50 protein-coding genes (2 of these 50 only partly in view) are annotated in these 57,671 nt (G+C 59.7%); 20 read left to right on the top strand and 30 right to left on the bottom strand.

Annotation, left to right across the window (positions count from 1 at the left end; genetic code table 11):
- A protein-coding gene (locus ACA072_RS20270; protein WP_497620154.1) for a crotonase/enoyl-CoA hydratase family protein crosses the window boundary here: on the bottom strand, positions 1-229 show its 5' end (the start). Its footprint begins 563 nt before the window's first position; only the first 229 of its 792 coding nucleotides appear in the window; the start codon lies at positions 227-229; its stop codon lies beyond the left edge, outside the window.
- Positions 230-650: 421 nt separating this feature from the next.
- Between ACA072_RS20270 and ACA072_RS20265 the strand changes: the two genes are divergently transcribed.
- On the top strand, positions 651-2,324 hold the full coding sequence (locus ACA072_RS20265; protein WP_008146183.1) for a DEAD/DEAH box helicase: 1,674 nt from the start codon (positions 651-653) through the stop codon (positions 2,322-2,324).
- A gap of 217 nt (positions 2,325-2,541) precedes the next feature.
- Here the strand turns inward: ACA072_RS20265 and ACA072_RS20260 are convergent, their stop codons facing one another.
- Complete coding sequence (locus ACA072_RS20260; RefSeq protein WP_497620152.1) at positions 2,542-3,309, bottom strand: DODA-type extradiol aromatic ring-opening family dioxygenase; 768 nt, start codon at positions 3,307-3,309, stop codon at positions 2,542-2,544.
- 103 nt (positions 3,310-3,412) lie between these two features.
- On the opposite strand from ACA072_RS20260, the gene ACA072_RS20255 reads away from it, so the two are divergent.
- Complete coding sequence (locus ACA072_RS20255; RefSeq protein ID WP_497620150.1) at positions 3,413-4,069, top strand: thiopurine S-methyltransferase; 657 nt, start codon at positions 3,413-3,415, stop codon at positions 4,067-4,069.
- Between the two features lie 172 nt (positions 4,070-4,241).
- Here the strand turns inward: ACA072_RS20255 and htpX are convergent, their stop codons facing one another.
- Complete coding sequence (htpX, locus tag ACA072_RS20250; RefSeq protein WP_109633611.1) at positions 4,242-5,129, bottom strand: protease HtpX; 888 nt, start codon at positions 5,127-5,129, stop codon at positions 4,242-4,244.
- Positions 5,130-5,445: 316 nt separating this feature from the next.
- Complete coding sequence (locus ACA072_RS20245; protein ID WP_008030363.1) at positions 5,446-6,657, bottom strand: pyridoxal phosphate-dependent aminotransferase; 1,212 nt, start codon at positions 6,655-6,657, stop codon at positions 5,446-5,448.
- Positions 6,658-6,883: 226 nt separating this feature from the next.
- On the opposite strand from ACA072_RS20245, the gene msrB reads away from it, so the two are divergent.
- The 3 genes from msrB to ACA072_RS20230 all read left to right on the top strand — a co-directional run bounded on the left by msrB (position 6,884) and on the right by ACA072_RS20230 (position 8,403).
- Positions 6,884-7,279, top strand: coding sequence for a peptide-methionine (R)-S-oxide reductase MsrB (msrB, locus tag ACA072_RS20240; RefSeq protein ID WP_462042345.1), 396 nt, complete (start codon positions 6,884-6,886; stop codon positions 7,277-7,279).
- 189 nt (positions 7,280-7,468) lie between these two features.
- Complete coding sequence (locus ACA072_RS20235) at positions 7,469-7,954, top strand: glutathione peroxidase (RefSeq protein ID WP_438659299.1); 486 nt, start codon at positions 7,469-7,471, stop codon at positions 7,952-7,954.
- Complete coding sequence (locus tag ACA072_RS20230; RefSeq protein WP_497620147.1) at positions 7,951-8,403, top strand: MarR family winged helix-turn-helix transcriptional regulator; 453 nt, start codon at positions 7,951-7,953, stop codon at positions 8,401-8,403. The genes ACA072_RS20235 and ACA072_RS20230 overlap by 4 nt, the downstream gene beginning before the upstream one ends.
- Here the strand turns inward: ACA072_RS20230 and ACA072_RS20225 are convergent.
- On the bottom strand, positions 8,387-10,708 hold the full coding sequence (locus ACA072_RS20225; RefSeq protein WP_497620145.1) for a hybrid sensor histidine kinase/response regulator: 2,322 nt from the start codon (positions 10,706-10,708) through the stop codon (positions 8,387-8,389). The two genes, ACA072_RS20230 and ACA072_RS20225, sit on opposite strands and share 17 nt — an antisense overlap.
- Positions 10,709-10,876: 168 nt before the next feature.
- On the opposite strand from ACA072_RS20225, the gene ACA072_RS20220 reads away from it, so the two are divergent.
- Together ACA072_RS20220 and ACA072_RS20215 are read left to right on the top strand one after the other, a co-directional pair.
- On the top strand, positions 10,877-11,767 hold the full coding sequence (locus tag ACA072_RS20220) for an ATP-binding protein (protein WP_010461274.1): 891 nt from the start codon (positions 10,877-10,879) through the stop codon (positions 11,765-11,767).
- Positions 11,764-12,246 carry a GAF domain-containing protein gene (locus ACA072_RS20215; RefSeq protein WP_497620142.1) on the top strand — a complete coding sequence of 161 codons (483 nt, stop codon included), beginning with the start codon at positions 11,764-11,766 and terminating at the stop codon, positions 12,244-12,246. Before ACA072_RS20220 ends, ACA072_RS20215 begins: the two co-directional genes overlap by 4 nt.
- Here the strand turns inward: ACA072_RS20215 and ACA072_RS20210 are convergent, their stop codons facing one another.
- The 9 genes from ACA072_RS20210 to ACA072_RS20170 all read right to left on the bottom strand — a co-directional run bounded on the left by ACA072_RS20210 (position 12,247) and on the right by ACA072_RS20170 (position 24,087).
- The gene (locus tag ACA072_RS20210; protein ID WP_497620140.1) at positions 12,247-15,195 is read right to left on the bottom strand and encodes an HD domain-containing phosphohydrolase; all 2,949 of its coding nucleotides are present in this window, start codon (positions 15,193-15,195) and stop codon (positions 12,247-12,249) included.
- A gap of 49 nt (positions 15,196-15,244) precedes the next feature.
- A complete protein-coding gene (locus ACA072_RS20205) occupies positions 15,245-18,889 on the bottom strand; it encodes a transporter substrate-binding domain-containing protein (protein WP_497620138.1) in 3,645 nt (1,214 codons plus the stop codon).
- A gap of 8 nt (positions 18,890-18,897) precedes the next feature.
- Complete coding sequence (locus tag ACA072_RS20200; RefSeq protein WP_109633597.1) at positions 18,898-19,524, bottom strand: response regulator transcription factor; 627 nt, start codon at positions 19,522-19,524, stop codon at positions 18,898-18,900.
- Positions 19,525-19,782: 258 nt separating this feature from the next.
- Positions 19,783-20,181: a response regulator gene (locus ACA072_RS20195; RefSeq protein ID WP_497620136.1), complete on the bottom strand. Its 399-nt coding sequence runs from the start codon at positions 20,179-20,181 to the stop codon at positions 19,783-19,785.
- 173 nt (positions 20,182-20,354) lie between these two features.
- Positions 20,355-21,686, bottom strand: coding sequence for a deoxyguanosinetriphosphate triphosphohydrolase (locus tag ACA072_RS20190; RefSeq protein ID WP_497620135.1), 1,332 nt, complete (start codon positions 21,684-21,686; stop codon positions 20,355-20,357).
- 67 nt (positions 21,687-21,753) lie between these two features.
- On the bottom strand, positions 21,754-22,917 hold the full coding sequence (locus ACA072_RS20185) for an EAL domain-containing protein (RefSeq protein WP_497620133.1): 1,164 nt from the start codon (positions 22,915-22,917) through the stop codon (positions 21,754-21,756).
- Between the two features lie 126 nt (positions 22,918-23,043).
- Positions 23,044-23,385 (bottom strand): hypothetical protein, encoded by a 342-nt coding sequence (locus ACA072_RS20180; RefSeq protein WP_497620131.1) that lies wholly within the window; start codon positions 23,383-23,385, stop codon positions 23,044-23,046.
- A complete protein-coding gene (locus ACA072_RS20175; RefSeq protein ID WP_109633588.1) occupies positions 23,382-23,771 on the bottom strand; it encodes a phage holin family protein in 390 nt (129 codons plus the stop codon). Before ACA072_RS20175 ends, ACA072_RS20180 begins: the two co-directional genes overlap by 4 nt.
- Before the next feature lies 1 nt (position 23,772).
- Positions 23,773-24,087 carry an ElaB/YgaM/YqjD family protein gene (locus ACA072_RS20170; protein ID WP_109633587.1) on the bottom strand — a complete coding sequence of 105 codons (315 nt, stop codon included), beginning with the start codon at positions 24,085-24,087 and terminating at the stop codon, positions 23,773-23,775.
- A gap of 304 nt (positions 24,088-24,391) precedes the next feature.
- On the opposite strand from ACA072_RS20170, the gene ACA072_RS20165 reads away from it, so the two are divergent.
- On the top strand, positions 24,392-25,600 hold the full coding sequence (locus tag ACA072_RS20165; RefSeq protein WP_497620128.1) for an ammonium transporter: 1,209 nt from the start codon (positions 24,392-24,394) through the stop codon (positions 25,598-25,600).
- 1 nt (position 25,601) lies between these two features.
- Here ACA072_RS20165 and ACA072_RS20160 read toward each other — a convergent pair whose 3' ends face one another.
- Positions 25,602-27,314, bottom strand: coding sequence for a cation:proton antiporter (locus tag ACA072_RS20160; RefSeq protein WP_497620126.1), 1,713 nt, complete (start codon positions 27,312-27,314; stop codon positions 25,602-25,604).
- 210 nt (positions 27,315-27,524) lie between these two features.
- Here ACA072_RS20160 and ACA072_RS20155 point away from each other — a divergent pair, with 210 nt between their 5' ends.
- The 3 genes from ACA072_RS20155 to ACA072_RS20145 all read left to right on the top strand — a co-directional run bounded on the left by ACA072_RS20155 (position 27,525) and on the right by ACA072_RS20145 (position 29,209).
- On the top strand, positions 27,525-27,761 hold the full coding sequence (locus ACA072_RS20155) for a glutaredoxin family protein (RefSeq protein ID WP_497620125.1): 237 nt from the start codon (positions 27,525-27,527) through the stop codon (positions 27,759-27,761).
- 168 nt (positions 27,762-27,929) lie between these two features.
- Positions 27,930-28,247, top strand: coding sequence for a transcriptional regulator (locus tag ACA072_RS20150; RefSeq protein WP_219095298.1), 318 nt, complete (start codon positions 27,930-27,932; stop codon positions 28,245-28,247).
- 71 nt (positions 28,248-28,318) lie between these two features.
- Positions 28,319-29,209 carry a pseudouridine synthase gene (locus ACA072_RS20145; RefSeq protein WP_497620122.1) on the top strand — a complete coding sequence of 297 codons (891 nt, stop codon included), beginning with the start codon at positions 28,319-28,321 and terminating at the stop codon, positions 29,207-29,209.
- A gap of 69 nt (positions 29,210-29,278) precedes the next feature.
- On the opposite strand, the gene ACA072_RS20140 is transcribed toward ACA072_RS20145, so the two are convergent.
- Both ACA072_RS20140 and mobA read right to left on the bottom strand, forming a co-directional pair.
- Complete coding sequence (locus tag ACA072_RS20140; protein ID WP_109633577.1) at positions 29,279-29,500, bottom strand: YgdI/YgdR family lipoprotein; 222 nt, start codon at positions 29,498-29,500, stop codon at positions 29,279-29,281.
- A gap of 76 nt (positions 29,501-29,576) precedes the next feature.
- A complete protein-coding gene (gene mobA / locus ACA072_RS20135) occupies positions 29,577-30,179 on the bottom strand; it encodes a molybdenum cofactor guanylyltransferase MobA (protein WP_497620120.1) in 603 nt (200 codons plus the stop codon).
- 81 nt (positions 30,180-30,260) lie between these two features.
- Between mobA and moaB the strand changes: the two genes are divergently transcribed.
- Both moaB and ACA072_RS20125 read left to right on the top strand, forming a co-directional pair.
- Positions 30,261-30,800, top strand: a complete 540-nt coding sequence (gene moaB / locus ACA072_RS20130) for a molybdenum cofactor biosynthesis protein B (RefSeq protein ID WP_497620118.1) — start codon at positions 30,261-30,263, stop codon at positions 30,798-30,800.
- Positions 30,784-32,010 (top strand): molybdopterin molybdotransferase MoeA, encoded by a 1,227-nt coding sequence (locus tag ACA072_RS20125; RefSeq protein ID WP_497620117.1) that lies wholly within the window; start codon positions 30,784-30,786, stop codon positions 32,008-32,010. The genes moaB and ACA072_RS20125 overlap by 17 nt, the downstream gene beginning before the upstream one ends.
- A 66-nt stretch (positions 32,011-32,076) precedes the next feature.
- Here ACA072_RS20125 and ACA072_RS20120 read toward each other — a convergent pair whose 3' ends face one another.
- Positions 32,077-32,385: a hypothetical protein gene (locus ACA072_RS20120; RefSeq protein ID WP_497620115.1), complete on the bottom strand. Its 309-nt coding sequence runs from the start codon at positions 32,383-32,385 to the stop codon at positions 32,077-32,079.
- A gap of 319 nt (positions 32,386-32,704) precedes the next feature.
- Here ACA072_RS20120 and yegS point away from each other — a divergent pair, with 319 nt between their 5' ends.
- The gene (gene yegS, locus ACA072_RS20115; protein WP_497625019.1) at positions 32,705-33,622 is read left to right on the top strand and encodes a lipid kinase YegS; all 918 of its coding nucleotides are present in this window, start codon (positions 32,705-32,707) and stop codon (positions 33,620-33,622) included.
- Here yegS and ACA072_RS20110 read toward each other — a convergent pair.
- From ACA072_RS20110 to ACA072_RS20100, 3 genes are all read right to left on the bottom strand, one after another.
- Positions 33,606-34,265 carry a response regulator gene (locus tag ACA072_RS20110; protein WP_497620114.1) on the bottom strand — a complete coding sequence of 220 codons (660 nt, stop codon included), beginning with the start codon at positions 34,263-34,265 and terminating at the stop codon, positions 33,606-33,608. The two genes, yegS and ACA072_RS20110, sit on opposite strands and share 17 nt — an antisense overlap.
- Positions 34,262-35,155, bottom strand: coding sequence for a sensor histidine kinase (locus ACA072_RS20105; RefSeq protein WP_497625018.1), 894 nt, complete (start codon positions 35,153-35,155; stop codon positions 34,262-34,264). Before ACA072_RS20105 ends, ACA072_RS20110 begins: the two co-directional genes overlap by 4 nt.
- Before the next feature lie 420 nt (positions 35,156-35,575).
- Positions 35,576-36,046 (bottom strand): hypothetical protein, encoded by a 471-nt coding sequence (locus ACA072_RS20100; protein WP_497620112.1) that lies wholly within the window; start codon positions 36,044-36,046, stop codon positions 35,576-35,578.
- 462 nt (positions 36,047-36,508) lie between these two features.
- On the opposite strand from ACA072_RS20100, the gene ACA072_RS20095 reads away from it, so the two are divergent.
- Positions 36,509-37,444: a chemotaxis protein CheV gene (locus ACA072_RS20095; RefSeq protein ID WP_131060074.1), complete on the top strand. Its 936-nt coding sequence runs from the start codon at positions 36,509-36,511 to the stop codon at positions 37,442-37,444.
- A gap of 117 nt (positions 37,445-37,561) precedes the next feature.
- On the top strand, positions 37,562-38,368 hold the full coding sequence (locus ACA072_RS20090) for an MOSC domain-containing protein (protein ID WP_497620110.1): 807 nt from the start codon (positions 37,562-37,564) through the stop codon (positions 38,366-38,368).
- Between the two features lie 74 nt (positions 38,369-38,442).
- On the opposite strand, the gene ppnP is transcribed toward ACA072_RS20090, so the two are convergent.
- The 8 genes from ppnP to ACA072_RS20050 all read right to left on the bottom strand — a co-directional run bounded on the left by ppnP (position 38,443) and on the right by ACA072_RS20050 (position 47,856).
- Entirely contained in the window at positions 38,443-38,727 is a 285-nt protein-coding gene (gene ppnP, locus ACA072_RS20085; protein WP_054614024.1) for a pyrimidine/purine nucleoside phosphorylase, read from the bottom strand.
- Positions 38,728-38,788: 61 nt separating this feature from the next.
- Positions 38,789-39,337: a 3'-5' exonuclease gene (locus ACA072_RS20080; protein WP_497620107.1), complete on the bottom strand. Its 549-nt coding sequence runs from the start codon at positions 39,335-39,337 to the stop codon at positions 38,789-38,791.
- Positions 39,338-39,408: 71 nt separating this feature from the next.
- Complete coding sequence (locus ACA072_RS20075) at positions 39,409-41,370, bottom strand: acetyl/propionyl/methylcrotonyl-CoA carboxylase subunit alpha (protein ID WP_497620106.1); 1,962 nt, start codon at positions 41,368-41,370, stop codon at positions 39,409-39,411.
- 108 nt (positions 41,371-41,478) lie between these two features.
- Entirely contained in the window at positions 41,479-42,276 is a 798-nt protein-coding gene (locus tag ACA072_RS20070; protein ID WP_497620104.1) for an enoyl-CoA hydratase/isomerase family protein, read from the bottom strand.
- On the bottom strand, positions 42,273-43,430 hold the full coding sequence (gene atuD / locus ACA072_RS20065) for a citronellyl-CoA dehydrogenase (RefSeq protein ID WP_497620102.1): 1,158 nt from the start codon (positions 43,428-43,430) through the stop codon (positions 42,273-42,275). The genes ACA072_RS20070 and atuD overlap by 4 nt, the downstream gene beginning before the upstream one ends.
- Positions 43,431-43,563: 133 nt before the next feature.
- Positions 43,564-45,180, bottom strand: coding sequence for a geranyl-CoA carboxylase subunit beta (atuC, locus tag ACA072_RS20060; protein ID WP_497620101.1), 1,617 nt, complete (start codon positions 45,178-45,180; stop codon positions 43,564-43,566).
- Between the two features lie 3 nt (positions 45,181-45,183).
- A complete protein-coding gene (locus ACA072_RS20055) occupies positions 45,184-46,053 on the bottom strand; it encodes an SDR family oxidoreductase (protein WP_497620099.1) in 870 nt (289 codons plus the stop codon).
- A 12-nt stretch (positions 46,054-46,065) separates the two neighbouring features.
- Positions 46,066-47,856 carry an acyclic terpene utilization AtuA family protein gene (locus ACA072_RS20050; RefSeq protein ID WP_497620097.1) on the bottom strand — a complete coding sequence of 597 codons (1,791 nt, stop codon included), beginning with the start codon at positions 47,854-47,856 and terminating at the stop codon, positions 46,066-46,068.
- Positions 47,857-48,046: 190 nt separating this feature from the next.
- Between ACA072_RS20050 and ACA072_RS20045 the strand changes: the two genes are divergently transcribed.
- The 3 genes from ACA072_RS20045 to ACA072_RS20035 all read left to right on the top strand — a co-directional run bounded on the left by ACA072_RS20045 (position 48,047) and on the right by ACA072_RS20035 (position 50,673).
- The gene (locus ACA072_RS20045; RefSeq protein WP_497329678.1) at positions 48,047-48,673 is read left to right on the top strand and encodes a TetR/AcrR family transcriptional regulator; all 627 of its coding nucleotides are present in this window, start codon (positions 48,047-48,049) and stop codon (positions 48,671-48,673) included.
- A gap of 92 nt (positions 48,674-48,765) precedes the next feature.
- Positions 48,766-49,560: a substrate-binding periplasmic protein gene (locus ACA072_RS20040; protein WP_497620095.1), complete on the top strand. Its 795-nt coding sequence runs from the start codon at positions 48,766-48,768 to the stop codon at positions 49,558-49,560.
- A 99-nt stretch (positions 49,561-49,659) separates the two neighbouring features.
- The gene (locus tag ACA072_RS20035) at positions 49,660-50,673 is read left to right on the top strand and encodes a GNAT family N-acetyltransferase (protein ID WP_497620093.1); all 1,014 of its coding nucleotides are present in this window, start codon (positions 49,660-49,662) and stop codon (positions 50,671-50,673) included.
- Between the two features lie 156 nt (positions 50,674-50,829).
- Here ACA072_RS20035 and ACA072_RS20030 read toward each other — a convergent pair whose 3' ends face one another.
- A complete protein-coding gene (locus ACA072_RS20030; RefSeq protein ID WP_010461205.1) occupies positions 50,830-51,378 on the bottom strand; it encodes an RNA polymerase factor sigma-70 in 549 nt (182 codons plus the stop codon).
- A 377-nt stretch (positions 51,379-51,755) separates the two neighbouring features.
- Between ACA072_RS20030 and ACA072_RS20025 the strand changes: the two genes are divergently transcribed.
- A protein-coding gene (locus tag ACA072_RS20025) for a non-ribosomal peptide synthetase (protein ID WP_497620091.1) crosses the window boundary here: on the top strand, positions 51,756-57,671 show its start. Its footprint extends 7,068 nt past the window's final position; only the first 5,916 of its 12,984 coding nucleotides appear in the window; its start codon is at positions 51,756-51,758; its stop codon lies beyond the right edge, outside the window.

Raw genomic sequence — 57,671 nt, 5'->3', positions numbered from 1 at the left:
GGGCTGCGCTGGCATTGATCAGGTCGAGCCCGGCGGTGAAATGCTCACCATGAGCGAACACCACCGCCACCCGCGCTTCGCAGTCCGCCTCGAACTCGCCGTAGGCCAGGCTCAGCGCGTTGAGCAGGTCGAGATCGAAGGCGTTGCGCTTGGCCACCCGATCCAGGCCAATCATCAGGACATGGCCGTGTTTTTCACGGGTGACACGACTGGAGCCGGGCTGATTCATGGAGCATTTCCTCGGGCGGGAAGGGTGTGCCAGACCGAAGGTCTGTGTCACAGGGATGAACCGTTTTAGCGCCATCGCCAGCAGGGCCGGGCCTTTGAAAAATAGACCGTTGCACGATTATCCGCAAAGCCTGTGACACAACGGTGTATGCGTCAGTTTTCCGACAAATAATGCTCCCTTTTTGGGCGAATTCCGGTATAGTGCGCGCCGGCCTTTAACCGGGCCGCGTTTAGGTAGCGCAATTTCCCGAAGTCAGCTTCGGCTGCACGTCCGCACAGCGGACTCTCCCTTGACGAATCTTTTTCATTCATTCGTTTTCGCAAATCCCCGCCGACAAAGCAGCCAGGGCGACTCTTGAGTCTTACACGGCATGCGCAGCTTTGGAGCATGGGTCTTTGCGGATGCACTTAGAGGCAGACCCATGACCCAGGAAACCGGCGGCTTCGCCGCTTTTAATCTTAATCCGAATATTCTTGCAGCCGTCATCGCGACTGGCTACGAAGAGCCTTCGGCTATTCAGCAGCAATCGATCCCGATCATCATGGCCGGCCACGACATGATTGGCCAGGCGCAAACCGGTACCGGTAAAACCGCCGCGTTCGCCCTGCCTATCCTGCATCGCATCGATCCTGCCAAGCGCGAGCCGCAAGCCCTGATCCTGGCGCCAACCCGTGAGTTGGCGCTGCAAGTAGCAACCGCTTTCGAAACCTACGCCAAGCAAATGCCGGGCGTTACCGTTGTGGCCGTTTACGGCGGCGCCCCGATGGGCCCACAACTGAAAGCAATCCGTAATGGTGCACAGATCGTTGTCGCCACGCCGGGCCGTCTGTGCGACCACCTGCGTCGTGACGAAAAAGTCCTGTCGACCGTGAACCACCTGGTTCTCGACGAAGCGGACGAAATGCTCAAACTGGGTTTCATGGACGACCTCGAAGTTATCTTCAAGGCTCTGCCACCCACCCGTCAGACCGTATTGTTCTCGGCCACCCTGCCACAGTCGATCCGTGCCATTGCCGAACGCCATCTGCGCGATCCGCAACACGTGAAGATCCAGACCAAGACTCAGACCGTTACCGCGATCGAACAGGCTCACCTGTTGGTTCACGCTGACCAGAAGACCTCGGCTGTATTGAGCCTGCTGGAAGTGGAAGACTTCGACGCCCTGATCATGTTCGTGCGCACCAAGCAAGCGACCCTGGACCTGGCCAGTGCCCTGGAAGCCAAAGGCTACAAAGCCGCTGCGCTGAACGGTGACATTGCTCAGAACCAACGTGAGCGCGTGATCGAATCCCTCAAGGATGGCCGTCTGGACATCGTTGTGGCGACCGACGTTGCGGCTCGTGGCCTGGACGTTCCGCGCATCACTCACGTGTTCAACGTTGATATGCCGTACGATCCAGAGTCCTACGTTCACCGTATCGGCCGTACCGGCCGTGCCGGTCGCGAAGGTCGTGCACTGCTGCTGGTGACTCCACGTGAGCGCCGCATGCTGCAAGTGATCGAGCGTGTAACCGGTCAGAAAGTTGCTGAAGTCCGCCTGCCGGATGCTCAGGCCGTTCTCGATGCCCGCATCAAGAAACTGACCAACAGCCTGTCGCCGCTGGTGGCTGATGCCGAATCGACTCACGGTGATCTGCTGGATCGCCTGACTGCCGACATCGGCTGCACCCCGCGCGCACTGGCCGCTGCTTTGCTGCGCAAGGCAACCAACGCTCAGGCGCTGACCCTGGCTGCGATCGAGAAAGAACGTCCACTGGTGCCGAACAACGCACCGCGTGGCGATCGTCCAGAGCGTACCGGTGATCGTCCGGACCGTGGTGATCGTGAGCGTCGTGCTCCGGTTCCATTGGCCGAAGGTCGTGCTCGTTGCCGTACCGCGCTGGGTGCGCGTGATGGTATCGCTGCCAAGAACCTGCTGGGCGCTATCCTCAATGAGGGCGGCCTGGCTCGCGAAGCAATCGGTCGCATCCAGGTGCGTGACAGCTTCAGCCTCGTCGAGCTGCCGGAAGATGGTCTGGAGCGTCTGCTGACCAAGCTGAAGGACACTCGCGTTGCCGGTAAGCAGTTGAAGCTGCGTCGCTATCGCGAAGATTGATCCGCTTTCGGGCTGATTGATCGAACATAAAAAATCCCCGACTGGTTCGGGGATTTTTTTTGGTCTGCTGTTTGTGGCTGGCTGGAAATTAGTGTCGCCCCCATTCGCGAGCAAGCCCGCTCCCACAGTAGATCTCAGTGAACACAATATCTGTGTTTTACGGAGATCCCCTGTGGGAGCGGGCTTGCTCGCGAATGGGGGCGACTCGGTCTACCGGTCAGCCAAAGCGATAAATGTCCATTCCCAGCGCGCCCATTGTGAAACCCTGATGCGCAACACTGAACTCACCCCCAGCCCCACGAGCAAAGTACAACGGCAGCAAATGCTCATCGCTGGGATGGTTGCGCACTGCGTTCGGTGCCTGCTGACGATAATCGTGCAGCGCAACTTCATCGTTGGCCGCGAGTTTTTCAATCATCCAGTCGCGAAACGTCTTGGCCCACGGCTCGACACTTTCCGGGCCTGCGTGCCAGTCCAGCTCGCGCAGGTTGTGGGTAATGCTGCCAGAACCGATCAACAACACGCCGTGTTCGCGCAGACTGGCCAGCGCATGGCCGACCCGGGTTTGCAGGGCCGGGCCGCCACGGGTGGGCAGCGAGACTTGCACCACCGGGATGTCGGCCTGCGGGTACATCAATGACAACGGCACCCAGACCCCGTGGTCGAACGGTCGCTTGGCATCGATGCGTGCAGGCAGGCCATCGGCCTTCAGCGACTCGACAACCTCTGCCGCCAGCTGTGGATCGCCGGGTGCCGGGTATTGCACCTCGAACAGGGCCTTGGGAAAGCCGCCGAAGTCGTGCCAGGTGTCAGGCCGGGGATTGCCGCTGACCAGCAGCTCGTCACTTTCCCAGTGCGCCGACACAATCACGATGGCTTTCGGTTTTGGCAATTCTGCGGCCAGGCGCGCGAGAGCGGGCCCGCTGGCACCCGGTTCCAGTGCCAACATGGGTGAGCCATGGGATATGTACAGGCTGGGGAACATGAATGAGCTCCTGAGGGGTAAGATGGCAGCATCTTCAGTCAGATCATTGATCTAAATCTAATATAAGTTTTAGGGTCTTTTGATCGAATTTTCGGGATTAATTATGCAGCCGGAGTTTTGGCACAAGCGGTGGACGTCGAATCAGATCGGCTTTCACCTGCCGGAAGTGAATCCATATCTGCAACGGTACTGGCCGCAGCTGGGCCTGGAGGAGGGCGCGCGCGTACTGGTGCCGTTATGTGGGAAAAGCCTGGACCTGCTGTGGCTGGCGAAATGCGGTCACGAGGTGTTGGGCATCGAGTTGTCGGAAAAGGCCGTGGAAGACTTTTTCCACGAGCATCAATTTGATCCGGACGTCAGCGACCAAGGCCCTTTTACGGTCTATCGGGCAGGTTCGATCGAGATCTGGTGTGGTGATTTCTTCGCGTTGACTGCCGGCGATGTCGCCGATTGCAGTGCGCTGTACGACCGCGCTGCCTTGATCGCCTTGCCGCCGAGCATGCGCGAGCAATACGCCGAGCATCTGAAGCGGATTGTGCCGAAGGATTCGCTGGGGATTTTGATTTCCCTGGATTACGACCAGGCGCAAATGGATGGTCCGCCGTTTGCCGTGCTCGATGATGAAGTGCAGCGGTTGTTCGGGGCGTCCTGGGAGTTGAAGATACTGGAAGACCAGGACGTGCTGGGTGAGAGCTGGAAGTTTGTCGAGAGTGGCGTCACGCGGCTTGAAGAGCGGGTGTATCGGGTTTCCAGCCATTAATGTGTGTTGAGTTTGCTCTCCTCTTTGCGAGCAAGCCCGCTCCCACAGGAGAATGCATTCCCCCTGTGGGAGCGGGCTTGCTCGCGAAGGGGCCCTGAGAGGCCCTACAAAAATCAGCAGACAAAAAAAGGCCCGCATTCACTGCGGGCCTTCTCTTTTAGTGCGGAAGCTATCAGCCGCGACGACGCAGCGCGTCAATACGCTCTTCAAGCGGCGGGTGGCTCATGAACATACGAGCGAACCCTTGCTTGATGCCACCGTTGATGCCAAAGGCATTCAGCGTGTCCGGCATGTGCACTGGCAGACCCTGTTCTGCACGAAGGCGTTGCAAGGCGCCAATCATCGCACTGGTACCGGCCAGGCGTGCACCGGCTTCGTCTGCGCGGAACTCGCGTTTGCGCGAGAACCACATGACGATGGAGCTGGCCAGAATGCCCAGGACCAGTTCGGCGACGATGGTTGCCACGTAGTAGGCGATGCCCTGGCCTTCTTCGTTCTTGAAGATCACCTTGTCGACAAAGTTGCCGATGATCCGCGCGAAGAACATCACGAAGGTGTTCACCACGCCCTGGATCAGCGCCAGGGTGACCATGTCGCCATTGGCCACGTGGCCGATTTCGTGAGCCAGGACAGCCTTCACTTCATCCGGCGAAAAACGCTCGAGCAGACCCTGGCTGACCGCGACCAGTGCGTCGTTCTTGTTCCAGCCCGTGGCGAACGCGTTGGCCTCGTAGGCCGGGAAAATCCCGACTTCGGGCATCTTGATCCCGGCTTCGCGAGACAGTTGCTCGACGGTTTGCAGCAGCCATTGCTCGTGACGTGTGCGCGGCTGGCTGATGATTTGGGTGCTGGTGCTCATCTTCGCCATCCACTTGGAGATGAACAGCGAGAACAGGGAACCGGCGAAACCAAAGACCGCACAGAAAATCAGCAGCTGATTGAGGTTGAGATCAACCCCGTTGGCCGCCATGAACCCGTTGAAGCCGAAAAGGCTCAGGGTGATGCTGGCAATCAGCACGACCGCCAGGTTAGTGGCCAAAAACAGCAGGATGCGCATCATGGTTGTAGAAATCTCCTCATGCTAAAGATGTAGCGTACTGCGGGGTATATAAGGTGCTGCACCGGGCTATTCAACCGAGTGACTATTTCAAACTGTGTCCTACGGCAACAGTCTAGTTGCTTGCAGGGCATTTCCGACGGGGACGCCGGACGCGTTTGACAGCCAATTCGCGTCACAGGCCCCGTCTTTGTTAGACGCGGCCACGAAACGTTGCATCAGTCAGTGATAGCGGCAGTGATGTCTGGCGGGGTGCAAAGATATGTTGCTGAATTAATCACCGTGCGACAGACGCGGGCGTCGCACGGTGAAGTTCAGCTTACTGGCGGTACGATTTGAGGAAGTTGCCGATCCGGCCGATGGCCATGTCCAGGTCGTCCACACGTGGCAGGGTCACGACACGGAAGTGATCCGGCCAAGGCCAGTTGAAGGCCGTGCCCTGTACCACCAGCAGCTTCTCGGAGAGCAGCAGGTCGAGCACGAACTTCTCGTCGTTGTGGATCGGGCAGACTTTCGGGTCGATCCGCGGGAACGCGTACAACGCCCCCATAGGCTTGACGCAGCTCACGCCCGGAATGTCGTTGAGCAGTTCCCAGGTGCGATTGCGCTGTTCCAGCAGGCGACCTTGCGGCAGCACCAGGTCATTGATGCTCTGATAGCCGCCGAGTGCGGTCTGGATCGCGTGTTGGCTCGGCACGTTGGCACACAGGCGCATGTTGGCCAGCATGTCGATGCCTTCGATGTAGCTCTGGGCGTGGTGTTTCGGGCCGGAAATGGCGATCCAGCCGGAACGGAAACCGGCGACGCGATAGGACTTGGACAGACCGTTGAAGGTCAGGCACAGCAGGTCTGGTGCCAGGGACGCGGTGCAGATGTGCACGGCATCGTCATACAGGATCTTGTCGTAGATCTCGTCGGAGAACACCACCAGATTGTGCTGGCGAGCCAGTTCGAGCATGCCCAGCAGCACTTCTTTGGAGTACACGGCGCCGGTCGGGTTGTTCGGGTTGATGATCACCAGGGCCTTGGTGTTCGGGGTGATCTTGGCCTTGATGTCGGCCAGGTCCGGCCACCAGTTGGCCTGTTCGTCGCACAGGTAATGCACCGGATTGCCACCGGACAGACTCACGGCAGCCGTCCACAGCGGATAGTCAGGCGCAGGCACCAGCACTTCGTCGCCGTTGTTCAGCAGGGCCTGCATCGACATCACGATCAGCTCGGAAACGCCGTTGCCCAGGTAGATGTCTTCAATGCCGACGCCTTCCACCTGCTTTTGCTGGTAGTACTGCATGACGGCCTTGCGCGCACTGAACAGGCCCTTCGAGTCGCTGTAACCCTGAGCGGTCGGCAGGTTGCGGATCACGTCCTGGAGGATTTCGTCCGGCGCTTCGAAACCAAAGGGCGCCGGGTTGCCGATGTTCAGCTTGAGGATGCGGTGACCTTCCTCTTCCAGGCGCTTGGCGTGCTTGAGCACTGGGCCGCGAATGTCGTAGCAGACGTTGGCGAGCTTGTTCGATTTGCTGACCTGCATGGCGATGTGTTCCCGAAAATGAACGATCCAGGCGGCGTATGAACGACCGTGCTGGGAATCCTGCGTATTCACACAGGCCTGACGCCTTGAGATGCAGCACTCATAAATCCGTTTGAATGCGCGTGGTCTGGCTGCCAGACTGGCGTTTGACGAGGCGCAATCATACGTGCCGCCCGATCCGTGGAAAAGGTACAGATCGGGCTTTTTCAGCTGCGGAGGTGAGACGATGGAAAAGTTGGAAAAAACCCTGGAAGAATGGAAGGCGATGCTCGATCCGGAGCAGTACAACGTTTGCCGTCTCAAGGGCACCGAACGGCCGTTCTCCGGCAAATACAACGACACCAAGACTGACGGCGTTTACCACTGCATCTGCTGCAACGAGCCGCTGTTCGACTCCAAGACCAAATTTGACTCCGGCTGCGGCTGGCCAAGCTTCTACGCGCCGATCGGCGACAGCGCGATGGTCGAGATCCGTGACGTCAGCCACGGCATGATCCGTACCGAAGTGGTCTGCGCCAAATGCGAGGCGCACCTGGGGCACGTGTTCCCGGATGGCCCGCCGCCGACCGGCCTGCGCTATTGCATCAACTCGGTGTGCCTGGACCTGGTGCCGCGCGGATAAAATTACCTCGATCCTCTGTAGGAGCCGGCTTGCTGGCGATAGCGGTGGATTTGACACACCGCGGCGCGCCGATCGCCAGCAAGCCGGCTCCTACAGGTTGAGGTTGCGCGCCAGGCGATTGAATTAGATTGCACACAATTCAATTGCTCGCTATGTTTGCTGCTCGTCCCTTCATATCGAGCCCGACCCATGAGCGACAACCTGCTGACCATCCCGGTGACCACCATCAAAGGTGAACAAAAAACCCTGGCCGATTTCGCCGGCAAAGCTGTGCTGGTGGTCAACACCGCCAGCAAATGCGGTTTCACCCCGCAATACAAAGGCCTCGAAGAATTGTGGCAGACCTACAAGGACCAGGGCCTGGTGGTGCTCGGTTTTCCCTGCAATCAGTTCGGCAAGCAAGAGCCGGGTAACGAAGGGGCGATTTCCGAGTTCTGCGAGTTGAACTTCGGTGTCAGCTTCCCGCTGTTCAAAAAGATTGACGTCAATGGCGCCGGCGCCCATCCGCTGTTTGTGCAGTTGAAAAAACGTGCGCCGGGCGTGCTGGGTTCTCAGGGCATCAAGTGGAACTTCACCAAGTTCCTGATCGGCAAGGACGGTCAGTTGGTCAAGCGCTTCGCTCCGGCGACCAAGCCGCAGGACCTGAGCCGCGAGATCGAAGCCCTGCTCAAATGAACACCTTGTCAGTCGACTCCCTGAATCTCGATAGTCAGCTGTGCTTCAAGCTGTATGCCGCTTCTCGGGCGGTCATCCGCGCGTACAAGCCGATGCTCGATCAACTTGGCCTGACCTATCCGCAATACCTGGCGATGCTGGTGTTGTGGGAATGGCAGGAAGCGGCGCCGGAACAGCCGACGGTCAAGGCACTGGGCGAGCGCCTGGCGCTGGATTCAGGCACCCTGACGCCGTTGCTCAAGCGCCTAGAGCAACTGCAACTGGTGCAGCGCCAGCGTTCGGCGCGAGATGAGCGTGAGGTTCACCTGAGTCTTTCGCCAGCCGGCAAGGCCCTGCGTGATCAGGTCAGGCCGCTCAAGGCCCGGTTGCTGTGCGATAGCGGCGTCGATCTGAATGACCTGCGCAACGGTCTCGATCACCTGTTGGGGCAGATCAAAGCATTGTCGTAGTCGGTATCCACAGGTCGAGTAGAGCGGCCAGTTCTTCACGGCGAAAGGGCTTGGCCAGGTAGTCGCTCATGCCCGCCACACGGCAGCGTTCGCGTTCCTCGGACATGGCGTTGGCGGTCAAGGCCACAATGGGCAATTGTGGCCAGCGCCCGCTGCGGCGGATTTGCCGACTGGCTTCGTAACCATCCATCACCGGCATGTTGCAGTCCATCAGCACCAGATCGAATTCGCTGTGCTCGAGCTGATCCAGGGCTTCGGCGCCGTGAGCGGCGACAATCACCTCGCAACCGAGTTTGCCGAGCATGCCCTTGGCCACCAATTGATTGACCGGGTTGTCCTCCACCAACAGGACGCGTCCGCGCCGTTGCGGGGTAAGGGCTTCGACCCGGGCGCCGTTGATCAGGTTGCTTTCCGGCTGCAGCACTCGGCGCAAGGTCTGGTAAAGCGCATTGCGCGCCAAAGGGCGCGCCTGTTGTTGCAGGGGCGCCAGGGCGCTCGCTTCTTCGCTGGGCATGAAGCTGCCGTAGGCGGTCACCAGCAGGATAGGGGCGTCGAGGTTCGGGCGCAGGCCAAACAGGCATTCGGGGCAGTCGGTGATCAATACATCCGGGTCGAGGCCGATCAATGAGTCGTCGATGGAGCGTTGTTGATAGTCGAGGCCCCAGCCGGGCAGCAGGTTTTTCAACAGTTCCGCCAGGCCGCTGTGGGCCGCCGTGATCGCGATGACCTTGCCCGTCAAAGGCGGCGCAGGCATGGCCCGGGTGTGGCAGGGTAGCGGCAGGTCGGCGCAGAACTGGCTGCCGAAACCCGCTTCCGAGCTGATGGTCAGCCGCCCCTGCATGGCTTCGCACAGGTTATAAGTCAGCGCCAGGCCCAACCCGGTGCCACCGAACTGTCGGGTGATGCCGGCACCGGCCTGGGTGAAGGGCTGGAAGATTTTGACTTGTGCATCCTGGGCAATCCCGATGCCGGTGTCGCAGACTTCGATTCTGACGCCATCTTCAAACGTTGAAAGACGCACATCGACCCGACCGAAACGGGTGAACTTGAGGGCGTTGGACAACAGGTTGCTGACGATCTGCCTGACGCGCGTCGGATCCCCCAGCACCAACGCCGGAAAGTGCGGATCGATCAGGCAGGTCAACTCGACGCTGGGCGCGGCGTTCTGAGACAGCAGGTTGGCGGTGTCTTCGATCAGCGACCCGAGGTCGAACGGAATGTGTTCAAGTTCGAGCTGGCCGGCATCGAATTTCGACAGGTCGAGAATATCGTTGAGCAGTTCCACCAGGACTTTGCCCGAGTCATGGGCAATGGACAGCTGTTGCTGTTGTTCGGCATTGAGCGGGCCGTCCAGCGAGAGCGCAATCATCCCCAGCAGGCCATTGAGCGGCGTGCGGATTTCATGGCTCATATTGGCAAGGAACACCGAGCGCGCTTCGGCCATATCGAGGGCGGTGCTGCGTGCGACTTCCAGTTCCTGGTTGGATTGGCTAAGCCTGGCGTTGATCGCCTTGAGTTCCGCGGTACGGGCCGAGACGATGTTTTCCAGTTGCCCGAGGTAGTCGGTCAGGCGGTTTTCAGCGTTGCGTCGCTGCTGGATTTCGGTGGCGATGTTTTCAAATTGCTGGTTGGCCACTTTGACCAGTACACCGATTTCATCGTTTTTGTGCCCTTTCGGGTATTCCAGCCAGGTCGGTTCCGCGCTGCGCGGATCACGTCCGCTGAGTTCGCGGATGACCCGCACCAGCGGTTTTGTCAGCATCACGTAGAACAGCGCCAACAGGATGCCGGTCAGGATCAGGCTGCGAGCGAAGCCGTTGAGCAGCGTCACCTCGGCCCGGCGCAGGAAACGACTGCCATAGGCGTAGGTATCGACTTCCAGGCGCAAGGTGCCGAGGGATTCGTCCGGCAAGTGGTCGAGGTAGAGGCGGTCTTCGAACTGGCGGTTGGCGCCGAACAGGAAGTCGCTGATCATCCGGTAATTGTTTTGCTGGGTCGGGCGTTTGACGCTGGCCAGAACGGTTCCGTTGTTGTCAATCAGTTGCCCGCCGACGATCGCCGGTGAGCGCAACAGGCCCATGGTCAGTTCCTGGGCGAGTTCGGCGTCGATGTTGTAGGCGATACGGGACGCTGGGTTATGACTGATTTCCAGCAAAGACAGGATTTCCCGGTTGATGGAGGCGTCTTCGCTGGCATAATCGATGCCTATTTGCAGCAGGCTGAGCAGCGTGCCCAGAATGAAACCGACGAGCACCGTCAGCCTGGCTTGCTTGTATGACAGCCGGTGGGTGAACTTGATATCCATGGGGTGTTGAACCACTTCCGTTTCCCTTCGCTGCTCAAGCATAGTCGATCATGCATGGATACCGATGTTCTCGCGAGCCCTTGTGCAACAAGGGATGAACCGGATACCGAATGCTGTGTACCGTCGCTGTAATGCCATCATCACTGTGAACGTGCCCGAGGAGAAGACGTGGATTCCCGATTGAATGCTTTTCTTGAACGCGCCGATGCCGTCCTGGCCCGTATCGAACCGCTCTTGCCTGCACCTCGGCAAGCCATCGACTGGACGCAATGCCTGGCCGCGCGCTGGCAACGCGAAGGCCGCAGCGGTTTTCTGTTGCCGCTGCATGTCAGCCTCGACACACGGTTGTCCGACCTGATCGGGGTCGACCGACAAGTGGAGCAACTGGGGCGAAATACCCAGCAGTTCCTCGACGGCATGCCCGCCAACCACGCGCTGCTCTGGGGCTCGCGCGGCACCGGCAAATCGTCGCTGGTACGCGCCTTGCTGGCCGAGCACGCCAAGGCCGGCTTGCGGCTGATCGAGATCGAGCGCGATCACCTGGCGGACCTGCCGCGTGTGGTCGAACAGATCGCCAGGCTGCCTCAACGTTTCGTGTTGTTCTGCGATGACCTGTCGTTTGAATCGGGTGAAGGCGACTATCGCGTGCTCAAGAGCGTGCTCGACGGCTCTCTCGAACAGGCGCCGGATAACGTTTTGCTGTACGCCACCTCCAACCGTCGCCACCTGGTGCCGGAAAAGGAAAGCGATAACGAAAACTGGAAACGGGTCGATGGCGAACTGCATCCCAGCGAGGCGGTGGAAGACAAGATCGCGCTGTCGGACCGTTTTGGATTGTGGCTGTCGTTCTATCCGTTTACTCAAGAGCACTTCCTTGACGTCGTCGAGCACTGGATCGGTCAATTGGCCGGAAAATCCGGCCTTGAGTGGCAGCGCAACGAAGAACTGGACATCCTCGCCGTGCGCTGGGCGACGGGCCGGGGCAATCGCAATGGACGCTGCGCGTATCAATTTGCCCGTTATTGGGTGGGGCTGAAGCTGTTGGAGCACAAAGCATGATCGATTTACAGAAGAGCGGCCAAGGCCTGGACGGTTACGGCATGTTATGGGCGCAGCTGGAGTCGTTGCTGGCGGACGAGCGTGACTTCATCGCCAACGCCGCCCAGTTTTCGGCGTTCCTGTACAGCCAGCTCGACGACCTGAACTGGGCCGGTTTCTACCTCAATCGCAACGAAGAACTGGTGCTCGGCCCGTTTCAGGGGCAGATCGCCTGTGTGCGCATTCCGTTCGGTCGCGGCGTGTGCGGGACGGCGGCGGCGACCTTGCAGACCCAGCTTGTCGAGGACGTTCACGCGTTCCCCGGGCACATTGCCTGCGACAGCGCATCGAACAGCGAGCTGGTCGTGCCGCTGGTCAAGGACGGTCGCCTGATCGGCGTGCTGGACCTCGACAGTCCGAAACTCGCGCGGTTTACCGCTGATGATCAGGCCGGTATCGAGCAACTGGCGACGATTTTCCTGCGCCTCACCGATTGCTGATCACGCCCTCAAGCCGGCCTTGACCAGCAGGCTTGACGGGTCGACCGCATCGATCTGTCGTGGATCGAGGAACCGGTCGGCGTACTGCAGATAGATGCCGGCGTTGATGAACAAGCCGAACAGCTCCGGATCGATATGGGCGTCTCGGCACATCGTGGCCATGATGGCCAGCGCTTCACTCAAGGTTTTGGCCTTCTTGTAGGGGCGGTCGGCGGCGGTCAGCGCCTCGAAAATATCGGCAATCGCCATCATCCGCGCCGGCAGGCTCATTTCTTCGCGCTTCAACCGTTTGGGATAACCGGTGCCGTCCATTTTCTCGTGATGGCCTCCGGCGATTTCCGCGACATTGTTGAGGTGGCCGGGGAAGGGCAGGTGGCTGAGCATCAGAATCGTCTGCACCATGTGGTGATTGATGATGTAACGCTCTTCGCGGGTCAGCGTGCCGCGGGTGATGCTCAGGTTGTAGAGCTCGCCACGGTTGTACTTGTAGCGCGGCACATCGAGCTTGAAACCCCAGGGGTTGTCTTCGGGGATCAGCTCGCTTTCGGCGCGTTCGAGCAGGTGCTCGGACTTGTCCGCCAACAGCGGCTCGCTGACCGGCAAAGTCGGCGCCGGGGTTTGTGCCTGGCGTCGGTTCTCTTCCCAGGACACACCGATTCGATCGTCCAGGGTTCGGGTCCAGTTGCGTTGGGCAATACTGCGCAGACGTTGCAGGTCGGCCTCGGCCATGGCCTCTGCACCCAGATTGCAGCGGGCGACGAAGGCGAAATCATCATCCAGCCCGGACAGGTTGGCATTGCGCAATCCGGCCAGGTGCTGCTCGTCTCCGCCCAAAGCGATAGCCTGCCAATAGTTGATCCAGGCATCGCGCTTGAGGACTTCGAAACGGGTGCGGATTTCATGGATGCGGTCGTTCAGGGTCTCCAGCTTGGTGGCTTTGTCGACCACGTATTCAGGTGTCGTGACCTTTCCGCAGTCGTGCAGCCAGGCCGCAATGTGCAGCGCTTCCCACTCATCTTCGGTGGGTTGGTAGTCGCTGAAGGCCGGGGCCTGACTGGCAGCCGCCGCCTGGGCAAGCATCAGGGTCAGCTCCGGCACACGCTGGCAGTGACCTCCGGTGTAGGGGCTCTTGGCATCGATCGCGCCGGCCAGCAGTTGAATGAAGGCGTCCAACAGTTGTTTCTGTTTGGCTTGCAGGCGCTGGCTCTCAATGCTCACGGCGGCCGCGCCGGAAACAGCCTGGAGAAACGCGATGCGGTCCGGGCGCAGTTTTTCCAGGTCGCGTTGTGTGCCACTGTCGGCTAGTAGCAGGACCAGCAGGCCCACGGTTTCGTTGTGCCGATTGTGCAATCGGATGCCGATCAGGTGTACCCGGGGGCATTCCAGCGCGAGCATCACCTTCTGCAAATCCCCGGCCTGTTCGAAACCCAGGTTGGTGACGACATTGTCGGCATTCGACAACTGCTGCAACCACTGCGGGCTCTGCGGGTCCTGGAGTTCGTGTCCTTGAACACCGAACGACGGCAATGCCTGTGACGTGCCATTGATGACCAGGCCTTGGGGCTCCATGCGATCGCTGTCACGTTCGCGCAGGTAAATCAGACCGGCCTGGGCCTGGCCGATTTTCACGGTTTCGAACAACACCCGCTGCAGGAGTGGCGCGAAGCGGGTCTCGGCGCTCAGGCTATCGGTGATCTGAAAAAAACTGCCCAGGGTGTCCTTCACCCGCGCCATCGACACGCTCAGTTGGTCAACTTCGAGCACCGGCGATCGACGACTGGGCGGAAAGTTGAAGTTGAAACTGCGAATCGCGTCAGCTTCCTGCACCAGCGTGCGCAGCGGCTTGACCAGGACTCTGGAGGTCAACCAGCCCACGGGCAGGCACAGCAGCAATGTCGCCAGGGTAATCAGTGCACCTTGCCAACGCATGCGGTAGGCGTCGGCGAGTAACTCGTCTTCTGGCACCAGCATCGCCAGTTGCAGCCCTTGGGGCCCTCCCTCCGTCATGCTGCTGCGTGCCACGATCCATTGCCGACCGGCGGCGTCCAGGCGATTGCCGGCGGGAGGATGGTTAATCAGGGCACTGAGGCCGGGACTCAGGTCGGCCGCCTTGTTCAGGTGAGCGGTCTGGTCATCGATGATCAGTTTGCTGCTGTCGGGGTAAGCGATGGCATTGCCTTGTGCATCGAACAGCACGATTTCGGTGTGCGGCGTCACCACATGTTTGGCCAGGGTCGCCGACAGTTCCGCCAGCGTCAGGTCGGCAGCCATCACCGCGTTTTCACCGCTACGCCGGGCCAGGGTGGTGCCGACGTTGTGGGTGGAGAAAAAAACGTAGGGTTCGGTGGTGATCTGGTCGACGTCGCCGAGGGCGCTGGAGAACCAGGCGCGGGTGCGGGGATCGTAGGTTTCGTCGGGATTGTCCTGGCGGCTGATGAGTGTCAGGGCCTGATCAAAAAACAGGGATTGAGAACGGATCTGGCCATTGCTGCCGTTGTGTTCGATGCTCCAGACTTGAAACGCTGCTGTCTCCGGGGCTTTCAACCCGGTTCTCAGGGCAGCGGTCCGCAAGGGGCGAACCATGAAAAAGTCGCCGTTGCCGTAGCCCAGGTACAACGATGCCAGATTGGGGTTGTCATTGAGCGACTGGCTGAAGGGCTTGAGCAACGCCAGGCGTTGCTCCAGGTCCGGCGCGCGCGTCGCCGGGTAGTCCGCCAGCAGGCTCAGCAGATGGCGAATCGGTTCATAGGTGCCTTGCAGGTCCAGACGGACATCCTGCTCGATGCGGTTGAAGAGCTTTTCACTGCTCGAAAGAATGATCTGCGTGGTTTGTCCATAGTTGAAAATGCCCAGCACCACGCCGGTCAGCAACAACAGGAAGGTGAACATCACACTGATATGGATGTGCAGGGGAAAGCGGCGTTGATCCGGGCGCAGTGGGCTGGGCATTGCGGGTCTCTCCATGATGGTTAACACACTGCTCAGCGTCCAAGCATAGTTAAGGCTCCATCATTCTGCTTTTGTCGTTGTGGCCTATCTGTTGCTGCAATGCCTGCTCCAGTTCGAGCATCGCGCGCTCCATGGCTTTGGTGCGTTTGACGACTTCATCAGGGTGGAACGCTTCATGACAGGCGTTTTCGAGCGCCTCGCAGCTATCGATCAATCGGCCTGCCTGGACGATTCGCGCAGCGCCCTTGATTTTGTGAGCCACGTCGATGAAGGACTGCGGGTCCTGGGAAGGTGATAACGCCAGTAACTCTTGCCGGTCCAGACGGTTGCTGTTCAGGAGTTCGGACAACAATCGCTGATCCAGCGTAGGGTTGCCGCCCGTCAACAGATGTAGCCCTTCAAGGCTGAAGGCCGGGTCGCGGACCAACGGCGCAATGCCTCCAACCCATTGACTCAGGGCAGTGAGGCTGAGGGGTTTGAACAGGCAGTCGTCCATTCCGGCTTGTTTGCAGCGTTGTATTTCTTCGGGCTGTGCATTAGCGGTGAACCCCAGCACGGTACAAGGCCGGAACTGGTTTTGTTGTTCATGTTGGCGAATGGATCGAGCCAGTTCGTAGCCATCCATGATCGGCATGTTGCAATCGACGATCACCAGATCGAACAACCCGTCTTTCCAGGCCTTTAACCCCGCTGCGCCATCCGGTGCGGCGCTGAAGCGATGCCCCAGGAATTCCAGTTGCTGACACATGAGCAAGCGATTGGCGGGATGGTCGTCGACCACCAGGACATTCAGCGCAGCCGCGGTTGTATGGATAGACGGTTGAATGGTTTCCGTCACCCGCTCGGCAGGCAGCGTGGCAAGGTTCAACGAGACCTGAACCTGAGTGCCGATGCCGGCCTGACTGGTCAATTGCAGGCTGCCGCCCATCATCTCGCACAGATTGCGGCTGATTACCAGGCCAAGCCCCGCACCGCCTCTGGGGGATTGCCCGGAATGATCGGCCTGGGCGAAAGGCTCGAACAAGCGCCGTTGATCCTGTTCACTGATCCCGACGCCGCTGTCCTGAACCTGCAACTGCAGCAGCACCCGCTCGGGTTCGTCGCACGGATGCAGCTCCACCACAATACGGACCTGACCCTGCTCGGTGAATTTGATGGCGTTGCTCACCAGGTTGGACAGCACCTGCTTGAAGCGCATCGGGTCCAGCAGGACATCGGTGGGCGGTTCTGCAGGGTTGAAGTCCAGCCGCAGGCCAAGGTTTTTCTGGCGGGCCAGTCCGTCGAAGATCCGCACCACCGAGGCCACGGTTTCTTTCAGGTTGACGCGCTCCGGGCTCAGGCTCAGACGCCCGGATTCAATCCGTGCAATATCAAGAATGTCGCCGATCAGGTTTAGCAGGTCTTTCGCCGAGTGGTAGGCCACGTCAATGGCCGGGCGATCCGGATGACTGTGATCGATACGCTTGAGGGTCAGTTCGAGCATGCCGATGATGGCATTCATCGGCGTGCGGATCTCATGACTCATGGTCGCCAGAAAAGTGCTTTTGGCGCGGTTGGCTTCATCCGCACGCTCTTTCGCGGCGCGCAGGTCATCGAACAGTTGGCGGCGCTCGCTGATGTCGATCCAGCCGCCAATGATGCCTTGCACTTCACCGCTGGAGTCGCGGTAGGGAAGAATCCAATGATAGATCGTCAGTGTTCGGTCGCCGATATGCAGTGGCCGGTCGAGAATCAACGGCGTGCCTTCGGTCACGACCCGCTGGTAATCAGCATGATACTTATGCGCCTCAAAGGAGTTGCTCATGCTGCCCTGCATGACGCTTTTTCCAATCACGTCTTCGCGTCTGGCGCAGAAGGTCTCCAGGTAACTGTCGTTGCAGCTTTGCAACACTCCCTGGCGATCACGCACGTAGATGGGATGAGGCGTTCCGTTGACCAGCGACCGCATGAATTCGAGTTGGTCGTTCAGGGCACGCTCGGCGGCCAGCCGCTGATTGATCTGGCGACGCATGTAGGCGTTCCAGGTCACGGAAATCAGCAGCAGCAAACCGATACCGAGCACGATCTGGTAGAACACCCGGTGATAGTTGCGCCAGGTGCTTTGTGAGGCCGATGAGTAACCTCGCCAGCGGCTGTTGATGATGCCCAGCTCTTCCGGTGCGATGCTGAGCAGTGCCTTGTCGAGGATCGAAGCCAGCTCTTTGGCGTCGCGTCCGGTCGCGAGGGAGAATGCGGCTTGCCGGGTGCCGATGGTGGTGCTGATCTGAAGCGTGTGCTCGAAAATCCGCGATGAGATGAAATAGTTGGCGATCACCAAGGAACTCACGGCACCTTCAGCCTGGCCCTCGGCGAGTAATTCCACGGCACTGAAGGTGTCTGGCGTTTCGATCAGATGGATTTTCGGGAACTCGCGGCGCAGGTAATCCGCCATTGGGTTGCCTTGGGCAATGGCGACGCGCTTGTCCATCAGCTGCGTCAGGTTTGACGGGCTGTCGGCCGCTTTGCGAGTCAGCAGGACGACCGAGTTTTCCAGATAAGGACGGCTGAAGTTCAGCAGCGTTTCACGTTGCACACTGGGGAGCAGTGCGGCAATCAGGTCGGCCTGATGGCTGTTGACCTGCTCGATCATCTCGTCGTCGTTGCGGCTGCGATGGATGTCGAAACGCAAGCCGGTGCGCAATCTGATCAGTTCGAGCAAGTCGGCGGAGACACCGCGAAAGTTACCGTCGCTGTCGAAAAAAGTCAGCGGCGCCAAGGCCTCGTTGACCACGACGCGCACGACTGGATGTTGCGCCAGCCAGCGTTCTTCGCGGTCGGTGAGTTGCAGTTTCTGATCGGTCAGGAGAATGTCACTGCCCGCACTCCAGCGTTTGGCGATGTTTTCTCGTTCGCTGCCAGGGGTCGCCTTGAGGATTGCGTTAATGATCCCGAGCAGATCCGGGTTGTCCTTGTGCACGGCAAAGCTGAAACCGTGGGCTTCGTGTTTACCGAAGTTGGCCATGCGGATGTTGTTCAGATAACCCTTGTTGATTATGTAATGAGTTGAAATGGTGTCGCCAAGAAAAACATCGGCCTGGTCGAAAGCCACCGCATTGATTGCATTCTGGTAGGAGGGGTAGGAGGTGATGATCGCTTTCGGGTACAGGGCTTTGACTTCGTCCAGCGGCAAATAGTGGTACACCATGCTCAACCTTAGCCCGGCGAGGCCATCGCTCAGGGATCTGGTTTCGCCTTCCCGTGTCACCAGAACCGGCTGATCCACGGCATAGGGGGTGGACAGTACGATGTCGGCATTACGGGCTTCAAAACCGTTGGCGCTGCCGAGCATGTCGACCTCGCCTTTTTCCAGTGCCTCGATCGCGTCTCCACGGGTGGCGTAGCGCTGTACCTTGACTGGCAAACCGGTGGACTTGCCCAGGATGCCGGCGTAATCAGCGGTGAAGCCTTCGTAGTCGTGGCCGCTGATGCTCAGGTCGAAAGGAGGATAGTCGGGAGCAGAGGTACCCAGTATCAGTTCACGCTTATTGTTGAGCCATTGTTGTTGTGATTTATCCAGCTGGACTTCCATGTGTCCGGTCATTGAACGACTGAGCAGGGTGTAATGCTCACTCGCAGTCTGTGCCGCGCGCACTGAGGTGTTCAGGCATAAGCCCGCGGTCAGCAGTATCAGATAATCCTTTATACGACGGGGCATCCTGTCTCTCACACTAACGCGTTGCGTTTTGCCATATCAATGAGTTCAACAAGCGATTTGGCTTTGAGTTTTTGCATGAGGCGTTTTTTATAAGTACTGACAGTCTTGTTGCTCAGGAACATGCCTTTGGCAATTTCCTTGTTAGTGCGGCCCTGGGCAAAAAGTTGCAATACCATCAACTCTCGGTCGTTGACTGACTTGAACAACTCCAGGTCCGCGTATCGCTCATCGTCGGCACGAACAGGATTCAAGGCCTGGCTGGGGAAATAGTTGTAACCTGACAGCACAGCTTTAATCGCGCTCACCAGTTCACTCAGGTCTTCCTGTTTGCAGACATACCCTGATGCGCCGGATTGCATGCATCGAATCCCGAAAAGTGTCGGGCACTGGGCCGTTAGCACCAGTGTTTTCAGGGGGCAACTCATTGCGTTGAAACGGGAGAGAACTTCCAGCCCATCCAGTTTGGGGATGCTGATGTCGAGAATGACCAGGTCGGGCATGCATTCACGAACCATCTGCATGGCGTCGACCCCATTATCAGTTTCGCCGACGACTTTGTAACCCTCATGTTCCAGCAACATTCGGACGGCAAGTCGGATGACGGGGTGATCGTCGACAATAAAAACGGAGTTCATAATCAAATCCCATACGCGCTCAGATAAAGCGCGCACCTTAGCTCAGATAGTTGAGGGGGGCATGAACTGAGGGGGCTGTGGTGGCAATATAGGACAAATCCTACGGAGGAAGAAGAATCGGACTACGGATCAACTAGGTTTCGCATAAGGACGTGTGAAAGTGTTGTATGTGTGTCCGGGTTGTTGAAGAGATGGGTGTGTGGGTTTTATTTGTTTTTAAATGTAGGGTTTTAGTGTGTCGTTGTTGCTTTTTTATAATTAAGCGAGGGTCAACAAGTTTCTGAAGTCTGATTGTTTCAGGGGTTTTATCAAGTAACCCAACAAGGGCAGTCCGTGTTCGCCGGCCATTCTTTCAAGACCGTCCAATTCAAGGGTTGTCAAACTGCTCAGCAATATTGCCTTCCTGATCATTCCTCGTTGACTGGCTAATTCGATCAAATCAAGGCCGGGAAGGTCGGGCAGGCATTGATCGCACAGCAAGATGTCGAAGGGTTGCGACGACTTGAGCATTTGCTGCAAGGCGGCTTCGGCGCTATCAGTTGCGGTGAGTTGCGTGAAGCCATAACTCTCCAGCAGGTATTGGGTTGCCCTGAGCTGAAAGGGATGGTCTTCCACCAGCAGGATGCGCCAATCGTGTTCAGACATAGGATTTTTCATGCTTGATCTGTGGAGCTGAGGGAGCGTGATTATTTCGCGATCAGACCGTTCAAGCGATCAGTCGGCTCTGCACATGGTGTAGGGCGATTCTGCTGATGCGGGGTTTGAAATGAAAAACGCGCAGACGCCGGTCAGCCGTTCAGGAAACCCTGACCCGGCTGATCGATGCAGTGTCAGCCGTGGCTTGAGCGACCGGTCATTTCCAGGGCCATTTGACTGGCATAGCTGTCGGTCATCCCGGCGATGAAGTCGATCATTCTCAGGAACGAGGTGTGCAAAGGCCCGTGAGGATCGGGCGCATTGTTGCCCAGCAGGTCGAGGATGCGCCGGCTCTTGAAGGACGGCGTTCGACCGTTGTGTTGTTCCAGTGCGGCACCACAGAACGCGTTGAGCAGGATTTCGAGGGTGGTGTAAGCGCCGATTTCATGCAGCGTCTTGCGTTTGTCCTGGAAGATCTTTTTGCGCGCCATGTCCTTGGCATTCAATACGCAGCGCTTGGCCGGGCCATGCATGTGTTCCACCAGATCGCCGGGCAGCGTGCCCGCCAGCAGCGAGTCCTGTTGCTCGACGAAGGCCCGGGCGGCGGCATTGGTCAGGTGTTCGATGGCCTTGCCCCGCAGGATCGCCAGTTTGCGCCGACGCGAATCCTGAGGGCCCAATTGGCGGTAGGTTTCCGGCAGATCGTCGCCCACAAGATCGAGAAGTAAAGACTCGACTTCGGCGTACTCCAGAAGGTCCATTTCCAGACCATCTTCCAGATCGATCAGCGCGTAACAGATATCGTCCGCCGCCTCCATCAGGTACACCAGCGGATGGCGCGCCCAGCGCTGTTCCTCCAGTTGCGGCAGCCCGAGTTTAAGAGCGATCTGCTCAAGCAGCGGGAGTTCGCTCTGATAGCAGCCGAACTTGTGCTTCTTGTAGCCCAACGAATCGGCGTGCTTTGCCGTCCATGGATACTTTAGATAGGTGCCCAGCGTGGCGTAGGTCAGCCGGGTGCCGCCGTCGAACTGATGGTACTCAAGCTGGGTGAGCACCCGGAAACCCTGAGCGTTGCCTTCGAAATTGAGGAAGTCATTGCGTTCGACTTCGCTCATTGCGTCCAGCCAGCCACGGCCGGCGGCCTGCTGGAACCAGTGACGGATCGCGTCTTCGCCGGAATGCCCGAAGGGCGGATTGCCGATGTCATGGGCCAGGCAAGCCGATTGCACCACCATCCCCAGGTCACTCGGTTCACACCAGTCGGGCAGGGCGCTGCGAATGGTTTCACCGACGCGCATGCCCAGCGACCGGCCGACGCAACTGACCTCCAGCGAGTGGGTCAGGCGCGTGTGAATGTGATCGTTGCTGGTGACCGGATGGACCTGAGTCTTGCGCCCGAGGCGGCGAAAGGCACCGGAAAAAATGATGCGGTCGTGGTCTTTGTGGAAGGGGCTGCGGCCGAGTTCTTCCGGGCTGTGCAGAGGCTTTCCGAGACGTTCGCGGGTAAGCAGGGTTTGCCAATCCAAGGCTGGACTCTCCGTCAGGTGACTGAGCCTCTAGCTTCCGGGTTCAGGCCTGCGCCTGCAAGCGGAACTAGAGCCCGGCGGCGTCGATGTCGATGAGCAGCAGTCGTTCGCCGTTGTCGAAAAACTGCCCCGCGGTAAGGCAGTACTGATTGCTGGTGGCATCGCGGTAGGTCGTGGACAGAGTCAGGCGTCGCTCCTCCCAGCCCTCGGCCAGCAGTTGATAAAAGTAGGGCCGCCACGACCAGTTATGGCCCAGGTAGCGGTTATCCGCCTCCCAGCCGTTGTTGCGCCATTCCAGATTGGGCGTCAACTGGGTGCCGTGACGGTCGCATTGATAGAAACGCAACAGCCAGGGAAACGCCTGCAACTGTGGCAAGGCGCTCAGCGGCGCGCGGGCCAGAGCCCAGGCTTGCAGGATGGTCATCAATTCGCAGAGTTGCTGGCGCATGATCATCAGTCGCCCGCGTTCGCCCAGTTTCTGCTGAACATAACGCTGGCGCAGTTGCGCGAAACGTTCGACAAAGGCGTCGGTGGCAAAGAAGTCCGCCTGCGCCCGGGCAAATAGAAACCCCTGCACGTAACGTGAACCGCACTCCAGGGCGAAATTCAGTTGAGCTTCGGTTTCCACCCCTTCGGCGATGATCCAGCATCCGGTTTTCTCGGCCATTTGCGCCAGGGCTTTCACCACGTCGCTACTGGGGCCGCCCAATGCTGCGGCCTGGAACAGTCGCATGTCGAGCTTGAGAATGTCCGGTTGCAGGGCCAGCACGCGATCGAGTTGCGAATAACCGGCACCGAAATCATCGATGGCGATCCGTGCCCCAGCCTGTCGGTAACGGGCCACGACCTCGGCCAGGCGCTGGATGTTGCCGCCCAGCTCGGTGATCTCGAAGACGATGCGTTGCGGATCGACGTTGTGCCGGCTCAGTTGCTTGAGGCTCGGCAGCGCCTGGTCCTGCCGTAACCGGCTGATCCAGCGCGGTGAGATGTTCAGGCTCAAAAACCAGTCCGAAGGCGCTTCATACAGACGGCTAAGGGCGTTGTCGCGTATCTGGCGATCAAGACGACGAAGGGCGATGGCGGGGGTTCGCGGGTCGGCGAACAGCGGTCCTACCGAGGCCAGTTGACCGTCGGCCTGACGCAGTCGGCCCAGCGCTTCCACACCGGCGATACGACCGGTGGCGGTATCGATAAACGGCTGAAAGCAGGCGAGCGGTTGCCCGTCGATCACGAGGCCTCCTTAGTAATGTCTTGTTTTTGGATTAATCCGCATACCGGGTAGGCACACAGGATTGAACCTCTCGATAAAGAGGTTAATCCCGGTGGTATTGCAAGAATGCAGCCAGATAGTGGCTATTCAGTCTTTACGCGAAGAGCCTTGCATGACCAGCTTGATCAGCGGCCCGAGCGTTGTGCCCAGGCGAACCAGCCGAGTCAGGCCGCTGGTACCGCCGCTCTTGGCGCCTTTACCGGTCAGAAAACCGAGCAACGTCACGGCCGCCATGCCCCAGAGCGGGGCGTGCTTGATGCCGAAGCCGTCGTGCAGGTTTTGCGTCATCCCGCGTACCCGCTTCAAGGGTTGCATCAACTGCGCGGATTCGTGACGAATTTCCTGGCGATGCATTTCCATGCGCAGGCGTATCAACGCCTTGCGCATTTCGGTGCGCGAGCTGTTATGGGGCAGTTCAGGCAGGCTCATGGCAGCAGACGCTCCCTATCATTGGCCAATTCTTCCAGAGTGCCGTGGAAGGGCGACGACTCATCGAAAATCGCCGCTTTCAGGCGCATGCCACAGAATATTGCAGCCAGGGTGTAGAACACGCAGAGCCCGATGATCGCTGGCAGACGGTAGGTGTCCCAAAACAGGATCAGCACCAGCGTCGACAATCCCACCAGCAACAGCAAGGCAAAGACCAGCGCAAGGCCTGCAAACAGCAACAGGCTTACGGTGCGCGCTTTCTGTTCCTGCAACTCGATGCCGAACAGTTCGACATGGCTGTGCAACAGTCCAAGAAAAGCGGCACCCAGGCGCCGCGATGAGGAGCTTGTGCCCGTCGCGGACGAGCTGGATTCACCGATAGACATATCAGCGCCGAGTGGCCAGCAGGCCAATCAGAAAGCCGACACCCGCCGCGATCCCGACCGATTGCCATGGATTGGTCTGGACGTAATCTTCGGCGGCGGTCACGGCGGCCTGACCGCGTTCGCGCAGGGAGTCTTCGGTCAGTTTCAACGTTTCGCGGGCACGCAGCAGACTGTCGTGGATCTGGCTGCGCAGCTCATCGGCCTGATCGCCCGCCAGGGTGGCGGTGTGTTCCAGTAACCGTTCGGTGTCGCTCACCAGTGTCTGAAAATCGTTCATCAGGATTTCTTGAGCAGTCTTTGCTTTGATGCTGGCCATTGGTGATCTCCGTAAGTGGCTTCTGAAGCGTTCGAGTATGAGCCTAGTGTGAAGGTTCAGTACAAATGACTGGTACAACTTTTGCTATGTCATGGTGCATCAGCCCGCGTCGTTGCGCTGTTGCCGGGCATGATTTCAGGAAAACCCTGATTCAAACAATTAAAACGCGCGTCAGGGTTTCGACCTTGTGCGCCAAAGCGGTTCGCCGGGATCAACGCTTTGATTTTGCGGGCTGCAACTTGGTGCACAACCTCCCTGCGCGAACCGCTTTGGTGCCTTTTTAGCCTTCAGGTCTGCCAACCCCATGGAAAATCTGCAAAGCGCTGTGGACAGTCTGGTCCATAGCTCCAATACGTTGTTCATTCTTATCGGTGCGGTCATGGTATTGGCCATGCACGCCGGTTTTGCATTTCTTGAAGTCGGTACGGTTCGACAAAAGAATCAGGTCAATGCCTTGTCGAAGATCCTCAGCGACTTCGCCATTTCGACCCTGGCCTATTTCTTTATAGGCTATTGGATTTCCTACGGGGTCACCTTCATGCAACCGGCGGCGGTGATCAACGCCGATCACGGCTATGGGCTGGTGAAATTTTTCTTTCTGCTGACCTTTGCGGCGGCGATTCCGGCGATCATTTCCGGAGGTATTGCCGAGCGTGCCAGGTTCGTCCCGCAGTTGTGTGCGACGGCGCTGATCGTGGCGTTCATCTATCCATTCTTTGAAGGCATGATCTGGAACGGCAATTTCGGGCTGCAGGCCTGGTTGCTGGAGCGTTTTGGCGCCAGCTTCCATGACTTCGCGGGCTCGGTCGTGGTGCACGCCATGGGCGGATGGCTGGCGCTCGCGGCGGTGTTGTTGCTCGGGCCAAGGCATGGGCGTTATCGCGAAGGGCGATTGGTGGCGTTCGCACCATCGAGCATTCCCTTTTTGGCATTGGGTTCGTGGATCCTGATCGTCGGCTGGTTCGGTTTCAACGTCATGAGCGCTCAGACGCTGCAAGGCGTCAGCGGATTGGTCGCGGTGAACTCGCTGATGGCCATGGTCGGCGGCACCGTGGCGGCGCTGATCGTCGGACGCAATGACCCGGGGTTTCTGCATAACGGCCCGCTGGCCGGGTTGGTGGCGATCTGCGCCGGTTCTGACCTGATGCATCCGGTGGGCGCGCTGATCACGGGCGTGATTGCCGGGACCTTGTTTGTCTGGTGCTTCACCGCGGCTCAAGTCAAATGGCGCATCGACGATGTGCTGGGTGTCTGGCCATTGCATGGTTTGTGCGGTGTCTGGGGTGGAATCGCCTGCGGCATTTTCGGCCAGAGCGCATTGGGTGGTTTGGGTGGGGTGAGCCTGATCAGCCAATTGATCGGCACCTCGTTGGGTGTGATCGTCGCGCTGCTCGGTGGTTTTGTGGTGTATGGCGCGATCAAGGCGTTGCATGGTCTGCGCCTGAGCCAGGAAGAAGAGTATTACGGCGCGGACTTGTCGGTGCACAAGATCGGTGCCGTGAGCCAGGATTGACTCACTTTTCTTCATCGTCGCTCCCGGGATAAAAACCGTGCAGCAGGCGATAGCGGTCATGCCGTATCTGGTCGGCTCGCTCCTGCACCTGATGCGCGGGTAAACCGAGCATGATCAATGCGTGGGAGGCGAGCATCAGGCTCGACTCCAGGAGTTCGGGCACGACTTCGCTGGCGCCGGCCGCTTTCAACTCGGCCAGTTGGCTGTCGTCCCGAGTGCGTACCAGGATCGGGATTGTTGCGTTCAATCGGCGCGCCTCCTGGAGGATCAGTAGCGCGATGTCGGTCTGGTCCACGGCAATCACCAGCAGCCTGGCGCGCGCCAGACCTACCGCCATCAGCAGTTCACCGCGTCGCGAGTCACCGTAATGCACACAGGTTTCATCCACGGCGGCTTCCTGGACACGCACCGGGTCGGTGTCCAGTGCCAGGTAAGGTTGCAGCGCGTTGCGCAGCGCGCGGCCGATGGACTGCCCCACACGACCATAGCCACAGATCACGACGTGGTTGTGCAAGTCGGCGTTGAGCGCGCTGATTTCTGCCAGTTTGACTTCTTCGTTGGGATTGCGATGCAGGCGTGTTGCAAGGTGGGGCGCCGCGCGCAGCAGCAACGGTGTAACCAGCATCGAGCAGAATGTCGCAGCCAGCAAAAGGCCTCCAAAGTCGGCGGGCATCATTTTGTTTTGCTGCATCAGTGCCATCAGCGCGAAGCAGAACTCGCCACCCTGAGCCAATGCCAGGCCGCTGCGCCACGCGGTTTCGCCGTCGCTGCCGCGCCATTTGACCAGCAACGCGACCACTGCGCCCTTGATGAGCAGTAACCCAAGTGTCAGGCCGAGGATCAGCAGGCCGTGGCTGGCAAACAGCTGCAAGTCGATCAGCATGCCGATGCTGACGAAAAACAACCCGAGCAGGATGTCGCGGAACGGGCGGATGTCTGCCTCGATCTGATGTCGATAGTGGCTCTCCCCCAGCAGCATGCCGGCGAGAAATGCGCCCAGGGCAGGGGAGAGGCCGAGCAGGTGAGTCAGCCACGCAGTCAGCAAAACGATGACCAGCGCCAGCAGCACGAACAGCTCCGGAGAGCGGGCGGCGGCGACCTCATGAAACAGACGGGGCAGCAACCAGCGACTGGCCATCAGCAGACCAACGAACAGCACGACGGTCTTGCCCAACGTGATCGGCAATGCCCAGTACCAGGCCTGATCGCTGTTGCCGGCGAACACCGGCACCAGGGTCAACAGCAGCACAGCCACCACATCCTGGAACAGCAATACGGCGATGGCGTTCTGGCCGTGGCTGCTGAAAATCTCACCGAGGCTGCCCAACTCTTTGCTGACGATGGCGGTGGAAGACAGCGACAGACCGGCTCCGAGTAACAAGGCAGGCGTCGCCGGCATGCCGAACAGGATCAGCAATGCCCCCATCAATAGCCCGGACACCAACACTTGCAGGCTGCCAAGGCCAAATACCACCCGGCGCAGGGCGATCATTTTCGACAGGGAAAACTCCAGCCCCAGGGAGAACAGCAGAAACACCACACCCAGTTCGGCAAGGTCTGGCAACTCTTCGCTTTCATTCACCCAGTTGAATGCCGTCGGCCCGATCATCAGCCCTACGCACAGATAGCCCAGCACCGGTGGCAGACGCAGGCGCTGGAACAGTGCAATCACCACCAGAGAGGAGGCGAGGATGATCAAGAGATTGGCGAACACAAAAAACTCCGGTGAAGGGATCTGGCTACTCAAGCGTAGAGGCAAAATAGCTGCGAGCATCGCGTAAATGAGATTGCTCACGAATGATTTGAGTCAGGGGTTTACCGAAATCTTTTGAAATCGGCCGCTGCCCAGACGTCTGAGGTGTTGGCTCGACTGCGGTTGCTGGCGGGCCTAGAATGAACGCTTAATTTGCTTGGTCTCGTTGTCATGCCTCCTGAATGTCAGCTTTTCGGCACCCTTGGTTGCCATCTCTGTGAAGTCGCTGAAGCCATGCTGATGGAGTTTGTCGAGCACGGTTTGTTAGTGGAACTGGTGGACATCGCTGATGAGGAGACCTACTTCGAAGCGTACAGCTTGCGTATTCCGGTACTGCGTCGGGTTGATACCGGTGCTGAGTTGGTGTGGCCCTTTGATGGGGAGCAGGTCGTGGCGTTCTTACGCTGATCCGCGACGCTGTCGGCATCACTCCCACCCGTCGCGCTCTACGTTTCATGCATTGGCGAAAGGCTGATTATTGAGTTACTGTATGCCTGTACAGTTATTCTGATCGCCTGCCGTGCTTTCCCTGTTTCGGGTTTGGGCGAGCGATCCCGGAAGTCAGAGGGATGAGCCTTGGTCAATGTCGAACAATTGAAAAACAGCGTTAACCGGATGTCGGCGGATGTTGTGCGCGAGGCCGTCCTCGAATTGCGCCTGGATGGACTGGTCCTGGAAGGAAAAACCCCTTTCAACAAACTGCACTTCAATACCTGTTTTGCCGAAATTGAAGCGTTGTTCCAGCGCGCGGGTTATCACCGGCAGCTGGATGTCGTTGGCTACCAGGGGTTGTTGTATGCGCTTTATGATCCAGGTCGCTGGGAAGCGGTTGATGTGTTGCGCTGGCTTAAGGAGTTCACCGAGGCGGCGGCGCGTGCGCAGATCCCGGCTTGAGGATTCTCTTCTAGGTTCGTTCCGGCCACTGTTGGATAATGCCGACCTGTATTGAGGGTCAGAGCTTTCGAATGTCCACTTCATCTTTTTCTGCTGCGCACAATCAGGCCAGCACGCTCTACTTGCCGCCGGGTCCGTGGCAGACCGTGCTCGATTGCCTGTGTGAACACTTCAGCGCTATCGGTCGTGAACAATGGCTGGACAGAATTGCTCGTGGTCGCGTGCTTGACGGGCACGGTCAACCGATTGCCCTTGATATGCGTTACAAGGAAGGCCTGCGGATTCATTACTTCCGTGAGGTGCCGGACGAGAAACCGATCCCGGTGGTCGAGTCGATCCTGTACGCCGACGACCATCTGGTGGTGGCGGACAAGCCGCATTTTCTGCCAGTGACCCCGGCTGGCGAATACGTGGAACAGACCTTGTTGCGACGGTTGATCCGTCGACTGGATAACCCGCATCTGGTGCCTTTGCATCGCATTGACCGACATACGGCGGGACTGGTGTTGTTTTCAGCGAACCCCGAGAGCCGCTCGGCTTACCAGTCATTATTTCCTACACGCCAAATCGAAAAACGCTACGAAGCCATCGCCCGCGCATTGCCGGAACTCACCTTTCCATTGGTTCATAAAAGCAGGCTGGTCGATGGCGAGCCGTTCTTTCGCATGCAGGAAGGTCCGGGCGTCAGCAACACCGAGACGGCAGTCGAGGTTCGTGAAAAGAACGGCGATCTCTGGCGTTATGGACTTTACCCGGTGACCGGCAAGAAACATCAGTTGCGGGTGCACATGAGCGCTTTGGGCGCCAGTATCTGCAACGATCCGTTCTACCCGCAGGTGCTCAAGGATGTCGAGGACGACTATGCCAACCCCTTGAAGCTGCTGGCTCAGGGGTTGCGGTTTGTCGACCCGGTCACTGGCCAGCAGCGTGAGTTTGAGAGCACCATCACCCTGCAATGGTGATCACCCTGCTTCAGGCACGAAAAAGCCCGCTATAAGCGGGCTTTTCTGTATCCGGTGGTGCCGTAAAGATTACAACTCTTTAACGGTACGAACCTGATCCTTGTTGATGCGGGTTTGCTTGCCATCCAGCTGTTCGAACTCGTAGAAACCCGATTCGTCATCGTATTTTGGCGCGTCGACGGCCTGGATTTCGCGACCATCATTCAAGGTGATCACTGTAGGCGATGCGCAACCGGCGAGGGTCGCGAGGCCCAGTGCGAGCATGAAAGTGGCGAGGGTCCGTTGAGTCATGAGTGTGTCTCCGAATATGAATTCTTTTGGTTACTGAGCTTGAGACGTAAACAACGCGCGCAAGTTCCTTCTCGTGTCAGTCTGACACAGTGCGGTGTGTGCTTAACAGCTCTGGCGTGTTGAGGTTGGCCAGCCGAGGGTCATTGTCGGGGCATTGCAGGGCGGTTGCGCCCAGTTTGCGCATGAGGCGACCCGGACTGCGTTCGCCGTCGTGCCATGCCTGTTCGAAATCCGCCGAGAGTGCTACGGGGATGATGCAAAGCAACGGTTCCCAATGCTCGTCATGGCGCAGCATCAATGGTTTGTCCGGATGCTGGCGGGCCGTTTCGCGCATGCTGTGGAGCAGGGCCGCATCGATGCGCGGCACGTCGCACGGCAACACCAGCAGACTGGGATGGCGGGCGGCCTTGAGTCCTGCGCGAATACCGGCCAAGGGTCCCGGGAAGTCGCCTTCATCGTCATGGACCAGTCGGTCGGCGTAAGGCGCGTATTTTTCCAGGTTCCTGTTGCAGGAGATGATCAGGTCGTCACTCAGCTCGCGAGTCTTGCGATGCAAATGCACAATCAGCGGCTCACCATGCCATTCCAGTAAACCCTTGTCCTGGCCGCCCATGCGTTGGCCTCGGCCACCTGCCAGGAGCAGAATGGAGCAGGGCGGCAATTGAGTATTCGAGGGCATGGCAAGTCTCCATGGGGGCGGCGAAAAAACGAGGCGCTGTGATATAACACCGGGCTGTTTATCCTACAACTGGACGAGCCTATGAAAGCCAAGGCTGAAGTACCTTTCGCGCCGCTCAACATAGCGGTGTTGACTGTCAGCGATACCCGCACCCTGGAAACCGATACGTCAGGACAGGTCTTCGTCGACCGCTTGAGCGCTGCCGGTCACAACCTGGCCGCTCGGGTTTTGCTTAAAGATGATCTCTACAAAATTCGCGCGCAAGTCGCCAACTGGATTGCCGACGATGTCGTGCAGGTGGTGTTGATCACCGGCGGTACGGGGTTCACGGGGCGCGACAGCACACCCGAAGCGGTGAGCTGTCTGCTGGACAAGCAAGTCGATGGTTTTGGCGAGCTGTTCCGGCAAATTTCGGTCGCGGATATTGGCACGTCGACTGTTCAGTCCCGGGCTCTGGCGGGGTTGGCCAATGGCACGCTGGTCTGCTGCTTGCCGGGTTCGACCAACGCTGTGCGCACCGGCTGGGATGGCATTCTTGCTGAACAGCTGGATTCGCGGCACCGTCCCTGCAATTTCGTGGCTCACCTGAAACAGGCGGAACCCTGTGAATCCCGTGGGTAAGCCTGGCAAAACCGGCAGCTTGATGGCGGTCGAGGTAGCGTTGGCGCGTTTGCTGGAAATGGCTGAGGCTTCAGCGATCTGTGAGCGTGAGTGCTTGCCGTTGGCGCAGGTTGAAGGTCGTGTACTGGCCGATAATCTGGTCTCGACGCTTGATCTGCCGCCCTGGCCGAACAGTGCCATGGACGGCTATGCCTTGCGCATCGCTGACTGGACGGGAGAGCCGTTGGTGGTCAGTCAGAAGATTTTTGCCGGCCAGGCTCCCGAACCGTTGAAGCCAGGGACCTGCGCCCGGATCTTTACCGGTGCGCCAGTACCGGAGGGTGCTGATTGCGTCGAAATGCAGGAGAACGCCGAGGTCCAGGCGGATGAGCGCGTCCGTTTTATCGAGACGATGACCCCGGGTCAAAACATCCGCCCACAAGGCCAGGAAACCACCGTTGGCGAACTTGTTTTGCCGGCTGGCACACGCCTCGGACCTATCGAGCAGGGCCTGGCAGCGTCGCTGGGATGCGCTGAGCTTGAGGTGGTTCGCAAGGTCCGTGTTGCGGTTCTGTCAACCGGAGATGAATTGATAGAGCCGGGCCAGCCCCTTGGGCCGGGACAGATTTACAACAGTAATCGCGTGTTGCTGTGCAGTTGGTTGCAGCATCTGGGCTGTGAAGTGATCGATGCCGGAATTCTTCCAGATGATTTACCGACCACCCGCGCCCGCCTTGGCGAGTTGAAGGATGTCGACCTGATCCTTTCTACCGGCGGTGTGTCTGTCGGAGAGGCCGATTTTCTGGGCATTGCCTTGCGCGAAGAGGGCGAGTTGAGCCTGTGGAAACTCGCCATCAAGCCAGGCAAGCCCCTGACGTTCGGGCATTTTCGCGACGTCCCTGTGATTGGTTTGCCCGGCAACCCGGCATCGACGCTGGTTACATTTGCCTTGTTGGCGAGACCCTATCTCTTACGTCGCCAAGGCGTGAAAGAGGTTGAGCCGTTGAAGTTCCAGGTGCCGGCAGGGTTCGATTGGCCCAAGGCAGGCAATCGCCGAGAGTATCTGCGTGGCCGCCTGGAGAAGGGTCAGGCAATCATCTACAAGAATCAGAGCTCTGGGGTGCTTCGCAGTGCCGCCTGGGCCGATGGCCTGGTTGAAGTGCTGGAAGACCGCACGTTGATCAAAGGCGATTACGTTAACTTCATTCCGCTGAGTGAAGTCCTGAGCTGATCCCGCTGACAGTCTTGCTACGCTAGCCCGGCTGATCGCGCCGGGGCTTGCGTACACGACTGGCGTTCAACGAGCCAGAAGTGTAACGATCTGATCGAAGCGGCTGTTGGCGATCCAGCCCAGCAGCCCCAGGACAACGGCTGTTCCACCTGCGGAATAGGCCAGCCGGTGTTTGATGGATTTAACATGACCACGGATCTCTTCCATCTCTCTTCGGAGGTATTTGAGGTGTGTCTCGAGTTCAATGACGCGAGGTTCCATGTCAACTCCTCGGGCGGGCTTTGCGCTGTTACTGAATTCAGCCTGGTGATTGGCGCGATTTTCTGCCAATGGCGCGACCTGGTTGATCGGTAACCTGATGTCATGACTTTGCATGGACTGAAACGCTCCTTGCTTGGGAGCCCATGGCGTGGCCGACACTTTTGTTGATTGCGCTTTGTGTGGTCCTTGAAGAGGGTCTACTCATGGTTTGCACATCCCTGTATTTAATGTTGATGACGGTGCCGCGGACACCAAGGTGTACCAATCACCACGGTTGGTCAATTGAGCCGATTCCGCACATGTTGTAAGAAAATATCCCGCCCTGTAGGACCGCAAGGCTGCACACTCAAAAAAAATCAAATCCTTGCGACTTTTATAGGGGATGGTGAGGTCAACATCTCCCATACGGATTCCAAACATGGGAGCGACAATAATGGGTGAGCGCAAGGCGTTGTTGATTCTGCATGGCAAGCAGGCACTCAATGAAGAAGTCCGCGCAGCCGTCGACGTCAAGCGCCAGCAGGGCTGGGAGTTGGCGGTCCGAGTGACCTGGGAGGCGGGGGACGCGCAGCGGCTGGTGGAAGAAGCGCTGAATGCAGGCTATAGGCAACTGATCGCCGGTGGCGGTGATGGCACCTTGCGTGATATCGCCGAGGCGATGGCCGCGCACTCCACGCAGGCCAGTCTGGTACTGATGCCGCTGGGCACCGCCAACGATTTTGCTCGCGCCGCGGGTGTACCGCTGGAACCCGCTCTGGCGCTGGACCTTCTGGACTCGGCCCCGCACGCGATCGATCTGGGAGAGGTGGGTGGGCAGGTCTTTTTGAACATGGCCACTGGCGGCTTTGGTAGCCAGGTTACGGCGAACACCTCGGAAGACTTGAAAAAAGTCCTCGGGGGCGCCGCTTATCTGTTCACCGGGTTATCGCGTTTCAGTGAGTTGCATGCGGCCTACGGCGAGTTGCAGGGGCCGGACTTTCATTGGAGCGGTGAACTATTGGCCTTGGGTATCGGCAATGGTCGGCAGGCGGGCGGTGGTCACGTGCTGTGCCCGGAGGCATTGGCTGACGATGGTCTGCTGGATATCAGCATCTTGCCTGCGCCGCAGGAAGTGGTCAGCACGTTGAAAACGTTGCTGGCCGATGGCTTCGGCATCGACAACATGTTTGTGCGAGCTCGCCTGCCGTGGGTTGAAATCAAGGTCTCGGAAGGCCTCTACATCAATCTGGATGGCGAACCTATCGAGGGTGAGAGTTTGCGATTCTCGGCGCGCCCAGCGGCATTGCGCGTGCATTTGCCGCAGAACTCGCCGCTGCTGAGTGCTTCGAAAGCGGCTAGTCATCCAGACTGATGATTTGCTCACGCACGGCAAACAGCACCAGGCCGGCCACGTCGTAGATCTGCAAGCGCTTCATGATCTGCGAGCGGTGGGTTTCAACGGTTTTGATACTGAGGCCCAGGCCATTGGCGATTTCCCGGGTGGATTTGCCGCGCACGATCAGTCGCAGGATTTCCAGCTGGCGGGCCGTCAGGTTATGCGAGTCCGCCGTCTCGGGCTGGTGTTTCTGGTTGCGGATCAGTGCCTGGTTGATGACCGTATGCGCGATGGCCGGGCTCAGGTAGCGCTCGTTGTTGCGCAAGGCATCCAGGGCATGTTCCAGCTCGGTCGCCGTGGTGTCTTTGAGCAAATAGCCGTGAGCACCGGACTCAAGCGCCTGCATGATCAGTGCAGGATCGGTGTGCATCGACAGGATCAGCACCTTGCTTTGCGGGCGTACCCGCTTGAGTCGTTGCAAGGCCTCAAGTCCGCCTGTCTCTTTCATTGAGATATCCAGAAGAACAATGTCAGGCACCAGTTTCTCGACCATCTCGAGCAACTGCGATCCGTCACTGGCCTCTCCAATAACCGCATAGCCGGGAATATCCAGCACCAGAGCGCGCACGCCTGCCCTGATAAGCGAGTGGTCATCCACCAGAAGTAAGTTACAAGTCAATGCAAAACCTTATTCGTACTGGCCCGTTCGAGCGCACGGGGCGCCCAGGGAAAGAGTGCTTCGATTTGAGTGCCTTTGCCCGGCTCGCTGGTCACGACCAGGGTACCGCCCAGTTGATCGATCCGTTCCACCATTCCGGCCATACCGCGCTGTCCCTCTCGACCCGGGTCGGCGGCTGGCGCGAACCCCAGTCCATCGTCGCTGATTAACAGTGTCAGGCCCAGGGGCATGCGTTGCAGGCGGATCAACAAGTTGTTCGCTTTGGCGTGGCGCAGAATATTGGTCACCGCTTCCTGGGTGATTCGAAAGGCGGCCACCGCCATTTCTTCCGGTATGCCGGTCAAGCGTTGATGGCATTCCAGGCTCCAGTGTATCGAGGTATTGGCCAGGGTCTTGAGCAAATGCGCACGCAGGCTGGCTTCCAGCCCGAGACTGGCCAACTGCCTTGGATTGAGAATGGCCGAGACATCACGAACCTTGGTCAGGGTTTCATCCAGCGTGTCGCAGAGCACCGAACACTGGCCTTGCATGTCTTCAGGCATTCGGCGTTTGAGCCATTCACTTTGAAGTTTGGCAGCGGTCAGTAATTGACCAATGTCGTCATGCAGTTCTCGACTGAGTCGGTGACGCTCGTTTTCCTGTACTTCCAGTAAACGGTCGGCCAACTCTTGCGGCTGAAATTTTATTGATTTACGTGAGAGGCAATGTTGCACCCAGACGCAGGCCAGTGCCGTCATGTTGAGTATCAGCAGGCTCACCGGCATTGGAATAGACAGGCTGAAAACCAGCAGGCTGCCAAGTGCCGCACCGGTGCACAGCAAAAGCGTGAACCGTCGCGCGTGTTTTTGGGAGGGTGGCCATAGGGTGATTGACTTGAGACTGGCGTACATAGCGGATGGAGCCAATGGATGTTCGCTGCGGGCAGACCGGCCATAGTGTTGACGGGTCTCTGTCTGAAAATCTGTAGTGACTCGTCTTGAGCAGTGCAGTCCAGGGTTGAATGACAGCCTGTAACTTATCGGGCTGATCTCATCTGAAGTCACTTTGCCATTAATTGGCGTCAACTAATGGTCGGCATAATACCACTTAAGATACCGTTGGTCGCGTTTGCTATATATGTCTATTTGGTCAGGAATTAAAACGTTATGGACGATAGTTCCACAATGGAAAAAGTTTACGAAGGGAATAGTTATTTGTATCGCGCTGTCGCTGACAGGTATGAATTATTCAATTGCGACATGAGCGCACTCAAGTTAATGAGCGGCATCATGGCAATAAGAATACGCCACACGGCAATGTTATCAGGCGAATTAAGCCTGGCGCTCCGAATAGGAAACGAGCGTGAACGGTTTGGAATTAACCGGCAATTGAAAATGACTTTGTCCGACCTGAAATGCAAAGGCTTCGATCAGCGAAGTCTGTTCGCTGTCATCCAGGCTGAGTTGGCCGGTGGTCTGGTCGATGAGTTCGAGTTGCCAGGCCATCAACGTGAAGCAATCCTTCAAAGCACCCAGGGCCTGGTCATGCAGTTCCATGTGGCTTTGAGCGTGGTTCAGCAAGCCATGGATGTGCAGCGAAAATTCAGACACCGCTTCCAGCGCCAGGGCATCGGCCTTGCTGGCCAGTTTGAGAAGGCTGCTGAGCATGCAATCGATTGCGTCCTTGTCATTGCTGATCAACTGCAGGTGGCTAAGGCACTCCTCCGATTTGGCCAGGAGTGTTTCCGCCTCGACGAGGAACTCCGGAAAGCGCTGAGCCCACTGCTTAGGGTCGTTCGGCATGCTTATCTCCACAACGTCATGTCAAATGAGGGGATGTCGTGTGTGTCGACGAAGACGCCCTGCGTCCCGACGCTGCCATGCCGGCATGAGATCGCGCTCCGGCAGGCCTGGGTGCAGGCTGGGGAACTCGAGAAGGTGGATGGCCACTTACCTGCGATCGCACACAAAAGCCTGACTCCGTTCATGCAATGAGAATGGCGTCACATTAATGGCTATTGGATATTGCGAATATCAGGTTGGGCCTGATTGTTACTAGGGGAATCCCTTACACAGGGGAACCTAACGTGCAAACCGAGGTCGCGCCGCAGGGAATGAAGCAGATGAAATCACGGCGCCAGTAAAGCATGATGTTAATGTGACATCAATGCCTGATCGTGGCATTTTGTCTCAGGGTCAAGCTCTGGCAAATACAGCCGATAACCCTCTTTAGTGAATTCATCAGTACAAGCCCAGGAGTCATTAATGGCCGGCATTCTCGACACGGTAGACCAACGCACACAACTGGTGGGTGAGAATCGCCTGGAAATTCTCATGTTCCGGCTGGCCGGTCGTCAATTGTTCGCGATCAACGTCTTCAAAGTGCAGGAAGTGTTGCAGCTGCCGAAGCTGACCCTGATGCCCCAGCGCCATCCGTTTGTCTGCGGCGTGGTCAACCTGCGTGGCCAGACGCTGCCGGTGATCGACCTGTCCCAGGCTATCGGCATGCGTCCGCTGGTGCCTAGCCCTACCAGTACAATCATCGTCACCGAGTACAACCGCTCGGTGCAGGCGTTCCTGGTCGGTGGCGTGGACCGCATCGTCAACATGAACTGGGAAGCCATTTTGCCGCCGCCGACCAGCGCCGGCCGCCAGCATTACCTGACCGCCATCAGCAAGGTCGACGACCAGTTGGTGGAGATCATCGACGTTGAAAAAGTCCTGGCGGAAATCGTGCCGTACAACGCCAAGGTCTCGCGCGAGAAACTCGACGACCCGGTGCTGGAACGCGCCCGTGGCCGTGAAGTGCTGCTGGTGGACGACTCCAACGTCGCCTTGTCGCAATTGCGCGACACCCTGGGCCAGTTGGGCGTGAAGATGCACATCGCCAGCGACGGCTTGAAGGCACTGAACATGCTCAAGGCCTGGGCTGATACCGGCGTGTCGATGACCGACAAACTGCTGATGGTGTTTACCGACGCGGAAATGCCGGAAATGGACGGCTATCGCCTGACCACCGAAATCCGCAACGACCCGCGCCTGCGTGGCCTCTACGTGGTGCTGCACACGTCGCTGTCGGGCAGTTTCAACGACTCGATGGTCAAGAAGGTCGGCTGCGACAATTTCCTCTCCAAGTTCCAGCCGGACAAACTCGTCGACGTCGTGCGCCAGCGCCTGATGCTCGATGAAGTGCCGGCCTGATAAAGATGTAAAGGCTGCACACGATCTCCCACAGGTATGTTGCGTCCAACGCTCAGCCTTTGATTCAATGAGCAAGCTCGTATAGGGTGGCATTTTTTGCCCTCCAGGGAGCTGGCCATGTTGCGTCTTAGCGCGCTTTACCGTTATCCGTTGAAATCCGGCAAGGGCGAGACCCTGCAACAGGTCAGACTCGATAAGCTGGGTCTGGACGGTGATCGACGCTGGATGCTGGTGGACGAGGCCAGCGGGCGCTTTCTGACCCAGCGAGCGGTGGGGCAGATGAGTCAGTTGTCGGCGTTGTGGAATGCCGACGGTGGCTTGACCCTCAGTGCTCCCGGGCGCTCACCCATCGACATTGCATTGCCAGGCAGCGACGCTGAACTGCGCGGTGTGACAATCTTCAAAGACAGTCTGCGGGTGCCCGATGCCGGTGATGAGGCCGGTGCCTGGGTCAGTGAGTTCATCGGAAAACCGACGCGCCTGGTGCAAATTCCTCTGGATCGCGCGCGCACCACGCAAGCGGGCTACGGCCGGGATGACGATCAAGTGGCCTTCGCCGATGGCTTCCCGCTGTTGCTGATCGGGCAGGCATCCCTGGAGGACTTGTCGAAAAAGGTCGGGCGACCGCTGGAAATGCTGCGTTTTCGACCGAACCTGGTGATCGAGGGCAGCGAGGCCTTTGCCGAAGATAGCTGGAAGCGTATCCGCATTGGCGATGTCGAGTTCCGCGTGGTCAAGTCCTGTTCACGCTGCATCCTGACCACCATCGACCCGCAAACCGGTGAGCGAAGCGATGATCGCGAACCTCTGGCCACGTTGCAGAAATACCGTTCCGAGGCCGACGGCGCGATGTTCGGGCAGAACCTGGTCAACGACAGCAACGGCCAACTTGAAGTCGGTATGCCGGTGACGATCCTGGAATAAACAGACTGAATGAAAAATGCCCGCGTCCAAAAAGGACGCGGGCATTTTTTTTGTCGCTGTGAAAACCCGGGGGGTTAGCCGCGGTATTCACACAGGTAAGCGGTGTCGACGGCCACTTTCAACTGGAACTTGCTGTTGGCAGGCACGTTGAACTGGCTGCCGGCGGCGAAGGTTTCCCAGTCGCTGCTGTCAGGCAGTTTGACGGTCAGGGCGCCGGTCACCACGTGCATGATTTCGCGCTGGCTGGTGCCGAATTCGTATTCGCCCGGAGCCATGACGCCGATGGTCGCAGGACCTTCAGCGGTGCCAAAGGCGATCGACTTGACGGTGCCGTCGAAGTACTCGTTGACTTTAAACATGGGCGATTCCTCGAAAAGGGCTAAAAAGGGCCGGCCAGTATGCACAAGGCCTCGAACGCCGTCACCTCTCCGGCGGGAGAACCTGTGGCAACAGACGCGCCGTATTGCGCGCATCTTCCAGTGCCCGATGCTGTTGGCCATTGAACTGCATGCCCGCCAGTTGCAGCGAGCCGTTGAGCCCCAGAGGACGCTCCAGGCGTCGGGCCTTGGCAAAGCGCTGCTTGAGATTCATGTGCGGCACGCTGGCGAGAACGCTCGTCAGTTGCAGTCGCTGCCATTCCTGAAGCAGTTGCTTGCGATCGTAGTCGCCCCAACTGGCCCAGCCCTCCAGCTCCGATTGATGGCGCACGAGCCATTGCTCGAACGACGGCCAGACCTCGCTCAGCGTCAGCGCGGCGTCGACATTGGCCTGGGTGATGTGCGTCAATTCCCGGCAAAACGGCGTCAGCAGCGGGCGTCGCAACGGCTGTACGAAGCACTGGAAGTAATCCACTTCGCGTCCTTTGCGGTCCACGAGGGTGGCACCGATTTCGATGATTTCCATTTCCGTTACTGGCCAGCCACCGTCATCGGTGGTGGCTTCCAGATCGATCACCAGCCAGTGAGGCATTGCAGGGTTCCTGGTATCCGCGTCGTGATAGGGCTTGAGCGTAGCCAAAGCCGGCGGATCCGCCTAGCGGCTTATTCGACCTCCAACAAAATCTGACGATTTTTGACCTGATCGCCGACCCGGACCTGCAAGCGTTTAAGCACCCCGTCGATACCTGATTTGAGCGGGTGCTCCATTTTCATCGCTTCAAGCACCACCAATAGCTGGCCCTTGCTGACCGGGCTACCCTCGCTGACCAGCACGTCGACGATCGCCCCGTCCATGGGCGCCTTGAGGGTGCCGGAGCTGACGCTGGCCTGGCTGCTGACCAACGCCTGGGTGCGATCGATCAGTCGCAGGCTGCCGGGGCGGGTGAACAGCCAGAGTTGCCCGGCCGCGAGGCGGTAGGCATGGCGTTGGCGGACGCCGTCGATCATCAGGGTTGCCCAGTGACCGTCGCACTGGATGACCTTCAACTCGAGGGTTCGGTCGCCGACTTGCAAGCGATACGGTGCGTCAGGCCCTGAATTCAACTCCACCGGCCAGTCCTGATCCCCCAGACCGATTCGATAATGCAGGGGCACGCTGGCGTTGTTCCGCCAGCCGGCCAGCGGGGCGGGATGAGACTGCGCCGACGTGTGATAGAACAACGTAGCCGCAATGGCCAGCTCTTCGGCGCTCGGCACCGGCGGATGCAGACAAGGATGGTCGGCGAAACAGCTCGGGATGAACCCGGTGCTGAATTCGCCGCTGATGAACTGCGGGTGTTGCAGCAGGCTGGCAAGCAAGCGCTGATTGCTTTGCACGCCCAGCAGCACGCTGTCCTGCACTGCCCGCAGCAGCTTGCGCCGGGCTTCTTCACGGGTGGCGCCATGGGCGATGATCTTGCCCAGCAGCGGATCGTAGAACGGGCTGATGTCCTGGCCTTCGATCAAGCCATGATCGATCCGCACACCGTCCTGCAGCGCGAGCTCCCAAGCCTCGATTCGACCGGTTTGCGGCAAAAAGCCCTGGGCCGGATCTTCGGCGTACAAACGCACTTCCATGGCATGCCCGTTGAGTTTCACCTCTTCCTGTTTCAAAGGCAGCGGCAGGCCCTCGGCGACGTGCAGTTGCCAAGCCACCAGATCAAGGCCGGTGATCAATTCGGTCACCGGGTGTTCCACTTGCAGCCGGGTGTTCATCTCCAGGAAGTAGAACTGCCCGCGTGCATCCAGCAGGAACTCCACGGTGCCGGCACCCACGTAATTCACCGCGCGCCCGGCCATGAGCGCCGCTTCGCCCATGGCTTGGCGCAATTCGCTGGTCATCACCGGGCAGGGCGCTTCCTCGATGACTTTCTGGTGGCGGCGCTGGATCGAACAGTCGCGCTCCCCGAGGTAGATCAGGTTGCCGTGCTGGTCGCCAAACACCTGAACCTCGACGTGACGCGGATCGATCAGCGCTTGTTCGAGGATCAGTTCGTCGCTGCCGAACCCGTGCAGGGCTTCGGAGCGCGCGGTTCGCAGCTGTTCCAGCAAATCGTCGGCACTGTGCACCAGGCGCATGCCGCGTCCGCCACCGCCGGCGCTGGCCTTGATCATCAGCGGGTAGCCGATGCGTTCGGCTTCGCGGCTCAGGGTCGCGTCGTCCTGTTCGGCACCTTGATAGCCTTTGATGCACGGCACGCCGGCCGCGAGCATGGCGAGTTTCGACCGCCGCTTGCTGCCCATCAACTCGATCGCTTCGGGGCTCGGGCCGATGAAGGTGATGCCGGCGGATTGGCAGGCGAGGGCGAATTCGGCGTTTTCCGAGAGGAAACCGTAGCCAGGGTGAATCGCGTCGGCACCGCTGCGCCGGGCGGCGTCGATGATTGCCGGGATGTTCAGATAGGACTGTTGCACCGGGGCCGGGCCGATGTTGACGGCTTCATCGGCCATTTGGACGTGCAGGGCATCGGCGTCGGCGTCGCTGAACACGGCAACGGTGCGGTAGCCCAGGGCGTGGGCGGTGCGCTGGATACGGCAGGCGATTTCACCGCGGTTGGCGATGAGGATTTTGCTGAGTCCGGGCATGGGTTATTCCCTTGTTGTCGCGGTGAATGTGATGGCCTCTTCGCGAGCAAGCCCGCTCCCACATTTGGAATGCATTTCAAGGTGGGAGCTGGCTTGCCTGCGATGCTTTTAGAGGGCCCACCCCGGTTTACGTTTTTGCACGAAGGCCATGGTCCCCTCGACCCCTTCCGCCCCGGTCACCGCATCGCTGAACCACTCGGCCGCTTCATCCAGCAAGGCGTCGGACGGTTGTCCCGCACTCGCCAGCAACAGTCTTTTTGTCGTGGCATTCGCCCCCGGCGCACAGCACAACACATGGGCGAGGATTTCATCGAGGCGCTCGGCCAAGGCTTGCGCGTCATGCTCGACGAAATGCACCAACCCCATGCGCCGCGCCTGGGTGCCATCGAAACGCGCGGCAGTCAGTGCCAGTCGACGTGCCTGGGTCAAGCCGATGCGCTGGACCACGAACGGCGCGATCTGCGCGGGCAGCAGACCGAGGCTGGTTTCCGGCAGGCCGAACTGCGCCAGGTGGTCGGCCAGAGCAACGTCACTGACGCAGGCCAGCCCCAATCCACCGCCGAGCACTGCGCCTTGCAGCACCGTGATCACCACTTGCGGCGCGTGTTGCACTTCTTGCAGCAGCGCGCCGAACGCCCGGTTCAAATCGCGATAGGCCTGGGAGCCTTGAGTGCGGGCATTGGCCATGTCCTTGATGTCGCCACCGGCGCAAAAATGCCCACCGGCACCGCCGATCACCAGCGCACGAACGGCTCGATCGTCACGCACCGCGGCGAGCACCGCACGCAGTTCAGCGACCATCTGCAAGCTCATGGCATTGCGGCTTTCCGGGCGGTTGAGGGTGATGTGCAGCACGCCGTTATGGGATTCGAGCAGCAAGGTCTGGCATACCGGCAGGGCGCTCATTTCTTTTTCCCCGGCAGGATGCCCATGAGTTTGCAGATGATCCCCAACATGATTTCGTCGGCACCGCCGCCGATCGACACCAGCCGCACGTCACGGTAGGCGCGGGCCACCGGGTTGTCCCACATGAAGCCCATGCCGCCCCAGTATTGCAGGCAGCTGTCGCTGACTTCGCGGCCCAGGCGCCCGGCCTTGAGTTTGGCCATCGACGCCAGGCGCGTAACGTCCTGACCTTTGATGTATTGCTCGGTGGCCTGGTAGACCAGCGCCCGCAGGCATTCGATTTCGGTTTGCAACTCGGCCAGGCGAAAGTGAATGACCTGATTGTCGATCAGCGCGCTGCCAAAGGTTTTGCGTTCCTTGCAGTACTCGATGGTGCTGTCGACGCAGTACTCCAGGCCCTTGATCATGTTCGCCGCGCCGAACAAGCGTTCTTCCTGGAATTGCAGCATCTGCATCATGAAGCCCGCGCCTTCGTGGCCGATGCGGTTGCGTTGCGGCACGCGCACGTTGTCGAAAAACACCTGGGCGGTTTCCGAACTGCGCATGCCGAGCTTGTCCAGGTGCGAGCTGAGGCTGATGCCGGGGGTGTTCATCGGCAACATGATCAGCGACTTGTTGACGTGCGGTTTGTCGTCAGAGGTGTTGGCCAACAGGCAAATGAAGTCGGCGCTTGGCGAGTTGGTGATCCACATTTTGCTGCCGTTGATCACGTAGTCATCGCCGTCCTTGCGGGCGGTGGTTTTCAACCCGGCCACGTCGGAACCAGCGCCGACTTCTGAGACGCCGATGCAGCCGACCTGTTCACCGGTAATCGCCGGACGCAGAAACTCTTCGCGCAACTCATCGGAGCCGAAGCGGGCGAGTGCAGGGGTGCACATGTCGGTCTGCACGCCGATGGACATCGGGATCCCGCCGCAGTGAATGGTGCCGAACTCTTCGGCGGCGACGATCGAATAGCTGTAGTCGAGGCCCATGCCGCCAAACTGTTCCGGTTTGGAAATCCCCAGCAAGCCGAGGTCACCGGCCTTGCGAAAGATCTCGTGAATCGGGAAGCGCCCGGCCTTCTCCCATTCCTCGACGTGAGGATTGATCTCGTGCTCGACGAATTGGCGGACCGTGCGACGCAGTGCTTCGTGTTCCTGGGTGAAGATCATTTTTATTGTTCTCCTGACGAACCCGATCGTTCCCACGCTCTGCGTGGTAACGCCACTTTGGACGCTCTGCGTCCGCTTTTGGGACGCGGAGCGTCCCGGGCTGCATTCCCACGCAGAGCGTGGGAACGATCAATCAAAATCTCGCGACGCCAAAACTGTTGGTTTGCAGTGGCCGCACGTCGGCCTCGTGACAGATGTCCAGCAAGTAGCCGAGCAAGGTTCGGGTATCCCGGGGGTCGATCAGCCCGTCGTCCCACAGATTGGCGCTGCCATACAGCGCGGTGGACTGGCTGTCGAGTTTCTGCGCGGTGACCTGTTCCAGCATGTCGAGCATTTTCGGGTCGGGCACCAGGCCGTCCTTGAGCTGTTTGGCTTCGGTGACGATCCGCAAAACCTTGCCGGCCTGGGCGCCGCCCATGACCGCAGTGCGGCTGTTGGGCCAGGCGAGGATGAAACGTGGGTCGAGGCCGCGGCCGCACATCGCGTAGTTGCCGGCGCCATAGGAGCCGCCGACGACGATGGTCAGCTTGGGCACCCGGGCATTGGCTACCGCCTGAATCATCTTCGCGCCGTGCTTGATCACGCCTTGCTGTTCCGATTCGGTGCCGACCATGAACCCGGTGGTGTTGTGGAAAAACAGCAGCGGCGTCCGGCTCTGGTCACACAGCTGAATGAATTGCGCCGCCTTGCTCGCGCCCTTGGGCGTGATCGGGCCGTTGTTGCCGATGAATCCGCAGGCGCGACCCTGAATGTGCAAGTGGCCGCAGATGGTCTGCTGATCGAACTCGCCCTTGAATTCGAGGAAGCTCGAACCGTCGGCAATCCGCGCGATGATTTCGCGCACGTCATAAGGTTTTTTCGGGTCATCGGGAATCAGTCCGAGCAACTCGTCGATGGGGTAGAGCGGGTCTTCCCAGTACCGGGCGGGCGCTGCGGGTAACCGTGCATTCCACGACAGCAGGCTGACAATCTCGCGCACCTGGCGCACGCCATCGGCATCGTTCTCGGCCAGGTATTCGGCGGTGCCGGCGGTTTGCGCGTGCATCTCGGCGCCGCCCAGTTCTTCATCGGTGGCGACTTCGCCGGTGGCGGCTTTGAGCAGCGGCGGACCGGCCAGGAACAGCTTCGCCTTGCCGCGTACCACCACCACGTAATCTGATAGACCCGGCTGATAAGCCCCGCCCGCCGTGGCCGAGCCGTGGACCACGGTGATCTGCGGCAGCCCCATGGCCGACATCCGCGCCTGATTGGCAAAGCTGCGCGCGCCTTCGACGAAAATCTCTGCCGCGTAATTGAGGTTGGCGCCGCCACTCTCGGCGAGGGTGATCACCGGCAGTTTGTTCTCCATGGCGATCTGTTGCAGGCGCAGGGACTTTTTCAGGCCGCTGGGGGAAATGGTCCCGCCTTTGATCGCGCTGTTGTTCGCCACCACCAGCACCCGCACGCCGGACACGTAACCGATCCCGGCGATCAAACCGCCACCGGCTGAGCTGCCGTCCTTGTCGTCGTGAAGTTTGTAGCCGGCCAGGCTCGCCAGTTCGAGGAACGGCGCGCCAGGGTCGAGCAGCAGATTGAGGCGTTCACGGGGCAGCAACTGGCCGCGCTTGTCGAATTTTGGCTTGGCTTCGGCCGCCTTGTTCACCAGGTTTTGTTCGAGCTGGCGGACCTGCTCGATGCCGACCAGCATCGCGGTGCGGTTCTGCGCGAACTGTTCGATGAACGGGTCGATTTGGGACTGGATCACCGGCATGGCTTATTCCTTGTCCTTGAGTACGTCGGGTAAATACGCTCGATGAAAGCCGTTATACGACTCACTGTTCTGCGCCTTGTGAATCGGCCATGCCCGACCGCCAAGGCTCGCCGCACCGTCGATGCGCAGCGTGCTCCCACTGACGAACCCCGCGGCCGGGCTAAGCAGGAAAACAATCGCCGCGCTGACTTCCGATTCAGTGCCGATGCGCTTGAGCGGCACGTGTTCGCGCAAGGTCGGAATCACTGCTTTGAACGCACCTTCGTAGGTGTCCATGCCGCTCGATGCCACCCAGCCCGGCGCCACCGCGTTGACCCGCACCCCGGCATAACCCCATTCGAAGGCAGCGGTCTTGGTGAGGTTATCCATACCAGAACGCGCAGCGCCCGAGTGGCCCATGCCGGGCATGCCGCCCCACATGTCGGCGAGCATGTTGACGATGGCGCCGCCGTGTTTGCTCATCGACTGATTGAACACTTCCCGAGCCATCAGGAAACCGCCCACCAGGTTGGTGCGCATCACGGTTTCGAAACCTTTTTGATTGATCGAAGCCAGAGGCGACGGGTATTGGCCGCCGGCATTGTTGACCAGCCCGTGAATCGGACCGTGCTTGCGAATCAACTCGCTGACCAGCTGCGTGACCGCTTCTTCTTCACGAATATCGCAGGTGGCCCAGTCCGCCTTGCCACCGTCTTCGGCAATCTCGGCGGCGACGCTTTTCAACTTGTCAGCCTTGCGCCCGACCAGCAGCACGTGGGCGCCGAGTGCCGCCAGTTCGTGGGCGGTGCAGCGGCCGATGCCGCTGCCGCCGCCGGTGACGATGATGTTTTGGCCTGCAAACAGATCGGCTTTGAAAATCGAATCGTACGCCATGGCGACAGTCCTCTAGTTGACCTGGTCGGCGATGCGCTGGGGCACCGGAATCTGGATGTCCAGCAACTGCTGGGCGAAGGCCTTGCCTTGCGGATCGATCCGCAGGCTGGCCACGCCGCCACCGCCGAGGGCGTTTTCCAGAAGAAAATTGAAGCTGTGAGTGCCGGGCAAATACCAACGCTCGACACGTCCATGTACCGGGTCGAGGACGTGGCTCATCCAGTCGACCATCACCTCAGGCGTCAGGGCCTCGGCGATCCAGGGCAAATACTCGGGCTCACGGGCCATGACGCCGATGTTGCTGTGATTGCCCTTGTCACCGGAGCGGGCCACGGCGAGTTTGATCAGGGCCACGCTGGCATCGGCGCGGCCGGTGGGTTGCGGCGGGTCGAACGGAACGGGCAAGTCATCCGGATCGAGCACATCGACAGCGGGCAGGGCGCACGGGTGGCGCTGACCCTTGATATCAATTTCCAGCGTGCAGGCGCTTTTGTCGATGAGGAACGAGAACAGCCGGATCAGCGGATACACCGTCGGCCGTCCGCCGACAATCCCGGTCAGCCCCGGCGCCATGCCGGTGGCGGCCTGGGCGATCTCCCGGGAAAACACGATCAATGCCTGTTTGCTCGGATGACGCACGGCGAGTTTGATCACCACTTCACGGCTGTCCTGGCGTTGGCCGTGAGGGCCGTAAGTGGCTTCGCTGCCGAGCAGTTCGATGTTCACTTCACTGAAAGGCGCCCAACCGCGCTGGCTGAAAATATCCGAGGTCTTGTTGATGATCGCCTGGCTGACCCGTTCGGCCTTGTCCACCGCATCGATGCCGGCGATCAGGCAACTGGCGGTGCAGCGGAAACCGTCCGGGTAAGTCGCGCTGATCTTGTACTGATCGGTCGGTGGCAAGCCTTTGGCGCCATGCACCCGGACCGCGTTTTTACCTTGTTGCACGAGTTTGACCTGGGTGAAATCGCAGACCACGTCAGGCAACAGGTAGGCCTGGGGGTTGCCGATTTCATAGAGCATCTGTTCGCCAACCGTCAGCGGCGTGACCAGGCCGCCGGAGCCCTCAGGCTTGCTGACGATGAACTGGCTGTCGGCGCTGACTTCAACGATGGGGAAGCCGATGTGTTCGTAATCGGGCACGTCGCGCCAGTCGGTGAAATTGCCGCCGGTGCACTGGGCGCCACATTCGATGATGTGCCCGGCCAATGCGGCCTGGGCCAACTTGTCGTAGTCATGCCAGGACCAGCCGAATTCATGCACCAGCGCGGCACTCACCACCGCGCTGTCGACGACGCGGCCGGTAATGACGATATCGGCACCCAGTCGAAGGGCTTCGACAATGCCCGGTGCGCCGAGGTAGGCGTTGGTCGAGACGCACATCGGTGGTAACGGCGCGCCGCTGAACATTTCATGGAGGCCGCGGCAGCTCAGCTGTTTGAACTGCGGTTGCAGGTCGTCGCCCAGCAGCACGGCGATCTTCAGTGAGACGCCAGCCTTGTCGCACGCCGCTTGCAGGGCAGCGGCGCAGGCCTGTGGATTGACCCCGCCGGCGTTGCTGATGACACGGATTTTTTGGTCGGCGAGTTGCCCCAGCAATGGGCTGAGGACTTCGATGAAGTCGCCCGCATAGCCTGCCTGCGGATCTTTCATCCGTGCGCCGGCCATGATCGACATGGTGATTTCGGCCAGATAATCGAAGACCAGATAGTCCAGGCGACCACCGTCCACCAGTTGCGCGGCGGCGGTCGAGGTGTCGCCCCAGAACGCGCTGGCGCATCCGATGCGAATCGTTTCAGGCACAGCCCATTCCATAACCACCTCCGACAGACGTGCATCGAGACTACCAAGCAAGCGCTTGGTTTGTAAACGGCTGAAATATCTTCTGCCCGAGCGCTTGCTTGGTTGCCGTCGCCAGCTTAAATTGCCCGCGCAACCCCGCTGTTTTAGCGGCGGGCGGCGCATTTGATTGATCGACTGTAGGAGAGAACGGGTGGACGAGCAAAAAGCCCTGGGGGTCATGCGCGAATTGGTCGACAGCGGCCAATTGACCGACCCTGACAGCGCCCGCGGCAAACTGCTGCAAGTGGCGGCTCACCTGTTCCGCAACAAAGGCTATGAACGCACCACCGTGCGCGATCTGGCCGGTGCCGTGGGCATCCAGTCGGGCAGCATCTTTCATCACTTCAAAAGCAAGGACGAGATCCTGCGGGCGGTGATGGAAGAGACCATTCGCTACAACACAGCGCTGATGCACGCCGCCCTGGCCGAGGCCGGCAATGTACGCGAGCGGGTGCTGGCGCTGATTCGCTGCGAATTGCAGTCGATCATGGGCGGCAGTGGCGAGGCCATGGCGGTGTTGGTGTATGAATGGCGTTCGCTGTCCGAAGACGGACAGGCGCAGGTGCTGGCGCTGCGCGATATTTATGAAGCGCTGTGGCTGCAAGTGCTGGGTGAAGCCAAGGACGCCGGTTTTATTCGCGGCGATGTGTTCATCACGCGTCGTTTTCTGACGGGCGCGTTGTCCTGGACCACCACCTGGTTTCGGGCCGGCGGCAGCATGAGTCTTGATCAATTGGCCGATGAAGCATTGATACTTGTGCTCGAAGAGAAGCAATAAGTTGTCATGAGTCAGCAGGAAACTGGCTAAGTGGCCGAAACCGCCTAGCTTGAATGCATTGATGCGTATTTTTTGGGGAGTGGGTTGTTTTGATGTCTTCGCCAATTAGGACGGCCTCGCAGCTTTTGCTGGCGTCGCTCGTGGCAGTCTGGGTGTTGCCATCCCAGGCTGCGCAACTGGTGCGGGTCGGTGCCGCGCATTTCCCGCCTTATACCGTGCGCCCGGAATCCGGTGCCGACACTGGGCTGTTGCCGCAATTGGTGGAAGCCTTGAATCAATTGCAGGGTGACTATCAGTTCGTTTTGGTGCCGACTTCGATTCCTCGCCGATTTGGTGATTTCAAACAAGGCCGGGTCGATATGGCCATTTTCGAGAACCCGGACTGGGGCTGGAAGGACATTCCCCACACCAGCGTCGACATGGGCCTTGAAGACGCCGAGATTTTCGTCGCGCAACGTGCGCCCGATCGCCAGCAAAGCTATTTTGCCGACCTCACCGGCAAGCGTCTGGCGCTGTTTAGCGGCTATCACTACGAGTTCGCAAACTTCAATGCCGACCCGAAATTCCTCGCGCAGAACTATGACGCCACGCTGACCTATTCCCATGACAGCAACCTGTTGATGGTGTTGCGCGGGCGGGCCGACATTGCCTTGGTGACGCGCTCCTACCTGAGTGACTACCTGCTGCGTAATGAGCAAGTGGCCGATCAACTGCTGGTGTCCCAGCGCATCGATCAGGTGTATCACCACTACGCGATCCTGCGTCCGGCCGCGCCCATCAGTGGCGAGGCGTTTGGCAAGCTGCTGCAAGGGTTGCGGGACAATGGCCAGATGCTGAAGATTTTCGATCCGTACAAGATTGCGGTGGTGCCGGTGCCCAAACCCTGAAGGGCGCCGCAGGTCACGTCATTCGCGACTTCGCTTAAATTTCCTGCCTCGGCTCACGTCACATGGTTGAACTGTCGACGATTATCGTGAGCCCGACCCATGCACAATCTGAATGACCTGACTGCCTTGGCCTTGCCCAACGGAAGCCGTCTTGTAGCTGATGAAACCGAGAATCGCCTGCACCTCAGCCTGGAAGGTCAGGCGCTGATCGAACTGCGCCTGACCCGCGAACCCGAATTGACGGTGCAGGTAGAACAGTGCTTCGACACGTCTGAAGAACAGGCGCTCTGGGCAGCCTGCTATTGGCTGTTTGCCCGTGATCCGGCGTGCCAGCACCTGACATTCCAACTTCCGCAATCACCCACCGACGCCTTGGCGAGCGGGTTGCTGATTCCCTCCGACACCACCGGCCAATACCGCTGCGAACGCACGCTGTTCTGGCAGTTGCCTCTGCCGTGGTTGAGCCAGGCGCTGACCGCCAGTTATCCGCAGCAAATGGTCATCAGCGGCGGCAAGCGTCATCCTCTGCGCCCGCTGAAACCCCGGGGTGAAGTCTATCGGCGTTTCGATGCGCGGCTCGGTGCCTGGATTTCCCTGCGCACGGTGGACATCGACCTCGACCTGGCACGTTTCAATCGCTGGCAGAACAGCCCGCGGGTCGCCAGTTTCTGGCAGGAGGAGGGGAGCCTTGAGCAGCACCGTGAATACCTGAGCAAACTCGAAGCCGACCCGCACACGGTGACGCTGATCGGTTGTTTCGATGATCAGCCGTTTGCCTATTTCGAAGCCTATTGGGCCAAGGAAGATCGCATCGCACCGTTCTATGACGCCGGTGATTACGACCGCGGTATCCACATGCTGGTAGGCGAAGAAAATCACCGCGGCCCGCACAAGGTGGCGAGCTGGTTATCGGCGCTGACGCATTTCCTGTTTCTCGACGATCCGCGCACTCAGCGAGTGGTCGCCGAGCCTCGCGCCGACAACACGAAGATGATCGGGTATATGCAGAACCAGGGTTACCACTGCGAGAAAGAGTTCGACTTCCCGCACAAGCGCGCGGCGTTGATGATGCTTGGGCGTGAGCGGTTTTTTGATCGGTGTGCGTTGGCTTGATGGGGAAGGCTCAAGATCCTTTGCGGTCTTGAGTCAGCCTTCGCGAGCAGGCTCGCTCCTACAGTTGATCTCGGGCGTACACACATCTTGTGTTCACAGGAGATCCAATGTGGGAGCGAGCCTGCTCGCGATTGGGGGCGACGCGAATGTCAGAGCTTACCGGCGGGCAAAAGTATCCACACGATTGCCCGACACCTTGCGGCAGTGCACCAGCGCATCGCGAATCATGAAGTTCACCAGGGTCGGCGAGACGCCGAGTTCCTTGGCGATGTCCTTTTGCGGCACGCCGTGCAAGCGGTACATCTCGAAGGCGTAGCGGGTGCGGCTCGGCAGCTCCGTCAGCGCATCGGCAATGTTTTCCAGGGTCGAGAAATTGATGTGCGAGGTCTCCGGCGAAGCGCCCTGGATCACCACGTTCAGACCTTCCTCTTCCGGCCCGGAATACTTCTGCTCCAGCGCCTGCTTGCGATAGTGGTCGATCGCCAGGTTGCGCACGATCTGGAACAGATAGCTGAGCTGAGCCTTGAAGGACGACGTGATTTGCGGCGCCGATTGCAGCCGGAAAAACGCATCCTGGACCACGTCTTCAGCACGCGACCGGCAGCCGGTAATGCGCGCTGCGATTTTGACCAGAATCAGTCGGTTGTCGACAAAGGCCTGAAGTAGCGGTGAATCGCACCTGCTTGTGGATACTTGTTCCGTCATGGAAATCACCTTGCTGCCAATAGGTTGGTGGGACGGCGAGGGGGGCCGGCCTACACATCGAGCGACAAATTATGCTGAATGATAATGATTGTCAATTGAGAAAGAGAATTAATGCATCGCGATGGTGCAGAGTGAGAACTGCGACACGCTGCCGCACCTGCTCGCGGTATCCAAACCCGTTGACGATCCAGCCTGCCGACTAATTATTTCAAGACGTCATCCGTTCTCATTGGTGAAAGGCGCAGGGTAAATCCCGGCCAAAACCGCATTCCCAATGCCTTGCGCAGTCGGCGAAGACCGCGTCCTGCATGCCCTCCAGTGGGCGTGACGAAAGAAAACCGATTCCATTTGCAAGCCGAATTCAGGCAGGAAACCTCATGACCGACGCGTTCGAACTCCCAAGCAATCTGGTCCAAGCCCTCCAGCGCCGCGCGGCCCTGACGCCGGATCGGGTGGCCTTGCGGTTTCTCGCTGACACCCCGGATCAGGCTGTGGTCCTCAGTTATCGCGAGCTGGATCAGCGGGCGCGAACCATTGCCGGTGCGTTGCAGGCCGAGGCTGAATTCGGCGATCGCGCCGTGCTGCTGTTCCCGAGTGGCCCGGATTACGTCGCGGCGTTTTTTGGCTGCCTGTACGCCGGGGTGATCGCGGTGCCGGCTTATCCGCCGGAGTCGGCCAAACGTCATCACCAGGAACGCCTGCTGTCGATCATCAGCGATGCTGAACCGCGCTTGCTGCTGACCAGCGCCGGCCTGCGTGACGCCTTGCAACACATAGAAGGCGCGCCGCCGTTGCTGTGCGTCGACACCCTCGAAGACACGTTGGCCGGCAGCTGGGTAGCGCCGAACCTGGCCGACGACCACATCGCCTTTCTGCAATACACCTCCGGTTCCACCGCGTTGCCCAAAGGCGTGCAAGTCAGCCACGGCAACCTGGTGGCCAACGAAATGCTGATCCGTCATGGTTTCGGCATCGACCTGAACCCGGATGACGTGATCGTCAGCTGGCTGCCGCTCTACCACGACATGGGCCTGATCGGCGGTCTGTTGCAGCCGATTTTCAGCGGTGTGCCGTGCGTGTTGATGTCGCCGGCGTACTTCCTCGGTCGGCCGTTGCGCTGGCTGGAAGCGATCAGTGAATACGGCGGCACCATCAGCGGCGGGCCGGATTTCGCCTATCGCCTGTGCAGCGAACGCGTCAGTGAATCGGCGCTGGAACGCCTCGACCTGAGCGGCTGGCGCGTGGCGTATTCGGGTTCCGAACCGATTCGTCTCGACACTCTGGAACGCTTCGGCGAGAAGTTCGCGGCGTGCGGTTTCACCACCGACAGCTTCATGGCGTCTTACGGGTTGGCCGAAGCCACGTTGTTCGTCGCCGGAACCCCGCGCGGTCAGGGCATTGGCAATCTGCGCGTGGACGATCAAGCCTTGGCCCAAAACCGTGCGGAAGCCGGCGAAGGCAGCGCGATCATGAGTTGCGGCATCAGTCAGCCGGATCACGCGGTGCTGATTGTCGACCCGGTCGCGCTCAATGAACTCGCCGACAACGCGGTTGGCGAAGTCTGGGCCACCGGGCCGAGCATCGCCCACGGCTACTGGCGCAATCCCGAGGCCAGCGCCAAGACTTTCGTCCAGCACAACGACCGGACCTGGCTGCGCACCGGTGACCTGGGTTTCATGCGTGACGGTGAGTTGTTTATCACCGGGCGCCTGAAGGACATGCTGATCGTTCGCGGTCACAACTTGTACCCACAGGACATCGAGCAGACCGTCGAGCGCGAAGTGGAAGTGGTGCGCAAAGGTCGCGTTGCCGCTTTCGCCGTCAACATCGACGGTCAGGAAGGCATCGGCATCGCCGCGGAAATCAGCCGCAGCGTGCAGAAAATCCTCCCGCCCGACGCACTGATCAAAGCGATTCGCCAAGCCGTGGCCGAGGCGTATCAGGAAGCGCCGAGCGTGGTGGTGTTGCTCAATCCGGGCGCATTGCCCAAGACCTCCAGCGGCAAACTGCAACGTTCGGCTTGCCACAATCGTCTGGCGGACGGCAGCCTCGACAGCTATGCGCTGTTCCCGTCGGCAGACGTTCAGGGCGAAGCCAAAACCGAATCAGGTTCCGAACTGCAAGCTCTGATCGGCCAGATCTGGAGCGAGCAACTGCAGGTCAAACAGGTCAACGCTGACGATCACTTCTTCCTGCTCGGCGGCAACTCCATCGCCGCCACCCAAGTGGTCGCACGTCTGCGTGAAGCACTCGGTCTGGAGCTGAACCTGCGCCTGCTGTTCGAAGCGCCAACCCTTGGCGCGTTCACCGCCGCTGTCGCTCAGTTGCAACAGGACGGCGGCCTGGCCCAAGGCGCGATCACCACGTTGCCGCGCAACGAACCGATGCCGCAATCCCTGGCGCAAAACCGCCTCTGGATCACCTGGCAACTCGACCCACAGAGCAGCGCCTACAACATCCCCGGAGCCTTGCGCCTGCGGGGCGAGCTGGACGAAGAGGCCTTGCGCGCCAGTTTCCAGCAACTGATCGAGCGTCATGAATCCCTGCGCACACGCTTCTTCGAACGTGACGGCGTGGCGTTGCAACAGGTCGATACGGCCGGCGACTTCAACCTGCAATTGATCGACATCAGCGACTTGCCTGCCGCCGAGCGTGAAGCCCGCGCGCTGCAAATCCGGGAGGACGAAGCCCGCACGCAGTTCGATCTGGAGAAAGGCCCGTTGCTGTGGGTGACGCTGGTGCGCCTCGACGACGAGGACCATCAACTGCTGGTGACGATGCACCACATCATCGCCGATGGCTGGTCGCTGAACGTGCTGATCGACGAGTTCTCGCGCCTGTACGCCGCCGCCTCTCAAGCACAAACAGCGACGCTGCCGGCATTGGCCACGCACTACGCCGATTACGGCAGCTGGCAGCGCCAATGGCTGGCGCAAGGGGAGGGCGAGCGCCAACTGGCCTACTGGAAAGCGCAGTTGGGTGAAGAACATCCGACCCTGAACCTGGCCACCGATCATCCGCGCTCGGCACTGCATATTCACAGCGCCGCCCGCCACACCGTGCGTTTAAATGCGACCTTGAGCGATGCCATTCGCCAGACCGCCCAAGCGCATGAATCGACCCCGTTCATGCTGTTGCTCGCCGCGTTCCAGAGCTTGCTGCACCGCTACAGCGGCCAGCGCGACATCCGCATCGGCGTGCCGAATGCCAACCGTCCGCGCCTGGAAACCCAAGGGCTGATCGGTTTCTTCATCAACACCCAGGTGCTGCGTGCCGAGGTCGATTCGCGTCTGCCATTCGTGGAGTTGTTGGCGCAAACCCGTCAGGCTGCGCTGGGCGCACAAGCGCATCAGGATCTGCCGTTCGAACAACTGCTCGAAGCCTTCCCGCAAGCGCGGGAACAAGGCCTGTTCCAGGTGATGTTCAACCACCAGCAACGGGATCTGAGCGCACTGCGCCGTCTGCCTGGGTTGCTTGCCGAAGAACTGCCGTGGCACAGCCGCGAAGCCAAGTTCGACCTGCAACTGCACAGCGAAGAAGACCTGAAGGGTCGTCTGAGTCTGTCCTTCGACTACGCCAGCGAACGGTTCGACGCGTCGACCATCGAGCGCCTGGCCGAGCATTTCAGCAACCTGCTGCGGGCTATTTGCGAACAGCCGTCCACCGCTATCGGCGACCTGTCGCTGCTGACCGCAAGCGAGCACGACCAACAGGCTTCCTGGAGTACCGCACCCTGCACACCGGCCAGTCAATGGTTGCCGGAACTGCTCAACGAACAGGCGCGCCAGACCCCGGAACGCACCGCGCTGGTGTGGGACGGCGGCAGCTTCGATTTCGCCGAGCTGCACTCCCAGGCCAACCGTCTGGCCCATTACCTGCGCGACAAAGGCGTCGGCCCGGACGTTTGTGTGGCCATCGCCGCCGAACGTTCGCCGCAATTGCTGATCGGCTTGCTGGCGATCATCAAGGCCGGTGGTGCCTACGTGCCGCTCGACCCGGATTACCCGGCCGAGCGTCTGGCCTACATGCTCAGCGACAGCGGCGTTGAATTGCTGCTGACCCAGACCCAATTGCTCGAACGTCTGCCGGCCACTGACGGCGTCAGCGTGATCGCCATGGACGCGTTGCATCTGGAGAACTGGCCGAGCCAGGCGCCGGGCCTGCACCTGCACGGCGACAACCTGGCTTACGTGATTTACACCTCGGGTTCGACCGGTCAACCGAAGGGTGTCGGCAACACCCATGCGGCGCTCGCCGAGCGCCTGCAGTGGATGCAGAACACCTACGGTTTGAACGACACCGACGTGTTGATGCAAAAAGCGCCGATCAGTTTCGACGTGTCGGTGTGGGAGTGCTTCTGGCCGCTGATCACCGGCGCACGCTTGCTGATTGCCGGCCCCGGCGAGCACCGCGATCCGCATCGCATCGCGCAGTTGGTCCAGCAATTCGGCGTGACCACGCTGCACTTTGTACCGCCGCTGCTTTCGCTGTTCATCGATGAGCCGCTCACCGCCGAATGCACCAGCCTGCGCCGGGTGTTCTCCGGTGGCGAAGCCTTGCCCGCCGAACTGCGCAACCGCGTGCTGGAACAGCTGCCGGCCGTGCAACTGCACAACCGCTACGGCCCGACCGAAACCGCCATCAACGTCACCCATTGGCACTGCACCGCCGCCGATGGCGAGCGCTCGCCGATTGGCCGTCCGTTGGGCAACGTGCTGTGCCGCGTGCTCGACAGCGAGCTCAATCCGGTGCCGGCCGGTGTGCCGGGTGAACTGTGCATCAGCGGCATCGGCCTGGCCCGTGGCTATCTGGGCCGCCCGAGCCTGACTGCCGAACGGTTTGTCGTCGATCCGCTGGGCGAGCAGGGCGCGCGTCTGTACCGCACCGGCGACCGTGCGCGCTGGACCGCCGATGGCGTGATCGAATACCTCGGGCGTCTCGACCAGCAGGTCAAACTGCGCGGCTTTCGTGTCGAGCCGGAAGAAATCGAAGCCCGTCTGCTGGCCCAGGAGGGCGTCGCCCAAGCCGTGGTGCTGGTGCGCGAAACGGCAGCCGGTGGCCAGTTGATCGGTTACTACACCGCCACCGAAACCGCCGAAACCGAAGACGCGCAAACCGCGCGCCTGAAAACCGCATTGGCGGCTGAACTGCCGGAATACATGGTCCCGGCGCAGCTCATGCGTCTGGACGAAATGCCCCTGAGCCCGAGCGGAAAACTCGACCGTCGTGCCTTGCCCGAACCGCAATGGCAAGTGCGCGAGCACGTCGAACCGGTTAGCGCGCTGGAGCAACAAATCGCCGGTATCTGGTGCGAAGTGTTGGGCCTCGCACAGATCGGCCTGCGAGACGATTTCTTCGCCTTGGGCGGTCATTCGTTGCTGGCTACGCAAATCATTTCCCGCACCCGTCAGGCCTGCAACGTCGAGTTGCCGCTGCGTGCACTGTTCGAAAACAGCGAGTTGGGTGCCTTCGCCGATCAGGTGCAATTGATCCAGGCCAGCGGCAACACCAACCAGCAGCCGCCGATAGAAAAAGTCGACCGCAGCCAACCGGTGCCGCTGTCCTATTCCCAGCAGCGCATGTGGTTCCTCTGGCAGATGGAGCCGGACAGCCCAGCCTACAACGTCGGTGGCATGGCGCGGCTGCGCGGTGTACTCGACGTCGGTCGTTTCGAAGCGGCGTTGCAGGCGCTGATCCTGCGTCACGAAACCCTGCGCACCACGTTCCCGAGCATCGACGGCGTGGCCCGTCAGCAAGTGCATGCCGAGATGGGCGTGCGCATGGACTGGAAGGACTTTTCGACCCTGGCCGCTGACATCCGCAAGCAGCGCGTGCAGCAATTCGCCGACGATGAAGCACACCTGCCGTTCGATCTGGAAGCCGGTCCGCTGCTGCGCGCCTGCCTGGTCAAGACCGCCGAGCGCGAACACTACTTTGTGCTGACCCTGCACCACATCGTCACCGAAGGCTGGGCGATGGACATCTTCGCCCGGGAACTGAGCGCGCTGTACGAAGCGTTCGTCGACGACCGCGAATCACCGCTGGCGCCGCTGCCAGTGCAGTACCTGGATTACAGCGTCTGGCAGCGTCAGTGGCTGGAGTCCGGTGAACGTCAACGCCAGCTCGACTACTGGACCGCACAACTGGGCCGCGAACATCCGCTGCTGGAACTGCCCGCCGACCGTCCGCGTCCGCCGGTGCAAAGTCACCAGGGCGAGTTGTTCCGTTTCGACCTGAGCGATGACCTCGCCGCCCGGGTTCGCGCCTTCAATGCGCAAAACGGTTTGACCCTG

It is taken from the genome of Pseudomonas sp. LBUM1656 (assembly GCF_059716065.1).
This window is presented reverse-complemented; position numbering and strand designations above follow the sequence as displayed.

Excerpts from the sequence above, each read along its gene's own strand:
- ACA072_RS20170 (WP_109633587.1), bottom strand. The coding sequence starts at position 24,087 with ATGGCCAGCATCAAAGCAAAGACTGCTCAAGAAATCCTGATGAACGAT.
- ACA072_RS20145 (WP_497620122.1), top strand. The coding sequence starts at position 28,319 with ATGTCCACTTCATCTTTTTCTGCTGCGCACAATCAGGCCAGCACGCTC.
- ACA072_RS20215 (WP_497620142.1), top strand. The coding sequence starts at position 11,764 with ATGATCGATTTACAGAAGAGCGGCCAAGGCCTGGACGGTTACGGCATG.
- ACA072_RS20175 (WP_109633588.1), bottom strand. The coding sequence starts at position 23,771 with ATGTCTATCGGTGAATCCAGCTCGTCCGCGACGGGCACAAGCTCCTCA.
- ACA072_RS20245 (WP_008030363.1), bottom strand. The coding sequence starts at position 6,657 with ATGCAGGTCAGCAAATCGAACAAGCTCGCCAACGTCTGCTACGACATT.
- ACA072_RS20095 (WP_131060074.1), top strand. The coding sequence starts at position 36,509 with ATGGCCGGCATTCTCGACACGGTAGACCAACGCACACAACTGGTGGGT.
- ACA072_RS20055 (WP_497620099.1), bottom strand. The coding sequence starts at position 46,053 with ATGGCGTACGATTCGATTTTCAAAGCCGATCTGTTTGCAGGCCAAAAC.
- htpX (WP_109633611.1), bottom strand. The coding sequence starts at position 5,129 with ATGATGCGCATCCTGCTGTTTTTGGCCACTAACCTGGCGGTCGTGCTG.
- ACA072_RS20035 (WP_497620093.1), top strand. The coding sequence starts at position 49,660 with ATGCACAATCTGAATGACCTGACTGCCTTGGCCTTGCCCAACGGAAGC.
- ppnP (WP_054614024.1), bottom strand. The coding sequence starts at position 38,727 with ATGTTTAAAGTCAACGAGTACTTCGACGGCACCGTCAAGTCGATCGCC.
- ACA072_RS20265 (WP_008146183.1), top strand. The coding sequence starts at position 651 with ATGACCCAGGAAACCGGCGGCTTCGCCGCTTTTAATCTTAATCCGAAT.
- ACA072_RS20210 (WP_497620140.1), bottom strand. The coding sequence starts at position 15,195 with ATGCCCAGCCCACTGCGCCCGGATCAACGCCGCTTTCCCCTGCACATC.
- atuC (WP_497620101.1), bottom strand. The coding sequence starts at position 45,180 with ATGCCGGTGATCCAGTCCCAAATCGACCCGTTCATCGAACAGTTCGCG.
- msrB (WP_462042345.1), top strand. The coding sequence starts at position 6,884 with ATGGAAAAGTTGGAAAAAACCCTGGAAGAATGGAAGGCGATGCTCGAT.
- ACA072_RS20140 (WP_109633577.1), bottom strand. The coding sequence starts at position 29,500 with ATGACTCAACGGACCCTCGCCACTTTCATGCTCGCACTGGGCCTCGCG.
- ACA072_RS20070 (WP_497620104.1), bottom strand. The coding sequence starts at position 42,276 with ATGAGCGCCCTGCCGGTATGCCAGACCTTGCTGCTCGAATCCCATAAC.
- moaB (WP_497620118.1), top strand. The coding sequence starts at position 30,261 with ATGAAAGCCAAGGCTGAAGTACCTTTCGCGCCGCTCAACATAGCGGTG.
- atuD (WP_497620102.1), bottom strand. The coding sequence starts at position 43,430 with ATGATCTTCACCCAGGAACACGAAGCACTGCGTCGCACGGTCCGCCAA.
- ACA072_RS20100 (WP_497620112.1), bottom strand. The coding sequence starts at position 36,046 with ATGCCGAACGACCCTAAGCAGTGGGCTCAGCGCTTTCCGGAGTTCCTC.
- ACA072_RS20195 (WP_497620136.1), bottom strand. The coding sequence starts at position 20,181 with ATGAAAAATCCTATGTCTGAACACGATTGGCGCATCCTGCTGGTGGAA.
- ACA072_RS20030 (WP_010461205.1), bottom strand. The coding sequence starts at position 51,378 with ATGACGGAACAAGTATCCACAAGCAGGTGCGATTCACCGCTACTTCAG.
- ACA072_RS20230 (WP_497620147.1), top strand. The coding sequence starts at position 7,951 with ATGAACACCTTGTCAGTCGACTCCCTGAATCTCGATAGTCAGCTGTGC.
- ACA072_RS20075 (WP_497620106.1), bottom strand. The coding sequence starts at position 41,370 with ATGCCCGGACTCAGCAAAATCCTCATCGCCAACCGCGGTGAAATCGCC.
- ACA072_RS20105 (WP_497625018.1), bottom strand. The coding sequence starts at position 35,155 with ATGTACGCCAGTCTCAAGTCAATCACCCTATGGCCACCCTCCCAAAAA.
- ACA072_RS20165 (WP_497620128.1), top strand. The coding sequence starts at position 24,392 with ATGGAAAATCTGCAAAGCGCTGTGGACAGTCTGGTCCATAGCTCCAAT.
- ACA072_RS20260 (WP_497620152.1), bottom strand. The coding sequence starts at position 3,309 with ATGTTCCCCAGCCTGTACATATCCCATGGCTCACCCATGTTGGCACTG.
- ACA072_RS20235 (WP_438659299.1), top strand. The coding sequence starts at position 7,469 with ATGAGCGACAACCTGCTGACCATCCCGGTGACCACCATCAAAGGTGAA.
- ACA072_RS20120 (WP_497620115.1), bottom strand. The coding sequence starts at position 32,385 with ATGCAAAGTCATGACATCAGGTTACCGATCAACCAGGTCGCGCCATTG.
- ACA072_RS20225 (WP_497620145.1), bottom strand. The coding sequence starts at position 10,708 with ATGGATATCAAGTTCACCCACCGGCTGTCATACAAGCAAGCCAGGCTG.
- ACA072_RS20180 (WP_497620131.1), bottom strand. The coding sequence starts at position 23,385 with ATGAGCCTGCCTGAACTGCCCCATAACAGCTCGCGCACCGAAATGCGC.
- mobA (WP_497620120.1), bottom strand. The coding sequence starts at position 30,179 with ATGCCCTCGAATACTCAATTGCCGCCCTGCTCCATTCTGCTCCTGGCA.
- ACA072_RS20080 (WP_497620107.1), bottom strand. The coding sequence starts at position 39,337 with ATGCCTCACTGGCTGGTGATCGATCTGGAAGCCACCACCGATGACGGT.
- ACA072_RS20155 (WP_497620125.1), top strand. The coding sequence starts at position 27,525 with ATGCCTCCTGAATGTCAGCTTTTCGGCACCCTTGGTTGCCATCTCTGT.
- ACA072_RS20255 (WP_497620150.1), top strand. The coding sequence starts at position 3,413 with ATGCAGCCGGAGTTTTGGCACAAGCGGTGGACGTCGAATCAGATCGGC.
- ACA072_RS20200 (WP_109633597.1), bottom strand. The coding sequence starts at position 19,524 with ATGAACTCCGTTTTTATTGTCGACGATCACCCCGTCATCCGACTTGCC.
- ACA072_RS20090 (WP_497620110.1), top strand. The coding sequence starts at position 37,562 with ATGTTGCGTCTTAGCGCGCTTTACCGTTATCCGTTGAAATCCGGCAAG.
- ACA072_RS20040 (WP_497620095.1), top strand. The coding sequence starts at position 48,766 with ATGTCTTCGCCAATTAGGACGGCCTCGCAGCTTTTGCTGGCGTCGCTC.
- yegS (WP_497625019.1), top strand. The coding sequence starts at position 32,705 with ATGGGTGAGCGCAAGGCGTTGTTGATTCTGCATGGCAAGCAGGCACTC.
- ACA072_RS20205 (WP_497620138.1), bottom strand. The coding sequence starts at position 18,889 with ATGCCCCGTCGTATAAAGGATTATCTGATACTGCTGACCGCGGGCTTA.